Origin of the sequence: Novosphingobium pokkalii (genome assembly GCF_014652855.1) — a bacterium.
In the GTDB taxonomy this organism is placed as follows: domain Bacteria; phylum Pseudomonadota; class Alphaproteobacteria; order Sphingomonadales; family Sphingomonadaceae; genus Novosphingobium; species Novosphingobium pokkalii.
Genome location: NZ_BMZP01000022.1, coordinates 1 through 55,614, shown reverse-complemented (window position 1 = coordinate 55,614; position 55,614 = coordinate 1). Strand labels below are relative to the sequence as shown.

Here is a 55,614-nt window from a genome sequence, read left to right as displayed (position 1 = left end):
TTCGGGGGCGGGCGGCGCGGCAACGCCGGTGGCCATGGTCGGCGATCCGGCCAAGGGCGAAAAGGTCTTTGCCAAGTGCATGGCCTGCCACACCATCGAGCAGGGCGGCGCCAACGGCATCGGCCCCAACCTCTATGGCGTGGCCGGCGATGCCATTGCCGAAGGGCGCGGCGGCTATGCCTTCTCCGACGCGCTCAAGGCGCACAAGGGCGTGTGGGACCAGGCCACGCTGGACCAGTGGCTGAGCGGCCCGGCCAAGTTCGCGCAGGGCACCAAGATGACCTTTGCCGGCCTCACCAGCGCGCAGGACCGCGCCGACGTGATCGCCTATCTCAACAGCAAGGGCGGCAAGCTCAGCCTGGGCGCTGCTCCGGCCCCCGCGCCGGCCAAGTAAGCCGCCGCTCCAGCCTGGAAAATCTGCAACCCCGCCTGCCCGCCAGGCGGGGTTTCTTCTTGGCCACGAGCGGGTAAGGCTGCGGACGATGCTCTCGTTGTCCTCCCTTGCCGGCCGCCTCGCGCTGCCGACCACCGCCACCGCACCGTTCTGTCCGTCCGAAGTGCGCGGCACGGTGGCGGTCGCGCCGCGTGGGCCGTGGTGGCGCGTGCTGTGGCAGGCCGCCGGGCCGGGCCTGCTGGTCGCGGTGGGCTACATGGACCCGGGCAACTGGGCCACCGACATTGCCGCCGGATCGCAGTTCGGCCACGGCCTGCTGTTCGTGGTGCTGGCCTGCGGCCTTGCCGCCATCGTGCTCCAGGCGCTGGCCATGCGCGTGGGCCTGGCCAGCGGGCAGGATCTCGCCCAGCTTGCCCGTACCCTCTATTCCAGGCCGGTCTGCCGGGTGCTGTGGCTGCTCGCCGAACTGGCGATCATCGCCACCGACATTGCCGAAGTGCTCGGCGCGGCGCTGGCGCTGCATCTGCTGCTGCACGTGCCGCTGTGGCTGGGCGTGCTGCTCACCGGGCTCGACACGCTGATCGTGCTTGGCCTCAAGGGTCATGGCTTCCGCCAGTTGGAAGCGATCGTGCTGGGCCTGATCGCCACGATCACGCTGTGCTTCGGCGCGCAGCTTGCCATCGTCGGGGTGGACGGCGCGGCCCTCGCCGTAGGCGCCATGCCCGATCTGGCGCGCCTGGCCCAACCCGGCGCGCTGGTGCTCGCGATCGGCATCCTTGGCGCCACGGTCATGCCGCACAACCTCTACCTGCATTCCAGCGTGGTGCAGACGCGCCTGTCCGATCGCTCCGAACCGGCCACGCGGCGCGCGCTGCGCCTTGCCGGGGCCGATACGGTGGTCTCGCTGCTGCTCGCCACCATGGTCAACGTCGCCATCCTCGTGCTCGCGGCAGAGGCGTTCCACGGCCACGGCCACCGCGATGTCGGCTCGATCGAGGATGCCTGGCGCCTGCTTGCGCCGATCACCGGGGCGGGCCTGGCGCCCCTGCTGTTCGGCGTCGCGCTGCTCGCCGCCGGACAAAGCGCCACCTTCACCGGCACGGTTGCCGGGCAGGTCGTGCTCGAAGGGTTTCTCGACCTCAAGATTCCCTGCTGGCAGCGCCGCGTGATCACCCGCGCGCTGGCGATCGTGCCGGCGCTGGCCGGCGTGCTGTGGCTGGGCCAGGGAGCTGTCGGGCAGATGCTCGTCGCCACCCAGGTCGTGCTGTCGCTGCAACTGCCCTTCGCGATCTGGCCGCTGCTGCGCTTTGCCGGCAATCGTCAGGTCATGGGCCGCTTTGCCGCGCCAAAGCCGATGCTGGCATTGGGCTGGCTGCTGTTCGCGCTGATCCTGGCGGCCAATCTCGCGCTCGTTTCCGGGCTGTGAAGGGGGCGCAAGGCCCCCTTCACCCGTGCCGGCGCGGCGTCACGCGGCCGAGGCGTTGACGCCCATGCTGGTGAGGTAGCGCTTGATGTTGCGCGCGGCCTGGCGCAGGCGCTGCTCGTTTTCGACCATGGCGATCCGCACAAAGCCTTCGCCATCCTCGCCATAGCCCACGCCCGGCGCCACGGCGACTTCGGCATGCGTGAGCAACTGCTTGGAAAATTCCAGGCTGCCCATGCTCTTGAGCGCGGGCGGCAGCGGCGCCCAGGCAAACATCGAGGCCTTCGGGCTGGGAATCTCCCACCCGGCACGGCCGAACGCCTCGACCATCACGTCGCGGCGCTTCTGATAGAGCTTGCGATTCTGCTCGACGATGTCCTGCGGGCCGTTGAGCGCGGCGCAGGCCGCCGCCTGGATCGGCGTGAACGCGCCATAGTCCAGATAGGATTTCACGCGGGTCAGCGCGGCGATCAGCTTCTTGTTGCCCACGGCAAAGCCCACGCGCCAGCCGGCCATCGAAAAGGTCTTGGACATCGAAGTGAATTCCACCGCCACGTCCTTGGCGCCTGGCACTTCCAGGATGGAGCGGGTGGGATTGCCGTCGAAATAGAGTTCGGAATAGGCGAGGTCCGACAGGATCCAGACCTTGTTCTCCTTGGCCCAGGCGACCAGCCGTTCATAGAACGCCAGGTCCACCGTCTCGGCCGTGGGATTGGACGGATAGTTGACGATCAGGATCGACGGGCGCGGCACGGTGAAGGCCATCGCGCGGTCGAGCGATTCCCAATAGCGTTCGTCGGGCGTGGTCGGCACCGAGCGGATCGTTGCCCCGGCGATGATGAAGCCGAAGGTGTGGATGGGATAGGACGGGTTGGGCGCCAGCACCACGTCGCCGGGCGCGGTGATCGCGGTGGCCAGGCTCGCCAGCCCTTCCTTGGACCCCATCGTCATCACGACTTCGGTTTCCGGGTCCAGCTCCACGTTGAAGCGCGTGGCGTAATAGTTGGCCTGCGCCTTGCGGATGCCGGGAATGCCCTTGGACGCGGAATAGCCGTGGGCCGAAGGCTTCTGCGCCACTTCGCACAGCTTCTCGATCACGTGCGCGGGCGGCGGCAGATCGGGGTTGCCCATGCCCAAGTCGATGATGTCCCGTCCGCTGGCGCGGGCTGCGGCCCGCATCGCGTTCACTTCGGCGATGACGTAGGGCGGCAGGCGCTTGATGCGGTAGAACTCTTCTTCCACGGGCATGACTCGAATGCTTGCCGGCTGGATTGCCGGGACCGCCCCCTTACGCCAATCGATCCGCTTCGCCAATCATGTGCGAAACACCGCCGCCTTCCGGCGTCGGTGGCGCCCATTCGGACGCGAAGCGACTTGCCCCTGGTGGCCGGCCCGCGCAAAAGGGGCGGGTGGTTGCCCGGCGGGCCGGGCGCAGGGGGAATGCCGTCGATGCACGAAACGGGTAATGCCAAGCCGCCGATGGCCGCCGACAGCGCGGTGTTCGAAGACCTGTTCCGCCTCCAGACCGAGGCGATGCAGGCCCTGGCCGCACCGTTCCTGCCCACGGCCCATGCCAAGGCCCCCGATCCAGGCGATTTCCAGCACTGGGCGATGTCCGGCGCCAAGTTGCAGAAGATGTGGCTGGATTTCCTGGCCGAGCAGACCGCCGTGGCCGAGCCGGCATGGCTGCGCCTGGTCGATGGCGGCCGCTGGAAGCCCATGCTGGACGAATGGTGCGCCGCCATGCCGATCGCCCAGGCCGAAACCCAGACGCGGCTGTGGGATGAAAGCCTGCAATTGTGGAACCGGGTGATCGAACTCTATGCCGCGCCCGGTGCCGTTGCGGCCAAGGGCCCGGCCGATGTTGCCCCCGATGCCCTGCCCCGGCGCGATCGCCGCTTTGCCGATCCGCGCTGGCGCGAGCAGCCGTGGTTCGCCCTGCTGCACCAGACCTATCTGCTGCTGGCCGAGCGGTTGGAAGACATGGCGCAGGAGATTTCCGGGCTGGAGCCGGAACGCCATGGCCAGGTGCGCTTCATGACCCGGCTGATCACCGAGGCGCTCTCGCCCGCCAATTTCCCGATGACCAACCCCCTGGTGATCGAGCGCACGCTGGCCACGCGCGGGGAAAACCTGGTCAAGGGCGTGGAACACCTGCTCGCCGATCTCAAGCGCGGGCAGTTGAGCCACACCGATGGCCAGGCCTTTGAAGTGGGGCGCAACATCGCCACCACGCCGGGCAAGGTGGTGCACGAGACCGCGCTCTACCAGTTGATCCACTACACGCCGACCACGCCCACGGTTGCGGCCGTGCCGCTGCTGGTCTTCCCGCCGTGGATCAACCGCTTCTACATCCTCGATCTCAACCCGAAGAAAAGCTTCGTGTCCTGGGCACTGGACCAGGGGCTGAGCGTGTTCATGGTCTCGTGGAAATCGGCCGACGCCAGCCTGGCCGAAGTGACCATGGACGATTACGTGCGCGCCCAGATCGAGGCGATCGAGGTGGTGCGCCAGCGCCTGGCGGTGCCGGCCGTGCACACCATCGGCTATTGCGTCGCCGGCACCACGCTGGCCGCCACGCTGGCCGTGCTCGCCCGGCGCGGCGAGGCGGACAAGGTCACCTCGGCCACCTTCTTCACCGCCCAGGTCGATTTCAGCGAGGCGGGCGAGCTGTGCCACTTCGTCGATGATGCCCAGTTGCGCTGGCTGGAAAGCCTGGAAACCGATGGCTTCCTCGACGGGCGCTATCTGGCCGCCACGTTCAACCTGCTGCGCGGGCCGGACCTGATCTGGAACTACGTGATCAACAACTACCTGCTGGGCGAGGAATACCCGGCCTTCGACCTGCTCTACTGGAACGGCGACACCACCAACCTGCCGGCCAAGTGGCACCGCGCCTATCTCAGCGATCTCTATCGCGACAACCAGTTGGTGGTGCCCGATGCGCTCAGCGCCGATGGCACGCCGATCGACCTGCACCGCATCACCACCCCCTGCTACATCCAGGCCGGGCGAGAGGATCACATCGCGCCAGCCGGCAGCGTGTGGAAGCTGACCCGGCATCTGGCCGGGCCGTGGAAATTCGTGCTCGCCGGATCGGGCCATATCGCCGGCGTGGTCAACCCGCCGGCTGCGGGCAAGTACCAGTACTGGACCAACCCGGCAGACGTGGCCAGCCTCGAAGCCTTCGTGGCGGGGGCGCAGGAAACCAGGGGAAGCTGGTGGCCCGACTGGCGCGCCTGGCTGGGCGATCTCGATGGCGAGACGGTTCCCGCCAAGGGCGCCCGCGTGCCCGGCCGCAATGCAATAGAGGACGCACCGGGCCGTTATGTGCGGATGCGATGAGCGCGCTGGCGCAACACGCCGATACAGACCAGTACCTTAGAGTAATTATCTCCAAGATGGATATTGTGCACTGCACAAAAACCTTGACTTCGGCCCATGCATTCCTATTTTTTGCATTGCAGCAGAGATAGGATTCTTCTCACCCTGAGTCGCCGCCATCGTGCGTCGCCGGATAGAGACGGGTTCCTGCCCTGCCGCAAAGCAGGAGCCGTAATGCCATGGTCGATGACACCAAGGATAATGGGACGCTTCCCGATCTGACCCCTCGCCCCGCCCCGGTGGTGGAGAGCGCGGCACCAGTCGTTGCAGCGAACCCTGCCCCCACGGTAGCGCCGGCCGGCGATGCGGCACACGCGACGGAGCAGGCACCAGCCAAAACAGCCGCCCGCCGCGCACGCAAGCTCGTGACCACGGCCTTGGACGACGCGACGCCCGCGCCTGCTGCCCCCCCGGCCCTTGCCGCCAAAGCCCCGGTGCCCGCCACCGTGGCCGCGCCCAAGGCCGAGGATGCAGCCAAGACGCCGGCTTCCGCGCCGAAGAAGGCCATCGCGGCAAAGCCGCTACCGGTCAGGAAAGGCCCCGCCAAGGCGGTGCCGGTCAAGCCCGAGGTGGTTCCCGTGCCGCCCAAGGCCCAGCCCCTGCCCAAGGCCCAGCCCTTGGCCAAGGCAAAGCCAGTGGTTGCGACAAGACCCGGAACCGGCATCCCCCACGCGAAGGTGCCGGCCCCGCTCAAGACCCGCGTGACCCATGCCGCCGCCACTGCGGCTTCCAGGAAGGAACACCCTATCATGACCACCGCCAACGAATTTTCCGAAAAGTTCCAGTCCGCGTTCAAGGACGCTTCCGAAAAGGCCAAGACCGCCTTTGAAAAGAGCCAGGCCGCGTTCGGCGATGCCGGCGAATTCGCCAAGGGCAATGTCGAAGCCGTCGTGGAATCGAGCAAGATCCTCGCCGCCGGCCTCCAGGAACTGACCAAGGGCTATGCCGCCGAAGGCAAGAGCGCGATGGAAACCCTGACCGCCGAAATCAAGGAACTCGCCAGCGCCAAGTCGCCGACCGAGTTCTTCGAAAAGCACACCGCCCTGATGCGCAAGCAGTTCGACGCTGCCGTGGCCGCCAGCAGCAAGCACAGCGAAGCCGTGCTCAAGCTGGCCAACGAAGCGTTCCAGCCGATCTCCAACCGCGTCAGCCTCGCCGTCGAAAAGATGAAGGTCGCCGCCTGATCGGCACCTGATTCGCGCCCGGTCCGGCCCTGCGGCCGGATCGGTGCGACACTCCTGGACATGTCCCAGCGGCCAGAAGGCAGCCGGCGCTCTTGCAGCGCGCGGCTGCCTTCTTGCATTTGCGCCGCTGTCAACCACGCGATCACCCCCGCAAACGCCCGGTTTGTGGCGGGCCTGCCCGCGCTGCGTATCGCAAGCAGGGCGCGATTTGCCGTTTCCTAAACGATTTCGGGCAGGGCTGCCCGAACGCCCCCTTGTCGCGGGGCGGCCGCGATGCGATATTCAGGGCTCCGATGCACAGTTCCGTCTCCCTTCCGGCGCCTGCCGCCCTTCTGCCGCGCGCGATTCGCGCCGATGCGGCCGTCTTGTCCCCAGCCGTCACCGCGCCCACCATGGCGGGCGACAACCGCGACACCGATGACGGTGACATGATCGGCCTCGCCACCCGCACCCGCGCCCGGCCGAAGAAGCCGAGCATGTTCAAGGTGCTGATGCTCAACGATGATTATACCCCGATGGAATTCGTGGTGATGGTCCTCAAGCGCTTCTTCCACATGGACCTGGAACAGGCGACGCGGGTGATGCTCCACGTTCACCAGCGCGGCGTGGGCGTCTGCGGCATTTTCCCTTACGAGATAGCCGAAACCAAAGTGAACCAGGTGATGGATTTCGCTCGGCAGAACCAGCATCCGCTGCAATGCACGCTGGAAAAGGCCTGACGTTTCAGCGCGGCTAGAGCGGCGAACCCTAAATCGGACGCACCGTGATTGGCCTGAGAAGCGCTGTGGCGAGGCGTGGCGCGCAGCGCGGGCCGGTTGGCCCCGTGCAAGCGACACAACGCTGCCACAGCGCTTCTCAGGCCAACCCCTTCGGGGCGGGCCGATTTTGGCCCATCGCAGCGTCGATCGTCGGTCACAATGGCACAGCATTGCTCCCTCCTCTCTCCTCGCGCTGGGCCAAAATCGGCTCCGTCACGGTGCGTCCGATTTAGGGTTCGCCGCTCTAGCGGCAGACCGAGACGGTTCAGGCCGGCAAGGCTCAGTGCAGCGGCCGTTCCTCGATCATTTCCCGCGCCAGCGCGCGCAACAGCGCCGCGAGCCAGGCCATGGCCAGCGAACGGGCTTCGCGCGAATGGGCGCCGGCACCGCTCGGCAGCACCACCTGCGCCACGAAACGGCCGTCCACCAGGCGCCCGCCGCTGAACACAGCAGTGGGCGGCAGCAGGGCCAGAACCGCACTTTCATAGGCTCCCGAGTCGGCCAGCAGGCTCACCCACAGGCTGTCGCCGTCCGCCGGCATGCCCTCGGGCGCCAGCGTCACGTCGCCCAGCGTGCGCAGGGCGCGCTCGAACCCCAGGCGCTGCTCGTCGGGAGAGAGCAGTTCGCAACGATCGGCCAGCGCTGTCAGTTCTTCCGGCCGCGCCGTGCACCGCGCCAGCCGGCCTTGCCACCAACTCGATCCAGACGTCACGAAGTTCACTGCCCGTATCCTTGTCCGTGGCGCCAACCCGGCAGCAGCCGCATGGCATGATGGTGCCCCTCCATCACGCCTGCCTGATCGCCCGGTCCGGCGCGGAAGCGTCTTCATCCTTACAGCCCAAGACCTGGCCACGACATCGGGGGCATCCCGCATGCCACGGCCAATCGCGGAACCCACCGCGCCCCGGAACGTTCCTCCTGACCGGAAACGCTGCTGGCATCGGCCTGCATCCCGTGCCCGGGAAGCGTCTTGGGGCAGCACTATTACCAAACACGGGGACAGGCAATAACTTTAGTTATTAACCCTCGCTTCGCAACCGCCGGTGCACCCCGCACCACCCCCACGGTTTTTTCGCCTTTCGCAACGCCGCGAAGCGGGCTAACCGACATCAACATCGGCGCGGCGCTCCCCGGCGACGTGGCCAGCCTCCTGACGCCCTCACGGTGAAACGCCCGACGTGAAATTCCTCAGCGCCATCGACAGGTACATCGCCCGGCTGGTGATCGTGCCCATGCTGGCCGTGTTCGTCCTGGCCGCCTCGCTTCTCGTGCTGGACAAGATGCTGCGGCTGTTCGACTTCGTCGCCACCGAAGGCGGGCCGGTGACGGTCGTCTTCAAGATGCTGCTCAACCTGTTCCCGGAATATGCGAGCCTCGCCATTCCGCTCGGGCTGATGCTCGGCATCCTCTTCGCGTTCCGCAAGCTGGCGACCAGCTCGGAACTCGACGTGATGCGCGCGGTGGGGCTGTCCTACACCCGCCTGCTGCGCGTGCCCTACTTGTTCACGCTGGGCCTGGCGGCCGTCAACCTGCTGATCGTGGGCTATATCCAGCCGCTGAGCCGCTATTACTACGAAGAGCTGCAATACGAGCTGGGCTCCGGTGCGCTGGGCGCCTCGATCAAGGTCGGTGAATTCAACGCGCTGCAAGATCGCACCGCCCTGCGCGTCGATTCCAGCCGCGACGAGGGCCGCGATCTCCAGGGCATCTTTGCCCGCCTGGTCACGCCCAAGGGCGAGACGATGACGATCTCGGCGCGCGAAGGGCAGTTCTTTGCCAACCGCGAAAATCGCGACACGATCATCCTGCGCCTCACCGATGGCCAGATCGTGCAGGACGGGCCAGACCTCGCCTCGCCGCGCGTGCTCACCTTCGCCTCGCACGACCTGCCGATCGACCTGCCCAAGATTTCCCAGTTCCGCCAGCGCGGGGACAAGGATCGCGAATATATCCTGCCCGAACTGCTCAAGATCGGCTGGAACAAGGCCTATTCGCAGGACATGCGCAACAAGAGCAAGGCCAGCCTCAACTACCGCCTGGTGGAAGTGGTGATGATGTTCCTGCTGCCCCTGCTGGCCGTGGCCCTGGCCGTGCCGCCCAAGCGATCGACTTCGGCGCTCGGCGTGTTCCTGTCGATCGTGATGGTCGTGGCCTATCACAAGGTCAACGAATACGGGCAGGACGTCGCCAGCCTGGGCCGGATCGATCCCGCCTTGGCGCTATGGGGGCCATTCGCGCTGTTTGCCGCGCTGATCGTGTGGATGTACTGGCGCCTGGCCTATGTGCCCGGTGGCCAGCCGATCGGCGCGCTCGAAACCGTCTTTGCCAAGGCGGCGGGCCGCGTGCGCAAGCTGTTCGCGCGCCGCCGCCGTAGCCCCGCAACCGGCCATACCAACGACCCGGCAGCCCAGGACGACAGCCTTGCAGCTTGATTTCTTCCCGTCACGCACGATGACGCTCTACATCGCCAAGATGTTCGCCGTGCGCGTGGTGGCCGTTCTGCTGATGCTGGTCATGGTCCTGCAAATGCTCGACCTGCTCAGCGAAAGCGGAGAGATCCTGGCCCACGCCGGCAATGGCCAGGCCCAGTTGCTGACCTATGTGGGGCTGCGCGCGCCGCAATTGGTGGCGCGCTTCCTGCCCTATTCGGTGCTGCTGGCCACGATCATCACCCTGATCACGCTGAACCAGAACAGCGAGGTGATCGCGATGAAGGCCGCCGGGCTTTCCGCGCACCAGGTGCTGGCGCCGCTGTTCCTGGTGGCCGGGGTCATCGCCGTCGGCAACTTCGCCTTCAACGAACGCATCGTCACCCGCTCCACCGCCACGCTCAAGGCCTGGCAGGCCGCGCACTATGGCCCGCTGCCCACCGATACCCAGGTGCGCAGCAACGTCTGGCTGCAAGACGGGCCGAACATCCTCTATGCCCGCACCGTGACCGGGGAAGGCACGGCGATGCAGATGACCGACGTGACCTGGCACCGCCGCGATCCCACCGGCATGGTCACCGAAATCATCCGCGCGCCCAGCGCCAGCTATGCCAATCCCGGCTGGCGCTTTGCCCGCCCCACCACGTTTGACGTGCAGAGCGCCCGCCGCACCCAGGCCAGCCAGGACATGGTTCTGGCCACCGGCGTCACGCCCACGCAGATCCTGATCCGCAAGGCCGATGCCGACGCGGAATCGCTGCCGCACCTGTCGCGCTCGATCGCCGCGATCCGCGCCGCCGGGCACAGCACCAGCGAGCTGGAAAGCCGCTGGTGGCACAAGATTTCCGGGCCGCTTTCGGCGCTGCTCATGCCGCTGCTCGGCGCCGTGGCGGCATTCGGCCTGGCGCGCTCGGGCCAGTTGTTCATGCGCGCGGTGATCGGCATGGCGCTGGGCTTTGCCTATTTCGTGGTCGACAATGCCGCGCTGGCGATGGGCAGCTTTGGCGGATACCCGCCGCTGGTAGCGGCCTGGGCGCCGTTCGTGCTGTTCCTGCTGGTTGGCGAGACCGTGCTGATCCGCACAGAGGAATAAGGAAAAGCCCCGCGACCGATCTGGGTCGCGGGGCTTTTTTCGTCATCGTGAAGATTTCTGCGGGGCGAAATCAGCCCTTGCCGCGCGAGCCCATGGTGGAGCGCACCAGCCGCGTGAGCAGCGGGAACAGGCCGGCATAGTTGGCGCGTTCATAGGTCGATTGCAGCCCGAGGTGGGCGCGCAGGCGGCGGTGGCATTCGCCAAGGGAATGATAGGGCATCGAGGGCAGCAGGTGGTGCAGCGCATGATAGCGCAGGCCCACCGGCGCCCACAGCGCGCCCCACACCCCCGGCGGCGGCACATTGACCGAGTCGAGATACTGGCCGGTCACGGTCATCTGCTCGCCCTCGTTTTCCCACAAGTGCGCCACCAGCGTGCGCACCTGGTTGAGCAGCGCGGCGAGCGAGATCACGGCGATGGCGATGCCCAGCGGCAGCCAGCCGTGGGTGGCTGACCAGGCCAGCACCGCCCAGGCCCAGAGCGTGGCGCCCAGTTCCTGCCAGAACACCATGCGCGCCATCGCGCCTTCCGGCTTGCGGCGGCGGAAGCCGGGATTGATCGACAGCGAAGAGGCACGTTCCCACACCAGCGTGCGCAGTGGCGGCACGATCACGCCCAGCGGCACCAGCACGGCTGAGCGCACCAGCAGGCCGATCGGCAGCAGCAGCGCGGTCAGCGTGAAGACCGGCAGCGACCACGGCTTCATCAGCGCCAGCGGCAGGTATTCCGGGTCTTCGCTGGTGCCATAGCGGATGCGCGAATGGTGCAGCGAATGCACGCCTTCATACATGAACGAGGGCATCAGCACGGGGATGCCCACCACCAGGTTCCACACGAAGCGGAAGCCTGGCAGGGCATCGCGGTGCATGTGGGTGAGTTCGTGAATGAACAGCAGCGCACGATAGAGCGCCAGGGCGGCAAACACGCCCAGCGCCACGATAACGCCCCAGTGGCCGCCGCGCAGCGCCGTGGCGATCGCCAGCGCGAGCGCGCCATAGCCCAGCCCCGCCGACACGAGCATGTCGGGCCAGTAGATCTCGGGCCGGGCGCGGGCAATGTCGCGCGTCAGGTCGGCTGCGGCGCGCAGCATCGCCTTGTCTTCGGGCGTGCCGGCAAGGCCGGCGGCGCGTTGCGATGGGGCCGGGGCGCCGGCCGAGGGGGCCGGAACGTCGCTCTGTTCGAAATAGTCGGTGGCAAGCATGGCAAAAACGGTTCCCAAGAAACCCATGTTGGATCAGGCAAAATGCATGCCTGACGGGTGATCGCCGGTCCGCCTGGGCTCGTCCGGCTTGACAAGTCACCGGATAGCACCGCAGGCATCCGGGACAGCGCGCGTGTAACTCAGAACAAAGGCGATATCGTGGCAGGCGAAGTAGTCATCACCCCCGTGGCAAACAAGGCCGAACGGTCCGCCTTTGTCGATCTGGCCTATCGTCTCAACGCCGACGATCCCAACTGGGTGCCGCCGCTGCGCATGGAAGCGGTCGAACTGATCACCCCGGGCAAGAACCCGTTCTTCGAGCATGCCGACGTGCAACTGTTCCTGGCGCGCCGCGACGGCCGCGTGGTGGGCCGCATTTCCGCCCATATCGATCACCTGGCCGTGGCGATGGACCCGGTGCAGGGCATGGGGCCGGGAACCGGCAACTGGGGCCTGCTGGAAGCCGAGGACGAGGCGATTGCCCACGCCCTGATCGCGCGGGCCGAGGAATGGCTGCGCGCCAAGGGCATGACCCGCGTGCTGGCGCCGCTGTCGATGTCGATCTGGGAAGAGCCAGGCCAGCTCACCCTGGGCTTCGACCATCCGCCCACGGTGATGATGGGCCACCAGAACGAACGTTATCAGCACTATATCGAGGCGCTGCCCTATCAGCCGGCCAAGCAGTTGCTGACCTATGAGCTGGACATCACCAAGGAATTCCCGCCGCTGATCCAGCGCATCGTCCAGTCGGGCGAGAAGAACGCCAAGATCCGCATCCGCAATGTGGACAAGAGCAAGTTCGACAGCGAAGCGGCGATCATCCTCGACATTCTCAACGATGCCTGGTCCGACAACTGGGGCTTCGTGCCCTTCACGCAGACCGAGATCGCCTATGCCGGCAAGAAGTTCAAGCCGATCGTGCGCGAAGACCTGATCATGGTCGCCGAGTACGAAGGCGAGCCGGTGGCCTTCATGATGACGCTGCCCGACCTCAACGAGGTGATGCAGCCGATGGGCGGAAAGCTGTTTCCGTTCAACTGGATCAAGCTGCTGCGCTGGCTGAACAAGCCGCGCTGCCGCACCATGCGCGTGCCGCTGATGGGCGTGCGCAAGAAGTTGCAGTCCTCGCGCCTGGCCAGCCAACTGGCGTTCATGATGATCGAATACATCCGCCGCAATTCGGTGCAGCACTACGGTGCCTCGCGCGGGGAAATCGGCTGGATCCTGGACGACAACCAGGGGATGATCGCCATCGCCGATGCGATCGATAGCCACGTCAACAAGCGCTACACGATCTACGAACGCGCGCTCTGATCCGCCCCACGCGCCTGCGGAACACGCGGGCGCATGAGGCGTTGTGTCCGATGGGGCAGCCTTGCATGAGCAAGGCCATGCCCCATCTGGGCGCTGGCCTGTCGCATCAGGCCAGGGGAAGGGAAACGCAGGCGATGCACTTGTTCGGTCAACCCGGCGCGCCATCCGGCCTCTCCGGCGGCGGACTGGGCAATGCCCTGGTGGTCGAGGACGAGGCCATCGTTGCCCTGGCCATGGCCGACAGCCTGGCCGAAGCCGGCGCCGACGAAATCGCCACCTGCCACACCACGGCCCAAGCCCTGATCGAGATGCAGCGGCTGCGCCCGGCGATCCTGGTGCTGGACGTGCATCTGGCCGATCGCGACGACGGCTGGGCCCTGGCTGAACTGGCCATGGCGATCAGCCCCAGCCCACCGCTGATCGTGTTTTCCACCGCCACACCCGAACGCATTCCAGCGCACATCGCGGAACTGGGCCACGTGCTGGCCAAGCCTTTTCCGCCCGATGCCCTGGCACGCCTGGTGCAGCGCCACGGCCGCCCCGGCGGCCTGCTCGGTCGCCTGCGCAGCGCCCTCTCGCTCTGAACGCAGCCCCCCGCAAGCCCACAACCCGCGCACGGGTCGGCCCATACGAAAAAGGCCTCCGCCGGGGATTGGCGGAGGCCTTCGGGATCGTATCACCAGCCGCTTGGACGGGAGGGGGGGTCTCGGCGGTGACAAGGCCTAAACGGGCCTCTTCGAAATCCGTTCCCGCTGCCGGCAAAAAATTTGCGTTGCTTTACATTTTTGTCGGAACCGCCCCAACGGTACCGGCAAGCCCTTAGATATAGGGCCTTTTCGGCAGTCCCCGGGGATCGAAGCCGACCATCGCGCGCACCGTTTCGAGCTGGGGAATCGCAATCCGCGTGCCGTTCCAATCGACTTGCCCCGCCTTGCGCAGCGCCTGGAGCGTGCGGTTGGTATGGACCAGCGAGAGACCCAGCATGTCGGCGATCTGCCCTTGCGTGATCGGCACGTGCAACGTGGCCACGGCGCTGTCGGGCGCGACCAGCCCAGTCTGGAGCCCCCGCTCCACCAGCCATAGCGCCAGATAGGCAACGCGCTCGCGAGCCGGGCGCTGGCCCAGGGCCACCAGATGCTGCTCGAGCGCATCCTCTTCCCGCGCCGACAGCCAGATCACGTCATAGGCAAAGCGCGGCTGATCGGTCACCAGTTCCATGAAGCGATCGCGCGGGAACAGGCATAGCCGGGTGTCGGTCAACGCGGTCACGCCATGGCCCATTTCGCCGTCGAAGGCAGCTTGCAGCCCAACCAGATCGCCGGGGAACATGATGTTGACCACCTGGCGGCGGCCATCCTCGAGCAGGCGTGAGCGCATCAGCACGCCCTCAAGCACGGTGAACAGGCGGCTGCCCGGCGCGCCCTGGCGCAGCACTTCCTCGCCGCGCGGCACGGCGCGTTCGCCGGCGCGATGCCGTTCGATCCACTCGCGCTGTCCGGCATCGGGCGCCACCAGGCCGGGCCGGTCCCGCAAGGGACAAGTCCGGCATGGCTGATTGAACGAACGCATCTCCGCCGCGTTCTGGCCGCTTCCACTTGCCCCGCCACCACCTCTGTGCACGCTGCCTATTCTCCTGCGCCTGCCGGCCAGTGCCGGCCCATAGCGGTCCCCGCTGGCGATCATCGGCCAGGCTTGGCCGCTCGGCTATGTCAAATGACACAAACGGGTTCCCGGTTCCCGGATAGAGCGCCCCGCCGCTGTCGCGGCCCATCCCCCCTTCCCCGACAGCGCCGATGGAGCACGTGACAATGACTGCCGATTACATTCTGGTGCTGGAAGACAACGTGCTGGTCGGCATGGAAATCGAGGAAGAACTGGCCAGCCGCGGCTATGACGTGGCCTCGGCCGTGGATCTGGCCGAGGCGGAGAGCCTGATCGCCCGGCAGAAGCCGGCCATCGCCCTGCTCGACTTGCGCCTGCCCGATGGCGATTCCGCGCCGCTGGCGCTGCGCCTGGTGCAGGAAGGCTGCACGGTGGCGTTGATTTCCGGCGCGGATTCGGGGGTGATCCCAGCTTCGCTCGGCGCCGTTCCGCGCTTTCCCAAGCCGACCGGCGCCTGGCAACTGGCCGATTGGGTGGATGGCCTGCGCCGCTGATCGGCCGGGGGCACAAAGCGCGTAACAAAACCACACCCTTGCAAAAAGCCACGACTGGTTCGGGAACCGAATGAGGCCTAAGGCATTCAGGGATGCATTGCGTATCCAGGAAGGGGTTTAAATGTCGCTGGGCGCCAAAGTAGCTACCAATCTTCCCTATCTGCGCCGCTATGCCCGGGCCTTGACCGGCAGCCAGCAGACCGGCGATGCCTTTGTGCGCGCCACGCTGGAAGCGGCTCTTGCCGATGCCGAACTGCGCAGTGCCATCGGCGAAGGCCGCGTGGCGCTATACCGGGCCTTCAATAAGGTGTGGTCGAGCGCGTTCGTGGACACGGTGGACCATTCCGGCGCCGGTGATCTTGGCCTGCACGAAACCGCTGCGCAGGAACGCCTTGCCCACATCACGCCGGCCAATCGCCAAGCGCTGCTGCTGGTGACGCTGGAAGATTTCTCCGTGGCCGAAGTGGCCGAGATTCTCGACCGTTCGCCGGCCGATGTCGAAGCTTTGGTGCAGGAAGCGATCGAGGAAATCGATCGCGAATCGACCACCAGCGTGCTGATCATCGAAGACGAACCGCTGATCTCGATGCAGCTCGAAGACCTGGTGCGCTCGCTGGGTCATGACGTGTGCGGCATGGCCGCCACGCGCACCCAGGCGCGCGAGATCGCCACGCGCGAAACGCCTGGCTTGGTTCTGGCCGACATCCAGCTTGCCGATGGCTCTTCCGGCCTCGACGCGGTGGACGATATCCTCAAGCTGGTCGATGTGCCGGTGATCTTCATCACCGCCTATCCCGAACGGCTGCTGACCGGCGACCGCCCGGAACCGACCTATCTCATCACCAAGCCGTTCCAGGAAGCAACCGTGCGCGCCGCGATCAGCCAGGCGCTGTTCTTCGGCTCCAGCCGCCCGCTATCCTGATTTCGCCTGGCCTCGCATGGGGCCAGTTCAATCCAGTTCCCTCGTGAAAGGCCGGGCCCCGCCAAGGGCGCCCGGCTTTTTCGTGTCGGGCGACAGCCTGGCAACGCCGCCTTGGCCTGAGAAGCCAGACGCCGCCAATTCAGACCGGACGGCCCTCGCGGATGGCGAAGGAGCCGCGCTGGCGCACCGGAATGATCAGGGTGCAGCGCACGCCGTCGGCTTCGAAGCGCAGGTCCACCGGGTTGCGCAGTTCGTGCGCCACGATCTTCTCGATCAGGTCGGTACCAAAGCCGCGCTTGCGCCGCACGGTGGGATCGATCGGCGGCCCGCCCTGCTCACGCCAGGAAATTCGCGCGGTGGTCTCGCTCGCCAGTTCCCAGCGCACGTCGACCCGGCCGCCGGGCACGCTCAGCGCGCCATACTTGGCGGCGTTGGTGGCCAGCTCGTGAATCGCCAGGCCCAGCGACAGGGCATCGTTGGGGGCAAGCTGCACGTCAGGCCCGGCCATGTCGACATGGCGATCGGTGCCCTGCGCATAGGGTGCCAGCTCGGCGCGAATCACCAGGTCGATCGGCGTGGCGCCCCAGTCCGACTGCGTGAGCAGGTCATGCGTCGCGGAAAGCGCGCGGATGCGGCCTTCCAGGCTTTCCACGAAACTGTCGAGATCGCGGGCGCGCCGGCGGGTGAGCGCGATGATCGACAGCACGTTGGCCAGCGTGTTCTTCACGCGATGGTTCAGCTCGCGCGTCAGCGAGTCGCGAATCGAGGATTGCTGTTCGAACCAGGCGAGCGCCATGCGGTCTTCGCCCACCTGCTGGCTGACCAGCCGGGCCAGCACCAGCAGCAATGTGGCGACGAGCAGGCCGAACAGCAGCGTCATCACCGAGAGCATGCCGAGCATCATCGTCGCCGGCGCTTCCACCACCAGCAGCCAGCGCCGCCCGGCAACATCCACCCAGCGGCGCACGACACGGCCGGAGCGCACCTCGGGCCGTTCCTGCGCCAGCAACTGCCCGGGGTTTTCCGCGCCATCATAGAGCCGCAAGCCAAGCGGCGCATCGGGATCGGCCGGCATCGAGGCCCGCAGGAAATCCTCGGCGGCAAAGGGCGTGAAGACGAAACCACGCAGCGTGCGGCTGCCATCATCACGGCTGGAGCCGAACACCGGCATGTACATCACGAAGCCGACCTGCTGGCTCACATGACCAGCCCGCACCAGTTGCAGCTTGCCCGAAACGATCGGCCGTTCCATCAACTCGGCGCGATCCATGGCCGCGCGGCGCACCGGGTCGCTCGCCATGTCGTACCCGATCGACAGGCGGTTGCGCGCGTTTTCGGGGACCAGATACATCACCGGCACGGCATAGCCACGGCGGGCAAAATCGCGGGGTTGCACGGCGAAGGGCGGCGCGGGCGGGTGGCTTGCCTCGTCCGCGTGGCCGCTGCCGTTGCGCATCACGCGCTCCACCATCGGCACGTCGTCGCTGGCCACGCGCATGCCCCAGCCGATGCCGTTGACGCCGCTGGTGCTGCTTTCCATCTGCAACTGGCCAACAAACGACCGGAACAGCGAAGCCTCGACCGAGCGTCGCGTGGCAAACAGCGCTGCGGCCGAGCGCAGATAGGCCGCGTTGCCGTTGGCGCGGCGCTCAAGCCCGGAAGAGACTTCCTGGGCCACCTTGTCGAGTTGCGCGATCTCGCGCTGGCGGTCTGCCCGCTCGATGGCAAACACGCTCAGCGCCGTCACCGCCATGGTCAGCGTGAAAATACCCACCGGCAAGGCCCGCGGGAAACGCTCATACCATCTTGGGGCCAGATTTTTCTGGGAGAACAGTTTCTCCACGTGCGCGAGCGATCCCTTTTTCTTGCCAAACCAAACACGTGCAGCACGCCATGATGGCTGTGCGACACGATCATGCCCGATGAAACGCGCGGCGCAAGCACCTGTGCCCGGCAGAGGGCCAGATTTATGTGGTTTGCTCCGCCACCGACAGGCACGTTGGTGTTGCAGCACGGCAAACCGTGCGGACGCGCGATCGTGCGGCGCCGGTAGTTTTGAGGCAATTTTGACGGGAACCGATTGGCGACGGTTTCGTTCCACTTGCGAATTAACCCAAGCCATACGGGCACCTGTGATTCTGGCGGCCCCATGTTGTATGCAGTGTCTGGTAGCTGGCCTTGCGGCCAAGCGGCCTGTTTCATCTGCAAGACCCATGGGGGGAGGCGAAGCCGAGAGCGAATGTCGAAAGATAAACCTATGAAAACCCTGGGTGCCCGACGCCGCAGCAGCGCGCGGGCCAAATCGCCCGAATGGGCAGACGGTTTGCGCCGCCTTTACGATTCCGTCGTGGAGGAGCCTTTGCCCGACAGCTTCGCGCAATTGCTCGACAAGCTGGACGGCGATGAGCATGGCTGATGCCCCGCGCCCAGCGGCAGACACCAAGGGCGATACCGCTGCCTCCAACCGCAACGCCGTGGCGTTCAAACGCGAACTGACCGGCGTCATCCCGCATCTTCGCGCGTTTGCTCGCGGTCTGTGCGGCCGTCCCGATCTGGCCGACGATCTCGTGCAGGAAACCCTGCTCAAGGCATGGGCCGCGCAGGAACGGTTCGAGCCGGGCACGTCGATGCGCGCCTGGACTTTCGTGATCCTGCGTAACGCCTATCTCACCGACATGCGCCGCAACCGCTTCCGCGCGGAATACGACGAGACGGTGGCCGAGCGCGTACTGGTGGCTCCGGCCGGGCAGGAGAGCCCGCTGCACCTGTCGGACATGCACCGCGCGCTGCTGACTCTGCCGCCCGAGCGGCGCGAGGCGCTGCTGCTGGTGGGCGCTGGCGGCTTTTCCTACGAAGAAGCCGCGCAGATCTGCCAATGCGCCGTGGGCACGATCAAGAGCCGCGTCGGGCGCGCCCGCGCTGCGCTCGCCCAGATGATCGACACCGGCCAGTTGCCCCGCCGCAGCACCGAAGATGCCGTGGCGCATGATGCGATCATGCACGAACTCGACACCACGGTGCAGTCCGGCACCTGATCAGCGGGCGTCGGAAATGCACATTGTCGTGCGTTTCCGACGCCGGCCGGATGCCGCGCACATCATGCGCGGTTGCACCACCTGAACGGCAAAGCGCAGGCGCATCGCTGTCTGGCCCTTGATTGCCCCCCGCCGCAAGCCCAAGAGCAGGCAAGGCGAATCAACGCCGCTTCAGGCCGTGCCCGTGTCGCAAACCGATCTCGATACCCCGTCCCTTCCGCAGAATTCCGCCGCGCCGGAGCCCGTTGTAGCTCCGGACCCCTGCGTGCAGACGCAACAGGCGCGGCTGCAATCGGCCATCCTGCTCTTGCTGGGCCTGGGCCTGTTCTGTGCCCTGCCCTTCGTGCTCTCGATCGGGTCGGTGGTGTTCCTGCCGCCGGTCACGGCCATCGTGCTGACGATCGTGCTGGCCCCGGCGGCCGATCGCCTGGTGCGGCTGGGCCTGCCCAACATGCTCGCCTCGTTTCTCGCGCTGCTACTGCTGATCGCGGTGGTGGTGGTCGCGCTGTCGCTGATCCTGCAACCGGCCTATGACATGGTCGACCAGGTGCCGGCGATGGCCCGCCGCGTCACCCTGCGCTTTGCCGAACTGCGCAGCAACCTGGCCTGGATGAACGACATCAACCGCCAGATCGCGCGGATGACCGGCACGGCAACCATGCGCGAGGTGGTTGTGGCCACCCCTTCGGTGATCGAGCAGGTGGCCTTTGCCACGCCCAGCGTGCTGATCGAAGTGCTGCTGACCTTCCTGCTGACCTTCTTCATGATCGAATCGCGCATCCGCACCAAGCGGCGGCTGCTGTTCGACCGGCACAGCTTTGGCGCGTCGGTGCGCATCGCCCGGGTGATCCGCGCGGTGCAGGATCGCGTGGCCTCGTATATTCTTACCGTGGCGCAGATCAACCTGGGGGTTGGCGCGATCGTGGCCGGTGGCGCCTGGGCCTTTGGCTTTGCCGCGCCGATCATGTGGGGCGGCCTGGCCTTCGTGCTCAACTTCCTGCCCTATGTCGGGCCGCTGGCCATGACCGCGCTGCTCACGCTGGTGGGCGTGGGCACGGCCAGCACCGTGGCGCTGGGCCTCTTGCCCGCGCTGGCGTTCCTGGGGCTACACGCGGTGGAAGCCAATTTCGTCACGCCCTCCATCCTGGGCGCGCGGCTGACGCTCAATCCGGTCTCGATCCTAGTCTCGATCAGCTATTTCTCGTGGATCTGGGGCGCATTGGGCGCGCTGCTGTCGGTGCCGATCCTGCTGACGCTGACGGCGCTGGTCGATCATCTGGGCCGCCCCAACCTGGTCGGCTTCCTGTTTGGCGAGCCGTTGTTCCAGCCCGGCCTGATCGCGCAGGACGATCTGCGCGATCCCGACGATCCGGCCCTGATGTCCGATGATGCCGGCCTGCCCGTGCGGCCGCACACAGCCTGAACCACAAAAAAGGGCAGGCCGCCGGGCCTGCCCTTTTCCGTTTCGATCTGCGCCTGGGCGCGGATGGCTCAGGCCGGATAGGCCCAGAGCGAGCCGCGGCCGAGGTTCTCGGCGGCAAAGCCCCAGTTCAGGTGCTTTTCGATCACGCCCTTGAGGTAGTCGGGGCGCAGGTTCTTGTAATCGACGTAATAGGCGTGTTCCCACAGGTCGATCACCAGCAGCGGCGTGCCCGACAGGTCGGAATAGGTCGCCGCGTCATGGGTCTGTTCGACCGAGAGCTTGCCGTCCTTGGCCACCAGCCACACCCAGCCCGAGGCGAAGTGGGCGGCGCCTTGCGCGGCCAGTTCGGCCTTGAGCGCGTCGAGCGAGCCGAACGAGGCTTCGATCGCGGCGGCAAGGTCACCGGTCGGCGCGGTGCTTTCCGGGGTCAGGCTGTGCCAGTAGAAACCGTGGTTCCAGGTCTGGGCCGAATTGTTGAACAGGCCCTTGTCGCCCTTGGCCTGCGCGGCCGCGACGATGTCTTCCAGGCTCTTGTCGGCCAGGTCGGTGCCGTCGATGGCGGCGTTGGTCTTGTCGACATAGGCCTTGTGATGCTTGCCGTGGTGGGTTTGCAGGGTCACCGCCGAAATCGTGGGGTCCAGCGCGCTGTCGGCATAGGGCAGCGGAAGAAGGGAAATCGCCATGGTCGCTCCGTTTCGTCAGGGAAAATCGGCAATGCCAACCAACGCCCCAGGCGGGCATCGGTTGCCACTGGCGGGCCTATGGCATTTGCCGCCGAATTCCAGTGAATTTTTCTGATCGTGCACGAAGGCTGAACTGATCAATCGTCGCGCGCGGCAACCGCCGCCGTCACGGCCACGTCCATCGTCACGTTGCCCAGCGTGCGCATCAGGTCGGGCAGCATCTCCACCGCCACCAACAGCGCCAGCGGCTCCACCGGCACGCCCATGGCCAGGGCGATCGGGCCAATCGAGGTGACGAAGCTGATCGTGCCGGGCAGGCTGACCGCGCCAAAGCTCATCACGCTGGCCACGGCAAAGCCGGCCAGCATGTGCCAAGCATCGACCGGCACGCCGAACCAGTGCGCCACATAGATCGCCACGGCAAAGTTCATCGCCGGCCCCGTGGCGCGGAACAGCGCCACGGCCAGCGGCAGCACCAGTTCGCTGGTCGAATCGCGCAGGCCCAGGCTGCGGCAGGCATTGAGCATGGCCGGCAACGAGGCGAGCGAGGACTGCGTCGACAGGGCCAGCGCCTGGCTGGGCAGCATGGCGCGGGCAAAGCGCGCCAGCGGCTGCTTCCCGGCCAGCACGGCCAGCGGATAGGCCGCCAGGAACACCACCGTGCCGGTCAGCGCCACGATCATCACGTAATGCGCCAGCGCGCCGATCGCGGCCGTGCCGCTCTTGGCCGCGACCACCAGGCTCAGCGCAAAGACGCCCACCGGCCCGCACCACAGCACCCAGCCGATCACCACCAGCATGGCGCCGGCGATCGCTTCAAAGAAGGTGGTCAGGCTTTGCCGCTGCGCCACGGCCAGCCGCGTGGCGGCCATGGCGAAGACGCCGGTGAACAGGATCACCGGCAGGATGGCATCGGCCGCCGCCGAGGTGACGACATTGACCGGCACCATCGAGGTCACGAAATCGGCGAAGCCGGGCATCGTCGTGGCCGTGCCCGCCGCCGCCGCGCCGACATTGGCGCGCAGCGCGGCGCCCGCGCCCTGCGGGATCGGCACCAGCGCCAGCAGCGCCGGGGTAAACAGCCCGGCCATGGCCGAGCCGCCCACCAGCACCACCATGAACCAGGCCAGCGCGCGCCGCGCCATGGCCCCGGCCCGCGCGGCGGCCACGGTCTGCACCACCCCGGTGAACAGCAGCGCCACCACCAGCGGCAGGATCGTGGCGCGCAGCGCGCGCAGCCACAGGTCGCCCAGCGGCCCGGCCACGGCCAGGATCGGCGACAGGACGGCCGGCGCGGCAAAGGCCAGGCCCAGCCCCAGCGCCAGCCCGCCGACCAGGCCGAGGAAGATCCACAGCGCCGGAACGCGGGTGATCGGGGGCAGCCCGCCTTCGGGGCCGGATGAAGGATCGGTAATCGCTTGGTTCATGCCATGGTGAGAATAATGGTGTAGGGACCATGCACAATGGGGCCTTGGTGGCGCCGTGCACAAGGGACAAGATCTTCGCGATGGGACGCAAATTCTTCGGCACCGATGGCATCCGGGGCCGGACCAATGCCGGGGTGATGACCGCGGCAACCGCCATGAAAGTGGGCCAGGCGGCCGGCACCTATTTCCAGCGCGGCGATCACCGCCACCGCGTGGTGATCGGCAAGGACACGCGCCTGTCCGGCTACATGCTGGAAAACGCGATGACCGCCGGGTTCACCAGCGTGGGCATGGACGTGGTCCTGCTCGGCCCGCTGCCCACCCCCGCCGTCGCCATGCTGACGCGCGAGATGCGCGCCGACGTGGGCGTGATGATCTCGGCCAGCCACAACCCGTTCGAGGACAACGGCATCAAGCTGTTCGGCCCCGATGGCTTCAAGCTGTCGGACGAGGACGAACTGGCGATCGAAGCGCTGCTGGAGGAAGAGCTTGGCCTGGCACCTGCCGGCGAAGTGGGCCGGGCCCGCCGCATCGAGGACGCGCGCGGCCGCTATATCCACGCGGTCAAGGCCTCGCTGCCGCACAACCTGCGCCTCGATGGCCTGCGCATCGTGGTCGATTGCGCCAATGGCGCGGCCTATACCGTGGCCCCTTCGGCGCTGTGGGAACTGGGCGCGGAAGTGATCGCCATCGGCGTTGAGCCGAACGGCAAGAACATCAACCTGGGCGTCGGCTCCACCCATCTCGACGCGATCAAGGCCAAAGTGCGCGAAGTGCGCGCCGATATCGGCATTGCGCTCGATGGCGATGCCGACCGGCTGATCGTGGTCGATGAAAAGGGCCAGACCGTGGACGGCGACCAGATCATGGCGCTGATCGGCAGCCAGATGGCCGCGCGCGGCAGCCTGACCGGCGGCGGCGTGGTCGCCACGGTGATGTCGAACCTGGGCCTCGAACGCTTTCTCAAGAGCAAGGGCCTCGATCTGGTGCGCACGGCGGTGGGCGACCGCCACGTGCTCGAAAAGATGCGCGAAGGCGGATACAATGTGGGCGGCGAGCAATCGGGCCACATGATCCTGACCGACCACGCCACCACCGGCGACGGCACGATCGCCGCGCTGCAAGTGCTCGCCGCGCTGGTTTCCAGCGGCAAGCCGGCCAGCCAGACGCTGCACCTGTTCGATCCCGTGCCCCAGTTGCTCAAGAACGTGCGCTTTGCCGGCGGCAAGCCGCTGGAAGCCGACAGCGTCAAGGACGCCATCGCCCAGGCCGAGGCACGCCTGGCCGGACGCGGCCGCCTGGTCATCCGTCCCTCGGGCACCGAACCGGTGATCCGCGTAATGGCCGAAGCCGACGATGCCGAGGAAGTGGCCGAAGTGGTCGACGCGATCTGCGACGCCGTGCGCAAAGCGGCGGCTTGAGTTTCTGCGCCGAGCGCGCATGGCGCGCTCGGCGGGCGGCACCGGCCCGCTCCCGTCCCGAAGGCACCGAAAACGTCCGGGGGACGTTTTCGCTGAGGGGGCCGGCCTCCCATAGGGTACTATCGTTGGGAGGCCGGGTGGGGGAGCGGGCCGGTGCCGCAACCTTGTCCAAGGACCAAAACCATGCTGGAAATGCGCCCCGATTGCGAACACTGCGGCACCGAGCTGCCGGCCGAGGCGCCCGGCGCCTTCATCTGTTCGCTGGAATGCACCTTCTGCGCCGAATGCGCCGAAGACCTCGATGACCGCTGCCCCAATTGCCAGGGCGAACTGATGGACCGCCCCACGCGGGCCAAGGCGCTCCACGCCAAGCATCCTCCGGCCAAGGAACGACGCTACAAGCCGTGATGCTGCTGGTCAGGCGCCAAGGCAGCGCCTGACCGGAAAGCCGTCAATTCTTGCGCGCCACCGCAATGCCGTCGATCGAGAGCGCATCTCCTTGCTGGTAGGACCAACGCGCGCCGACTTCCTCGGCGCCCGGTCCGAACAACTGCCCCATCATGGTTTGCACGCCGCTGCTGTTGCTAAGCGTGAATGCGCCGTTGGCTCCCATCGTGCCGCTTTGCGAGAACGTGCCCACCGTACGGGCCGTGGCCTCGGTGGTGGAGAGCGCAAGGTCCGCAGTCAGCGCGCCGTTAGCGAAGTCGGCAGAAAAGCTGCTCGTGCCACTGACTGCACCGGTATAGCCCAGCGCCGCGACATGCCCCTGCCCCATGGCCTCGCCCTTGTAGGTGGCGCTGCCGCTGGTGGGGCGGGCTGCCGTGGGATAGCCGAAGTAGCTCAGCAACCGCCGCGGCGGTTGGGTGGCGTCAGCCGCCACGGTGGCGCTGATATCGGCAAAACCCAGATAGGTGTAGGTCATGCCGGAGTTGTCATGCTTGGCGATCAGGCCGGTGTAGTTGATGTTCCCGTCACTTGCGGCATAGTAATCGGCCAGCGCCGTGCCCTTGCCCGCGACGATGTCCGATTTGTCGAGCACGAAGACGGAAATGCCGAAGGGCTGAGAGAAAGGCCGGAACTCATATGTTCCCGAAGAGGGCGTCCACTGCAACATGGCATACCCATAATCGAGTTCCCTCTGCGACACCGGAATGTAGTCGAACGCCTTGGGCTGCAACTGGTCGGTAAAACCGGCAAAGCGCGAGGCATCGCTGCCACGAAACGTGCCCATCGCAGTGCCCCCGGTGCTGCCCCCGCTTGCCTGCCAGGTGCCGGCCACTTCATTGGCCTTGGGGCCAAAGAAATTGCCCGCCAACGCGCCGGTGTAGCTTTCAAAGGCCATCGAGGTGGAAAAGCTGTTGGTGCTGGCCGCCAACGTGCCGCTGCCGGTCAGGGCGCCGACCCGCTGGGGCATGGCCGGGCGTGTGGCGAGATTATAGTATTCGGCCAGCGTCATCTTGCCCGTCAGGCCGAGTGCGCCGGTGGTGAAATTGACATCGAGCGCGCCATTCCCCCAGGCGAGGAGGATGTTCTTGCGGCCGTTCTCCACCGCATAGCCTTGCAGCGACAGATCATAATGGCCTGTTCCCGAAAGCGGCACCGAGGCTACCGGCGTGCTCGCGCCGAACACGGCGTTGTCCAACCGGTGGGTTTGCATGCCGCCGCTAGAAGTGGCGGTATAGCTGGTCAGCGTGGCGGAATAGCTGCCGGTTGCCACCTGAAGTGGCCGCAGGCCGGTGTAAAAGTTATCGACATAGGTCCGCGTTCCCGCTGGCGTGGTCAGGGTATAGTGGCTGCCATCCCAGGCAATGGTCATCGCCACGTCGCCCTGGGTCACGCTGCCGAAACTCTGCGAGGCATCGTTGTCGGTCAGTGGCGCAGTGGAAGTGAACGTGGCTTCCTTGGCAGTTGTGGTCAGGATGACTGGCGTTGCCGGATGGCCATCGGGAAAGGTCAGGGCTGCGGTGCTGCTTTTGCGCCCCGTCATCGTGCCGACGGCGACCGAATCATAGGTATTGCTGGGATTGCTGGATTTGGCGGCAAAGCTCAGGCCGATTTCGCTGGCATCCGGGCCGAAGAACTGGCCTTTGAAATCACCCGTTTCCACTTGGAAATCCTCGAAGGTGACTTTGCCAGAAAAGCCGTTTCCGGCCGAGGCAAGCGCCCCACTGCCGTGGAAATTGTCGGTGAACGGCGTGCCAGGCATCATCACCGTGGTGCCGGTCAGCACGATTTGCCCCGAAGCGAACTCGACCGCCGCCGTGCCACTGCCCACCAGGGGCTGCGTGCCAGCGCCGGTGGTGGTCACCCCCAGCACATCGAGCGCGTAGATGGCGCTGCCCGTACGCGGCACCGCTGCGTCAGCCGTCGGTGCGCCGTAAACCAGCGCATCCACCGTGCCGCTGCCGGAATTGGTACCGACGACCGAGTGCTCCCAGAACGCGCTGCCGACATAGCGATAGGTCAGCGTGCCCGAGGTGCCTGCCTTGGTCACGGTGAGGAAGTCCGTCGTGTTGCCGTTGCGCTTGGCATAGACCGTCGCTGCGGCGCTGGACTGGCTGGCGTCGATCTCGTTCTTGCCGAACGTGATCGATCCGCTCGGGCTGGTCAGCGAGTAGGTCTGGGCCGCAGCGTCATAGCGGAACGTCGCGCTGACCGACGAGGCACTGACCTTGGGGCGCAGGCTGGTATCGAAATTGCCCGTGGCGCGCACCGCCAGGTTGGCAAAGCTTTCGGTCTTGAGCGGCCCCAGCAGATCGGCATTGACCGGCCCTGTTGGCGTGGGTGTAGGTGTGGGCGTGGGATTGGGGGTGCTCGCCACCTCGCCGCCGCCACAGGCCGAAAGCACCAGCGCCAGAGGCATCGTGGCATACCAACGCGCCGCCGCGCGCCGGGCGCCATGCCCTGCGCGGATCACTTGTAATGACATCCAGCATTCCCCTGTTGGCCGAAATTGGACGCCGTTGCGTGGCGCTCAACCGCATGTTTTCCGGGTGTTATCATTCCGCCAACGGATCGCAACCGCTTTTGCAACCTAAATAAACCTATTGTTACGATTTGTATCCGCTGCCACCCAAAGACGAATTGCGCTGCCCCGCTTTCAGGCGCATTCTGGAGGCAGGGGGAGAAGCCATGCACGAACACGAGTGGCGCCGCCAGATCGTCAACGAGATGCACCTGCGCCGCTGGCCCGTGCTGCGAGCGCCGATGGTGGTGGTGCAGCAGGTGCGGCTGGTCGAGGACGCGCAGCGCGATGCGGAGTGGGCCGCTTGGTCGGCCATGCCCGGGGGCGGCGAAGTGCGGCGCGCCTATCGCCGCCATGTGTCGGGCACGCTGGCCGGTGGCCTGGCCTTCACCTGGGAGCGGCATAGCGAGGCGAGCACGCAGACCGTGTTTGCCCCCGGCGCCGATACCGCGACGCCCGAACTCGGCGCGGCGCTGGCCTGGATGGCCAGCCTGCCCGGTGCCACGGTGCGGGCCACGCGGCTGGTGATCGTGGCCGATGATGCCGCGGCGCAGCAGGCGATGGCCCACGCAGCCCCGGACTCGCCGCTGGATTTCGCGCCCGAAGACATGGTCTCGTGCCACGTGGCCGGGCCAATGCGCATCTGGTCGGATTTCCGCATCGGCGCCGATGGTTATGGCCGCATGCTGGTGGCGGCCAACGGCCTCGATGGCGGCGACCTGACGCGCGCGGTGCAGCGGTTGCAGGAGCTGGGCAGCTATCGCAACCTGGCGCTGCTGGGCCTGCCGGTGGCGCGCGCGGCCTGGCCCCGGCTGGACGAAGCCGAGGCCGACTTGCGCCGCCTGGGCGAAGCGCTGACCCGCAAAGATGTGCGCGACGATGACCTGATGGCCCAGCTTTCCGCGCTGTCGTTGGCGATCGCCGCCGTGGCCAGCGCCACCGACTATCGCATGAGCGCGACGGCCGCCTATGCCCTGCTGGTGGAAGAGCGGCTGGCCGACCTGGCGCCCCAGCCGATTCCCGGCTTCCTTTCGCTGGGCGAATTCACCCAGCGGCGGTTCCTGCCGGCGGTCCGCACCTGCGCGGCCTTTTCCAAGCGTGAACAGCAGGTGGCGGCCCGCGCCGGGCAGTTCACCGCCTTGCTGCGCGCGCGCATCGAAACGCGCATCGAAAACCAGAACGGCGCCCTGCTCGCATCACTCGAACGCAGCGCCACGCGGCAATTGCGCCTGCAACACCTGGTCGAGGGCCTCTCGGTGGTGGGCATCAGCTATTACGCCACGGCGCTGATCGGCCATGTGCTGGAAGGTGGCGAAAGCCTGGTCCACTTCGACGCGCGGCTGGCTGTGGGGGTCATGACCCCGCTGATCGTGCTGGCGACCTGGCTCGGCCTGCGCCGCGCGCGCAAGCGGCTGCTCGATCCTGCCGCCAGCGCATGAACATGATAGCAGTTATAGCACGGAAAAACGATCAAGCGGCAACTTCGGCCATGCGCGCGGCAAACCAAGGCTTCATCCGCGCCAGCGCGTCTTCCACTTCGGCCGTGGAGACGGCGAAGCTGATGCGGAAGAAGCGGTGGCCTTCCACCGGATCGAAATCGATGCCCGGCGCCGTGGCCACGCCGGTGTCTTCCAGCAGCTTGAGGCAGAACGCCATCGAATCGTCGGTCAGGTGGCCGATGTCGGCCCAGACATAGAACGCACCATCGGGCGGGGCGATCCGCGCCAGGCCCAGCGCGGGCAAGGCATCAAGCACCAATTGCCGGTTGCGAGCATAGGCGGCGACATGCCCTTCCAGTTCCTCGCAGCAGTCGAACGCCACCAGCCCGGCGTTCTGGCTGAGCACCGGCGGCGTGAGGAACAGGTTGCCCATGCGCGCGCGGGCCTGGTCGACCAGCGCGGGCGGCACCACCAGCCAGCCGAGCCGCCAGCCCGGCATCGAGAAATACTTGGAGAAGCTGTTGACGATCACCGCCTCGGGATCGACCGTCAGCAGCGTCTGCGCGCGGGCGCCGTCATAGGTGAGGCCGTGATAGATCTCGTCGCTGATCACCGCGATGCCGCGTTCGTGGCAGACCTGGGCGATGGCGGCCAGTTCCTCGGGCGGGATCACCGTGCCGGTGGGATTGGCCGGGCTGGCCAGGATCAACCCGTCGGGCGCCGGCTCCAGCGCGGCAAGCGCGGCGGCAGTGACATTGAAGCGTTCCTCCGGCCCGCAGACCAGTTCCACCGGCTCCATGTGCAGCGCGCGCAGCGTGTTGCGATAGGCGACATAGCCGGGCCGGGCGATTGCCACCCGCGCGCCGGGGGCAAAGCGCAGGGTCAGCGCCATGACCAGCGCTGGCGATGCGCCGCAGGTGAGCACCACTTGCGCCGGATCGACCGCGACTCCGGCGCTCTCGTGATAATGGCGGGCGATGCGTTCCTTGAGCGCTGCACTTTCCCAATAGCCTTGTGCCTGGGTATCGAGCACGTGGTGGGCACGGGCGATCGCGGCGGCCGGCGCGCTGGTGGAAGGCTGGCCGAATTCCATGTGAATCACCGGACGGCCGGCCTTAGCCGCTTCGGCCGAGAGGCGATGCGCCAGGGTGGAAACGGCAATGGCGTGAAAGGGTTCGATCTGTGCAGTCATGGGCTTTGCGCGCCTAACACGAATTTCCGCCCCGGGCCATCCGCCCGGCCGCACCAGAGCGAGATGAACGCGGGTTAATCCGGCGGCCATCGGCTGGGCGGGCGGCGTGGGGCATCGCCAGGCCGGGGACAGCGTTGAGCGGGCCAGCACGCGATGCCTTACCAAAGCGGACACCATACGCTCCATGCCTCTGCCGCGCCCGATCCCGGCCTGCCCGCCGGGCCGCCGACTCCGCCAAGCATGGCGCAGACCACCGACCTTGCCGGCAACCCGCTGGATGCCCAGACCGCGACCGGCCCCTGCGCCACGGCAGAGGCCCGTGCCAGCCTGGCGCAATGCCGCGAGAGTGACGGCGCCGGCCTGCCAGGAGGGGCACTTGTGGCCGTGGCGCTGGCCTGCGCGCTGCTGGCTGCGGGGCTGTGGACTCTGCTCGGCCCGGAAGCGCGTGCCTGGGCCGATGGCGAAGGCTGGCTCTGGCGCTCCACCGCGCGCGGTGGCGGCCTGCCGCGCAGCCAGCGCCGCCGGCTGCAACGGCGCCGCCGGATCGGCGCCGGGCTGCTCGCCAGCGCCCTGGCCCTTGCCCTGATCGCGCTGGTTGCGGGATAGAGGCGTCCCGCCCCTTTGCCAGGGCAGGCCGGCTGGGTTACACTCCGTCATGCAACGGCCCGGACCTGCCTGACCATGACGCTTTCGGACTCTTCCCTGCTGCTTCATCTCTACGGCGCGGTGGAGCACGAGGCGCGCTGGCAGACCGTGCTCGACACGCTGCGCGATCGGCTGGGGGTGCAAAGCGTGGTGGCGCAAGTGCTGTCCTCTGCCCGGCCCTGCCTGCAACAGATCTGGACGGCGCGCGACAGCATCTCGCTGCAACAGGCCAAGATTCACGATTCCTGGGCCAATTCCGGGGCCAACCCGCGTTTCCGGCGGCGCGCCCCGCGCCGCAGCGACAGCGGCATCGGCAGCGACTTCCAGAGCCTGGACCAATCCGAGGGCGAACACCGCGCCATGCGCGAAGGGCTGGCGCGGTGCGGGCTTGGCCCGGCCTTCTGGGTCGGCTTCGGCCTGTCGGAAGACAGCCATTTCTCGCTGGTGTTCCACCGCAAGCCGGGCGACGACCGCGACATCGACGCGGCCGAGGCCGAGCAGTTGCAGGAATTGCTGCCCCATCTCGACCAGACCGTGCGGCTGTGGCGCCAGTCTTCGCAGATGGCCGGGCGCGTCTGCGCGCTGGAACAGGCGATCCGCGCCACCGATCTGGCCATGGTCGGCTGTGACCGCGCGCTGCGCGTCGCCTGGAGCAATCCGCTGGCCGATGCCCTGCTCGCCGGCAATCCGCATCTGACGGTGCGCGGCGGCACGCTGGCCGCCACCGGCAGTCAACCCAGCGCGGCGCTGCGTGCCCTGGTGGCCGAGGCGGCGGGCGGCCAGGCCGATGTCCTCGCACTCGGCACCCCCGGTGACGATCCGCTGCACCTGCGCGCCGTAGCCGGTGCCAACCAGGCCGGCATCGGTGCCGCCGCGCGCGACGAAGTGCTGCTGATGATCGCCGCGCCCGAACGCCGCGCCCAGGTGGCGCCGGCCGATCTGGCCCGGCTGTTCCGCCTCACCGGCGCCGAAGCGCAGCTTGCCGCCGCGCTCGCGGCCGGGGACACGCTCAGCGATTACGCCGCGCGCCGTGGGATCACGACCGGCACCGCGCGCATCCAGCTCAAGCAGCTTTTCGGCAAGACCGGCACCGGCAGGCAGGCGGATCTCGTGCGCCTGGTGCTCCATTCGCTGTCCGCTCCCGCAGCAAATGCGCCGTTTTTCCCACACACAAACTGAGATCGCAGACTATATCCCAAATGGGAGGTGCAGCCTGCGCCGATCCCGCTTCATCATCATCGTGACAAGGCAGAGCGGATCGTCCGCGAACGCCGCACGACGAGGGATGGACGATGCAGCGCAGACATTTTTACCCTTCACCCACCACGCTGGCCCTGGCGCTTGCCCCGATGCTGGCGCTGCCCCTGGCGGCGGCCCCGGCACTGGCCCAGGATGGCGCCCCGGCCACCGCAGCCGCCGATGCGGCACCGGGTGAAATCGTGGTGACGGCCACCCGCCGCGCCGAATCGCTGAGCAAGGTGCCGCAATCGGTCACCGCGCTGACCCAGGCCTCGCTCGACGCGCGCGGGATCAAGGACATTTCCGGCGTGGTGCGCCAGACGCCGGGCATCCAGTTCGATCCCAACGGCTTTGGCAACCAGACCAACATCGCCATTCGCGGGGTCAGCTCCACCGTGGGCGCGGCCACCACCGGCGTCTATATCGACGACACCCCGATCCAGAGCCGCGTGGTCGGCTATTCCACCACCAATGCCTTTCCCGCCGTGTTCGACCTGGCCCGGGTGGAAGTGCTGCGCGGTCCGCAGGGCACGCTGTTCGGTGCCGGATCGGAAGGCGGCACGGTGCGCTTCATCACCACCCAGCCGAGCCTGACCGACACCAAGGTCTATGGGCGCGCGGAAGCTGCCGCCACCCAGGGTGGCGCGGCATCGGGCGAACTGGGCGTGTCGATCACCGCGCCGCTGATCAAGGACAAGCTGGGGCTGGCCGCCAGCGTGTGGTATCGCCATGACGGCGGCTGGATCGATCGGCAGAACGCCAATCCGGCGGTGACCAACGCGCCCTATCTCAAGAACGTCAATTCCGCCTGGACGCAAGTGGGCCGCGTCGCGCTCAAGTGGGCGCCGACCGACGGGATCGAGATCACGCCGTCGCTCTATTACCAGAAGCGCGTCAACAACGACACCAGCCCGTGGTGGGAAAGCCAGTCCGACGCCGGCAAGGGCCGCTATGTCAGCGGCGCGCCCAATGGCTCGCCCGATCGCGACCGCTTCTATATGCCCGCCCTCAACATCAGCGCGACGCTGGGCGGCGTGCAGGTGATCAGCAACACGTCTTACTACGTCCGCGACCAGAGCGGCGAGATCGACTATTCGACGATCTGGCCCGCCGTGTTCACCGGTTCGCCCTGGACCGGCACGGACCACAAGGCGCTGGCCTATATGACCAACGACCAGCGCACCTTCACTCAGGAAGTGCGCCTGCAATCGACCGACAGCCAGGCCCCGCTGACCTGGGTGGTGGGTGGCTTCTTTGCCAAGTCGGTCCAGCATTTCGCCGAGCGGGTCTATGACCCCGGCTTTGCCGACATCTTCGGCGGCATTCCGCCCGAAGTGGTGCTGGGCGCGCCGCTGGTCGACGGGCTCTATTCGCTGGCGGGCAACGGGCGCGGGGCCGACGAGCAACTGGCCGGCTTTGCCGAAGGCTCGCTCAAGCTGACCGACACGCTCAAGGTCACCGCCGGGGTGCGCGTGGCGCACACCAGGTTCGAAGGCAGTTCGCTGTTCGACGGGCCGGTCTCGGGCTATCAGTTGCAGAACAACCAGTCGGTCAGCGAAACCCCGGTCACGCCCAAGTTCGCGCTCAACTGGCAGGCGACGCCGACCACGCTGTTCTATGCCACGGCGGCCAAGGGCTATCGCATCGGCGGCACCAATGCCCCGGTGCCGCTGTCGCAGTGCGGCGCGGACCTGACCGGCTTCGGCTTTGCCAACGTGCCCTCCACCTACAAGTCGGACAGCCTGTGGAGCTATGAAGCCGGTGCCAAGACGCGCGTGGGCGGAGTGAGCCTGGCGGCCAGCGCCTATCATGTGGATTGGAGCAACATCCAGCAGAACGTCTATCTCCAGCATTGCGGCGCGCAGTTCACCGCCAACCTGGGCAAGGCGCGCAGCCAGGGCTTCGATCTCCAGGCCACCGCGCGAATCAGCCCGGCCTTCACGCTGGATGGCACGCTGGCCTATACCAATGCCCGCCTCACCCAGAACGTGAGCGGCCTGGCCAATCCGGCGCCGGGCTATCTCATCGCGGCAGTGGGCGATCACCTGGAAACCCACCCGTGGACCGCGACGCTGGGCGCCAGCTATGAAGCGAGCCTGGGCAGCGCGACGGGCTATTTCCGCGCCGATTACCAGTACAAGAGCAAGGCCAAGATGTCGGCCGTGACCGACAGCCGCACCAGCGGCTTTGATCCGGGCGCCTATCCCCTGCCGCAGGTGCACTATGCCAGCCTGCGCGCCGGGGTGCGGCGCGGTGCCTATGACATTTCGGTGTTCGTGGACAACCTGACCAACGAGACCACGATCCTGTCCCGCTCCATCGAAGTGGCTGGCGTGGGTTCCTATCGCAACCTGTCGCAGCGCCCGCGCACCTTCGGGCTCACGCTGCTGATGCGCCAGTGATGCCGGGTGCCCCCAGCCGGGGGCGCCGCCTGCCTGGGCCGGGAGCACCCTGACGCTTCCGGCCCCTTTTCTCCCTGATCCCTGTCGTTCCAGAAGGTATTCGATCCATGGCATTCCTTTCCAAGGCCGCCCTCACCTGCGCCTGCGCCGCCCTTGCCCTCTGCGCCGGCGCGCCCGCCGGGGCGCAGACGGCCGCGCCGCATGTCCTGCCCGATGGCGCCGTGCCGCCCAATCTCGCCGCTGCGCGCACCCACATGCTGGAAGCGCCGGAAAACATGCTGACGTTCCACAGCATGGACCAGTTGTTCCAGACCCGCCCGGTGCCCCGCGCCGGCCCGATCGCTGCCCTGCCGCGCGTGGATCAGGCCCTGCCCGATGCCGTTATCGGCACCACGCGGATGAGCGAGGACCAGTGGGAAGACCGCACGTTCACCAACGCCCTGCTGGTGATGCGCGATGGCAAGATCGTGCACGAAAGCTATCGCAACAACACCGATGCAGGCACACACTACATCTCGTTCTCGATGGCCAAGTCGATCACCTCGATCCTCGTCGGCATCGCGGTGAACCAGGGGGCGATCAAGTCGATCGACCAGCCGGTCACCGACTATGTTCCCGAACTCAAGGGTTCGGGCTATGACGGGGTAACCATCCGCCAGGTGCTGCAAATGCGCTCGGGCGTGGATTACGAGGAACGCTATGATTTCGGCGCCACGCCCAGCGTCGCGGCCAAGATCTTCCTCAACGCCATCGTCGCCAATACCGAGCGCTTTGCCGACACCGCCCCGCGCCTCAAGCGCAAGTGGAAGCCGGGCAGCCATTTCAACTATTCCACGCTCGATACCAGCGTGCTCGGCTGGATTCTGGAACGCGCGACCAAGCAGCCGCTGGCGCAGTTCACCACGCAGAACCTGTGGCAGCCGATGGGCATGGAATCCTATGGCTACTGGCTGGCCGACGGCGCACCGGGCGTGGGCCGCGAACTGAACGGCATGGGCTATAACGCCACACTGCGCGATTTTGCCCGGCTGGGACAGATGATGCTGGACGAAGGCAAGTTCAACGGCCGCCAGATCGTGCCGGCAGACTGGGTGCGCCAGTCCACCGCGATGATTCCCAATGCCGATCCCGGCACGCCGCCCCCGCCGGCCAGCGTGACCGATCCCTTCGCCCGCTCCGGCTATGGCTTCCAGTGGTGGAAGCTGGATGACACCGGCGCCTATACCGCGCTCGGCCTGCAAGGGCAGTTCATCTACGTCCACCCCGCCACGCGCACGGTGATCGTCAAGCTCAGCTTCTTCCCGCCCGAAGGATCGGACCTGGGCAACCGCGCGCTGGAAGAGACCCTGGCCTATTTCAAGACCCTGGTGCAGTGGTCGGCCACCGCGCCCAAGCCCTGACGCCAAGTCAGATACCTGGAACCGCAGTGCGGATCATGCGTGGGGAAAGGCAATCTCCACCATGATCCCCTCGGGGGAAAACCGCCGCACGATCCGCCCGCCCAGTTGCCGTTCGGAACTGCGGATCAGCGCCGAGCCAAAGCCTTCGCGCGTCGGCACGCCGTCTTCGGGCAGGGCCAGGGGCGCGGCGGCGCGTTCCTGCCACACCAAGCGCACGGTCTTGCCGCCGTCGCGGCTGGTCTCGTGGCTCCAGCGCACGTCCAGCATGCCGCCCGGCGCAGCCCAGGCGCCATATTTGACCGCGTTGGTGACCAACTCGTGCAGCACCAGGCCAAGCGGGACCGCGTGCCGCCCCGAGACCACCAGGCTGCCACCGGCCAGGTTGCAGCGCTCGCTGTCAGAGCGATAGGGCGCGATGGCCTTGGCCACCAGATCCGCCAGGTCCACTTCGCCTTCGCCATCCAGGCGTCCCTGCGTCACGTCGTGCGCGGTCACCAGCGCGTGGATGCGCTTGGCGATGCGGTCCACCGCCGGGGCGGCGGCCGTGTCACCGCGCGCCGACATCTTCACGATCGCCAGGATCACCGCGAACAGGTTCTTCACGCGGTGGTTCAATTCCCGCGCCAGCAGATCGGCGCGGTCGCGCGCCTCGGCAATCAGGGCGGCATTGGCGGCGGCAGCCTGCGCCTGCGCGGTGCGGATCACCTGCCACAGCCCCAGAATCAGCGCGATGGCGATGATCACTGCCAGCAGGCCGAGCGAAGGCATCACCCGCGCCTCGGCCATGGCCGCGCTCTGGCTGGCCGCGTCCAGGCGGGCGCGCTCGGTGCGCTCCAGCCGGCCCACCGCCTGGCGCAGCCCCTCCATCGCCAGTTGCCCTTCGTCAGACAGCGTGCGCACCCGCGCCTCGACCAGTTCGCCGCGCCGCACCAGCTCCACCGTGCCGGCCATTTCCGCCCACTTGGCATCGCCCAGGCGCTCGATCTCGTCCACCAGCGCGGCCTGCTTGGGATCAAGGTCGCGCCCCAGCCGCTGGCGCAGCGCGCGCATTTCGGCAAGATAGGCGGCATGGCCCTGCTCATAGGGCGCCAGATAGCGGCGATCATAGGTGATGTAATAGCCGCGCTGCCCGGTTTCGCCGTTGAGCGTGGCCGCCACGATGCCATCGAGCGCGGCCAGCACGGCGCTGGTGCGCGTCGCCTGCTCGCGCTGCACCCGCTCGGCATCGACGGTGGTGAAGATCAGGGCAAAGGTGCCCAGCAGCGCCAGCACCAGCACGGCAAACAACGCGAATGTCAGCCACGCCGGTTTGCGGCGCCATAGTCGGCCCGACGCATGGGCCTGCCCGGTTTCGTTGGCAACCATGCCCCTGCCTAGAGCGAGATGGGATTTTCGCCAATGGCAATTTCACGAGGCTGTCCCATCGGGCCTGTGCAAGGGCGGCACAGGCAAGTGGGCTGGCAGGCCGCGCGGCAAATGCTTGACGGATGGCCTCCCCTCGCTTATCGGCCCACCCCTGATTTCGGCTCGGCGTCGGTTGCGGCGGCGTGGCCTTGTTCCGATTCGCCAGACAAAGAAGAAGAGCTGAACCATGAAGCGCACTTTCCAGCCCAGCAACCTCGTGCGTGCCCGTCGCCACGGCTTCCGCGCCCGCATGGCCACCGTCGGTGGTCGCAAGGTGCTGCGCGCCCGTCGCGCCCGCGGCCGCAAGAACCTCTCGGCCTGATCGCGCGCCCTGTCGGGCAAGCATGTCGGCGCAGGCAGGGTCGGAAGCGGCCGGGGCAGATAGCATTTTGCCCGCCGCCCCCCGATCGCCACGCCGCAGTGCCCGGCCGGCCACGATTGCCAGGCGTGCGGATTTTCTCGCCGCCAATCGCGGAATCCGGGTCGCAAGGCCCGGATTCGTTCTTTTGGTGAACCCGCTGGCGCGCCCCGACGGGTCGCTGCGCTTTGGCGTGACGGTCACCAAGAAGATCGGCAATGCCGTGATGCGCAACCGCATGAAGCGGCGCTTTCGCGCGCTGCTGCGCGAACTGCTGCCTGTCCATGGCATTGCCGGGGCCGATCATGTGCTGATCGGCCGCGAAAACGGGGTGGAGCGCGATTTCGCCCTGCTCCATGGCGAACTGGTCCAGGCCCTGGCCCGCGCCGCCGCCGGCAAGGGCGATCCCCCCAGAAAGCCGAACGGGAAGCGCGGGCCAAAGCCTGCCCCCAAGCCTGCCCACGGTCGCTAAGCGCCATGAAGCGTCTGCTCATCCTCATCGCACGGGGCTGGCAGCTTGGCCCCTCCCGCGTGCTGCCCCCGTCCTGCCGCTATGCTCCCTCATGCTCGCAATACGCGATCGAGGCCTGGCAGAAGCATGGTGCGATTAAGGGTAGCTGGCTTGCCGCCTTGCGGCTATTGCGCTGCCATCCCTGGGGTGGCTACGGCTATGATCCGGTCCCCTGAGGACACCCTTTCCCAATCAGCTAGATTCAACGAACGCGAGGCACAGTGGAGAAACAGCGCAACCTGATCCTGGCGGTGGTCCTGATGGGCCTGCTGCTGATCGGCTGGGATTACGGCATCGCCTATTTCTATCCGCAGCCCAAGGGCAAGCCGGCGGCGACCGCCCCGACGAACCCCGCCGCCGCACCCGCGAGCAGCGGCCCGCCGGCCAAGCCGACCCGCGAAGGCGGGCTCCAGGCCCCGGCCGACGTGGCGCTGGAACAGAAGGATCTGGCCCAGGAGCTCAGCGCCGGCCACCGCGTGGCGATCGATGCGCCGGGCCTCAAGGGCTCGATCAACCTGGTCGGCGGCGTGGTCGATGACCTGACGCTGGTCCGCCACCGCGAAACGATCGACAAGAACAGCCCGCCGGTGCGCCTGTTCTCGCCCGCCGGCACTCCGGCGCAGCACTTTGCCCAGGTCGGCTGGCTCGGCCAGAACGGGCTGGCCACGCCCAACGGGCAGACGCTGTTCACCGCCCAGGGCGGCAAGCTGACCCCGGCGACCCCGGTCACGCTGACCTGGGCCAACCCGACCGGGCAGACTTTTGCGCTGCGCTACGCGATCGACCAGAACTACATGCTGACCGTGACGCAGAGCGTGACCAACGCCGCGCCCACCGCCGCCTCGGTCACCCCGTTCGCGCGGATCAACCGCACCGACAAGACGATGAGCCAGGACACCTGGCAGGTCCACTCCGGCCCGATTGGCGCGTTCGATGGGTCGGTGAACTTCTCCAACAACTACACGGATGTCGCCAAGGCCGGCTCGATCGCCCCGGCGGGCGCCGCCAACTGGATCGGCTTTACCGACATCTACTGGCTGTCGGCGCTGATCCCGGCCGATGGCGCAGCGCGCCCCAACGCCGATTTCCGTGCACTCGGCAACAATGTCTTTGCCGCCGACCTGATGTGGCCGGCCGCCAGCGTGGCGCCGGGCCAGACCCAGAGCCAGACGCTGCGCCTCTTTGCCGGGGCCAAGGAAAACAACGTCCTTGAAGCCTATGAAAACCAGGGCGTGACGCACCTGTCGCTGTCGATCGACTGGGGCTGGTTCCGCTGGTTCGAAAAGCCGATCTTCTGGCTGCTCGATGCGCTGTTCCACGGCGTGAAGAACTTTGGCGTGGCGATCATCCTGCTCACCCTGCTGGTGCGCGGCATGATGTTCCCGGTGGCACAGCGCCAGTTTGCCTCGATGGCGGCAATGCGCGCGCTCCAGCCCAAGATGAAGGCGATCCAGGAACGCTACAAGGACGACAAGGCGCAGGCCCAGCAGGAAATCATGAAGCTCTACAAGGAAGAGCGCGTGAACCCGCTGGCCGGCTGCCTGCCGATCTTCCTGCAAATTCCGGTGTTCTTCGCGCTCTACAAGGTGCTGGTGCTGACCATCGAAATGCGTCACCAGCCGTTCGTGCTGTGGATCAAGGACTTGTCCGCGCCCGATCCGCTCCACGTGCTCAACCTGTTCGGCCTGCTGCCGTTCACCCCGCCGGCCTATCTCGGCATTGGCGTGCTGGCGATCATCCTGGGCATCACGATGTGGGCGCAGTTCAAGCTGCAACCGGCCGCGATGGACCCGGCGCAGCAGCAGGTCATGGGCCTGATGCCGTGGATGATGATGTTCGTGATGGCGCCCTTCGCTTCGGGCCTGCTGCTCTACTGGATCACGTCCAACCTGCTGACCATTGCCCAGCAGCGCTATCTCTATAGCCGCCATCCGCAATTGAAGGCGCAGGCCGCCAAGGACCAGCAGAACCTGGACCGCAGCGCCGCCCGCAGCGCCACCATCACTGCAAAGCCGAAGAAGAAGTGAGCGCCACCGGACCCGACGAGGAAGGCCTGCGCCTGATGGCCCTGGAAGAGCGCGCCCGCGCGCTCTTTTCCGGCCGCGTGGAATTCCTCAAATCCGCGCCGCAGCTCAAGTTCCTGCCCGATCCGGACTTTCCGGAAATCGCATTCTGCGGCCGCTCCAACGTGGGCAAGTCCTCGCTGCTCAACGCGCTGACCGGGCGCAAGTCGCTGGCGCGCACCTCGGTCACGCCCGGCCGCACGCAGGAACTGAACTATTTCGAGGTGGGCCAGCCCACGCTGTTCCGCCTGGTCGACATGCCCGGCTATGGCTTTGCCAAGGCCCCGCCCAAAGTGGTGGAGCAATGGCGCCGCCTGGTGCGCGACTACTTGCGCGGCCGCGTGGTGCTCAAGCGCGCGCTGCTGCTGATCGACAGCCGCCACGGCATCAAGCCGGTGGATGCCGAGATGATGCAGATGCTCGACGAAGCCGCCGTCAGCTATCGCGTGGTGCTGACCAAGGCCGACAAGATCAAGGCCAGCGAACTGGCGCAAGTGGTGGAAGAAACCCAGGCCACCGCGCGCAAGCACACCGCCGCCCATCCTGACGTGAGCGTGACCTCGTCGGAAAAGGGCCTCGGCATCGCCGCCCTGCGCGGCGCCGTGCTGGACGACGCGGCGGTCTGAACGCACAATCATCTCCCCCTCCTCTTCAGAGGAGGGGGTCGGGGGGTGGTGGAAAACTGGCGCCAGGCCCCGCACCACCCCCGGCCCCTCCTCTAAAGAGGAGGGGGGATTACATGCAGAAAGGCCCTGCGCGCATGAAGCTGGTTATCGGCAACAAGAACTATTCGAGCTGGTCCCTGCGCGGCTGGCTGGCCTGCAAGCAATCGGGCCTGGCGTTCGAGGAAATCACCGTTCCGCTCTATGGCGACGATTGGGACGAGGCCAAGCGCCGCGATGCCAATCTGGCGCCCTCGTCGGGCAAAGTGCCGATCCTGTGGGACGGCGAAGCCGTGGTGTGGGACAGCCTGGCGATCATCGACTACCTGGCCGACAAGGTCGGCCGCGACCGCTTCTGGCCCAAGGACGATGCGGCGCGGGCCATGGCGCGTTCGATGGTGGCAGAAATGCATTCGGGCTATTTCGCGCTGCGCGGGCACATGCCGATGAACATCCGCCGCCGCCAGGCGCAAGTGGAGGTGCGCGACGATGTGCGCGCCGATATCGTCCGCATCCTGCAACTGTGGGCCGAGGCGCGCGCCCGCTTTGGCCAGGGCGGGCCGTTCCTGTTCGGCACGTTCAGCGCGGCCGACATCATCTATGCCCCGGTCGTCTCGCGCTTCGTCACCTATGGCGTGGGCGTGCCCGGCTTTGCCGTCGCCTATATGCAGGCGCTGTGGGAACATCCCTGGATGCAGGCGTGGATCGACGCGGCCGAGGATGAAGAATGGACCATCGAACAGTTCGAGGAAACGAGCCAAGCATGAGTGCCGACCCCGTCGTTCTCACCGAGCGCCTGATCGATTGCCCCAGCGTGACCCCGGCCACCGGCAGCGTGTTCGACACGCTCGAAGCCATGGTCGCGCCGCTGGGCTTCACCGTCCATCGCTTCATCGCCGGCGAAGCGCCCGATGGCCCGGTGGAAAACCTGTTTGCCGTGCGCCAGGGTCCGGCCGGCAGCCGCCATTTCGCCTTTGCCGGGCATCTTGACGTGGTGCCGCCCGGCCAGGGCTGGAGCAGCGCGCCGTTCAACGCCGAGCGGCGCGGCGAACTGCTCTATGGCCGCGGCGCGGTGGACATGAAAGGCGCGATCGCGGCTTTCGTCGCCGCGCTGGCCGACATTCCCGCCGAGGCCGGCACGATCAGCCTGGTCATCACCGGGGACGAGGAAGGGCCGGCACGCTATGGCACTGTCGCCCTGATCGAGCACATGCGCACGATCGGCGCGCTACCCGACTTGTGCCTGGTGGGCGAGCCGACCAGCGTCAACCGCTTGGGCGACATGATGAAGATCGGTCGGCGCGGCTCGGTCAACATCTGGCTCACGGTCGATGGCGCGCAGGGCCACGTGGCCTATCCGCACTTGGCCGACAATCCGATCCCGCGCCTGGTGGCGATGCTCGCCGAACTCGATGCGCTCGTGCTGGACGAAGGCAGCGAGTGGTTCCAGCCGTCCAACCTGGAAGTGACCGACCTCGCGGTGGGCAACCCCGCCACCAACGTGATCCCTGCGCAAGCCCGCGCCCGCCTGTCGATCCGCTTCAACGATCGGCACACCGGGCAGAGCCTGGTCGATCGCGTCAGCGCGATTGCCGCTCGCCACGGCGGCACGGCCGAAGCAGTGATCTCGGGCGAAAGCTTCATCACCCTGCCCGGTGCGTTCTCCACCCTGATCGCTCAGGCGGTGGAAGCTGAAACCGGCGTCACGCCGGAGCTTTCGACCACCGGCGGCACATCGGACGCACGGTTCCTGCGCGCTCTGTGCCCGGTGGTGGAATTCGGCCTGTGCAACGCGACGATGCACAAGAAGGACGAGGCGGTGGCGATGGAAGACTTGCATGTGCTGACGCGCATCTACCGCCGGGTTGCCCTGGCGGCGCTGGCTGGCTGAACCTGCTGCGATAGGGGCCAGCACCAGGGGGCTTCGACAAGCTCAGCCCGAACGGAGTTCAGGTGGTCATAATCGTAAGGAGCCGTGAAGCCACCCCAAACTTCCGTTCGCCCTGAGCCTGTCGAAGGGCGCCAAGCAGTGCGATTGTCGGACGACCGCTGCGATGGCCTCGGAACAATCGATTTCAGACCTTTCCCACATCCCCGTTCGGGCTGAGCTTGTCGAAGCCCGGTAGCAGGCAAGCGCCGCGTTGGCGTCCTTCGACAGGCTCAGGGCGAACGGAGGAGAGGTGTTGTCCTCCGGTCTACCTTCGCCCCAAGCCCCGCCTCACTCCGCCCCGCGCGGCGTCTCGTCGTCGACGCCGGATTCGCCCAGACCGCCTTCCTCGTCGTCATCGTTGCGCTCGCCGCGATAGGCGCCCATGTCGATGCGGCCCGACGAGACCATCTGCTTCATGTGGTCGACCAGATCGGGCGTGGAACCCGGCTCATCGCCATCGCCGCTGACGCGCTCGCTGTCTTCGGCGGCGCCGAGCACGGCCGTGGCGCGGCCGAGCGCTTCATCGGCCAGGGTCTGGGCCTGGGTCGGCGCATCGTCCTGTTCGGCGTTGTGCGCTTCGGGGGGAAGATCGGGCAGGTCCTTGCTCATCGTGTCTCTCCTTGTGGAGAGGATACGCATGGCCCTGCTCGCTGTTCCTCAGCGCGTCGGGACGGGGGCCTCGCCGCTGTAATCGTAGAAGCCGCGCCCGGTCTTGCGGCCGAGCCAGCCGGCCTCGACATATTTCACCAGCAGCGGCGCGGGGCGATACTTGCTGTCGCCCGTGCTGGTGTGCAGCACGCGGATGATTTCGACGCAGGTGTCGAGGCCAATGAAATCGGCCAGTTCCAGCGGCCCCATCGGGTGGTTGAGGCCAAGGCGGCAGGCCTTGTCGATATCGACGATGCTGGCCGTGCCGCTGCCCAGCACGAAAGCCGCCTCGTTGAGCATGGGCATCAGCACGCGGTTGACAATGAAGCCGGCCTCGTCCTGCGAAAGCACCAGTTCCTTGTTCAGCCGGCCGACCAGCGCGCGCATGGCGTCGAGCGTGGCGGCCGAAGTGGCCAGGCCCGGAATCACTTCCACCAGGTTCATCACCGGCACGGGATTGAAAAAGTGCAGGCCGATGAACCGCGCCGGATCGGGCGAGGCGGCGGCCATGCGGGTGATCGGGATCGAGCTGGTGTTGCTGGCGAGAATCGCGTGGGCCGCCAGCACTTTGCCGGCGGCGGCAAAGATCGCGCGCTTGATATCCTCGCGCTCGGTCGCCGCTTCCACGATCAGGTCGGCCGCCGCCATCGGCGCATAGTCGCCCACCGGCGTGATCCGCGCGACGATCGCCTCGGCATCGGCCGCCGCGATCTTGTCCTTGGCCACCAGCCGGGCGAGCGCCTTGGCGATCTTGTCACGGCCCTTTTCGGCCGCCGCCAGGTCCACGTCGGCCAGCAGCACGGCAAGCCCGGCCTGGGCCATGACTTGCGCGATCCCCGCGCCCATCTGCCCGGCCCCGATCACGGCAACGGTCTGCATGCCCCAGTATCCTTTTTGCGTTAGCGGCTGGCGCCCGGCACCCACAGCGGGTCGCGCCCGGCGTTGAGCGCGCGGGCCAGCACGAAGAGATAGTCCGACAGCCGGTTGAGATAGGCAAGCGCCGATGGATTGACCGGCTCGGCCGCCGCCAGGCCCACGGCGGCGCGTTCGGCGCGGCGGGTGATGGCGCGGGCCAGGTGCACCCGCGCTGCGCCCTCGCTGCCGCCGGGCAGGATGAAGCTGGTCAAGGGCGGCAGCGCGGCGTTGCGGGCATCGATCGCGCTTTCCAGCCAGGCGACCTGCCCCGGCACCACGCGCAGGGTCATTTCGCCCGGCGCGAAATCCTCGCCCGGCGTGGCAAGGTCGGCGCCCAGGTCGAACAGGTCGTTCTGGATGCGCGTCAGCTCGGCGCAGACATCGGCCGGTACCACCAGCGCGGCCAGGCCCAGCGCGCTGTTGGCCTCGTCCACCTCGCCGATCGCGGCCATGCGCGCATCGTGCTTGGCGCGACGCGAGCCATCGACCAGCCCGGTCGTGCCATCGTCACCGGTGCGGGTGTAGATCTTGTTCAGCTTGACCATAAAATGGAACGGACCCGTTCAGTTCTTGCCGGCGACCATCAGCAGCACGATCACCACCACGATGGCGAGGCCCTGGAACTTGATGCGGTTGAACATCATGCGGTTCTGCAAGAGCTGCATCTCGCGGATGCCTTCCTCGCCGCGCTCCAGCCCTTCGCGCGTGGTGCGCAGGAAGGCAACGACACCCCGCAGCAGCGACCACACGGTCAGCGCCATGAGCACGATCAGCAGGGGCACGAGCACATAGGTCATGGCGCAAGGTCTATGGCGTCCGCCAGGCAAATGCCAGTGTCAAAAAGACCAGAGCGCAGCGCCGCTGCCAGGGCAGGTCCGTCTTCGCCCGCCAGGCGCCGCTCGGCCAGGCCCGGCGCGTCGCGCCGCTTGGCCAGCTTGCGCCCGTCCGGCCCGACCAGCACGGGATGATGGTGCCAGCGCGGCACCGGCAAACCCAGCAGCGCCTGGAGCAGGCGGTGCACATGCGTGGCGCGGAACAAGTCGATCCCGCGCGTGACCACGGTCACGCCATCGGCGGCATCATCCACGGTGGCGGCCAAGTGATAGGACGCAGGCGCATCCTTGCGCCACAGCACGACATCGCCGAACAGCGCCGGATCGGCGCGCTGCACGCCGCGCCGCTCATCCTCCCAGTCCAGCGGGCCGGCCAGGGCCATCGCCCGCGCCATGTCGAGCCGCCAGGCGACATCGGGGCCGGGTTCGACGGGATGAAGCCGGCAAGTGCCGGGATAGAGCGGCCCATCGGGGCCTTGCGCCTTGGCCGCAGCGGCCACTTCGGCGCGGGTGCAGCGGCAGGGGTAGAGCAGCCCGGCCCGGCGCAAGGCATCGGCGGCGGCTTCGTAGGCGGCAACGCGCCGCGATTGCGGGGTTACCTCGCGCCAGGCGAGGCCGAGCCAGGCGAGGTCGGCGCGGAAGGCGTCGGCCAGTTCGGGCCGGCTGCGCACACCGTCGATATCCTCGATCCGCAGCAGGAACGTGCCGCCTGCTGCCCGCGCGCGATCATGCGCGACGATCGCGGCCCAGGCATGGCCGAGATGCAGCGGCCCGTTGGGGCTGGGGGCAAAGCGGGTGACGATCGTGGAGGGGGTGGGCGCGGCAGGGATGGGCATGGCGGGGATGGGTAGAAGGTTTCCTCCCAGGAACAAGTGTATCCGCAAAGACACAATTGCCAAAAACGCAAAACGGCGGCCCCGCCGGACCGCCGTTTTAAGACCCGCCGCGATGCGGTGACATCGCGGTGCGGGGCTTCGTACGTATTCAAGTCATGCCCTGGCCGCTTGAGAGGACCGGCCGGACATGGATCAGTGCTGCCGCCAGCGCTTAGACAAGCGTGGCAGTGAACATCGCGCCGCTGACACCAGCAGCAAGGATGAGCGGCAGCATAACGGTTGCGAACTTGCGCATGGTATGCTCCTGATTTCCTGCGAGTAGAAAAGTTTTATTTGTTAACCTTGCAGGATCCTCTCAGTCCGTCGCGCCGGCAGGGTAAGGCTCGGAGCCGCGAACTGATGCTCACATAGAACGACGCGGTTTTGTTACAAGTGCGATCCTGGCAGGAGCAGTTGCGCAAAACGCAACCCATATCGTGCAACCATATGAATTGTGGCCAACGCGCAACAGTTTGGGCACAATGCGCGGCAAGGACGACACAGCGGCCGGCGCGGGCCGGAATTTTCGCCTGGCGCTGGACAGTTCGGCCCGCCTTCCTTATCGGCCAGCCATGACCATCCAGCCCGAAGAATCGGCCCCCGAATCGATCCTGATCGTCGATTTTGGCAGCCAGGTGACGCAGCTGATCGCGCGCCGCGTGCGCGAGGCGGGCGTCTATTCCGAAATCGCCCCTTTCACCCAGGCCGAGGCGGCGTTCCACCGCATGAAGCCCAAGGGCATCATCCTGTCGGGTTCGCCTGCCAGCGTGCCCGCCGACGGCAGCCCCCGCGCGCCGCAGGTGCTGTTCGACAGCGGCCTGCCGATCCTGGGCATCTGCTATGGCCAACAGGTGATGAGCCACCAGCTTGGCGGCAAGGTGGAACCGGGCGATTCGGGTGAATTCGGCCGTGCCTTCCTGACCGTGACCGAGCCTTGCGTGCTGTTCGACGGGCTGTGGAGCCAGGGCGAGCGCCACCAGGTGTGGATGAGCCACGGCGACAAGGTGACGCAGTTCGCGCCGGGCTTCCGCATCGTCGCGGTGTCCGACGGCGCGCCCTTCGCCGTGATCGCCAACGACGAGAAGAAGTATTACGGCACCCAGTTCCACCCCGAAGTGGTGCACACGCCAGACGGCGGCAAGCTGATCGCCAATTTCGTGCGCCATGTCTGCGGCTGCGCCGGCGACTGGACCATGGCCGAATTCCGCAAGACCAAGATTGCCGAAATCCGCGCGCAAGTGGGCGATGCCCGCGTCATCTGCGGCCTTTCCGGCGGGGTCGATTCGGCCGTGGCCGCCGTGCTGATCCACGAGGCGATCGGCGACCAGCTCACTTGCGTGTTCGTCGACCATGGCCTGATGCGCCTGGGCGAAGCCGAGCAGGTGGTCTCGCTGTTCCGCAACCACTATCACATTCCGCTGGTCCACGTGGACGTGTCCACGCTGTTCCTGAAAGGCCTGGAAGGGGTGACCGACCCCGAAGCCAAGCGCAAGTTCATCGGCAAGACCTTCATCGACGTGTTCGAAGCCGAGGCGCGCAAGGTGGGCGGCGCCGATTTCCTGGCGCAGGGCACGCTCTACCCGGACGTGATCGAAAGCGTGTCGTTCACCGGCGGGCCTTCGGTGACGATCAAGAGCCACCACAACGTGGGTGGCCTGCCCGAGCGCATGAACATGAAGCTGGTCGAGCCGCTGCGCGAACTGTTCAAGGACGAAGTGCGCGCGCTGGGCCGCGAACTGGGCCTGCCCGACATCTTCGTGGGCCGCCACCCGTTCCCCGGACCGGGCCTGGCCATCCGCATCCCCGGCGAAGTGACGCGCGAGCGTTGCGACATCCTGCGCAAGGCCGATGCGATCTACCTGGAAGAGATCCGCAACGCCGGGCTCTATGACGCGATCTGGCAGGCCTTTGCCGTGCTGCTGCCGGTGCGCACCGTGGGCGTGATGGGCGACCACCGCACCTATGATTCGGTGTGTGCCCTGCGCGCGGTGACCTCCACCGACGGCATGACCGCCGATATCTATCCCTTCGACGCCGGCTTCCTCAGCCGCGTGGCGACGCGCATCGTCAACGAGGTCAAGGGCATCAACCGCGTGGTCTATGACTATACGTCCAAGCCGCCCGGCACGATCGAGTGGGAATGATTTTTGCCCCTCCGGGCATATCCAAAACCCCGCCAATGCACGACCCAACCCACTGATAAAAATAAATATTCCTGTCAGCATCTATCGATGCCTATCTGTGGGCAGAGATGGCGGCCGTCGGCCCCGCTGACGGGCCTTGGCCATATTGATCGCGACGAAATTTGAAAGTACCGTCAAGGGAAATGAGGCTCCTGACGGTACTTTTTTGACGCTAAGCTGCTGACAATACGCAGACTTTGCCGACGAGACCGCCAAAAAACCGCGTGACGGTACTTTTTGGAGGTGACACAGCATGTTGACGGACGCCGCCATCAAGGCGCTGAAGCCTAAAGAGAAAATGTACAAGGTGACGGACCGCGACGGCATGTATGAAGTCGACTTCGGGAACACCGTTTGAACGATTCCCAAGGAGCGAATGAAGCGGTCGAAGGCGCATAACGTCTATCTGTGTCGCCAAACACTGGATATCATGATCGCGCTCAAGACGTGCGCCGGTAACTCACCTTATTTACCGCCTTCCCGGTACGACGCCGATGCTCCAATGTCCCGCGCGACGTTCAACCGTGTCACCTATTCGGTTGTGGAGCAGGCCAAACAGGATGGGCTGCCGCTCGAACCATTCACGGTTCACGATCTGCGGCGGACTGGATCGACTCTGCTGAATGAGTTGGGCTTCAACCGTGATGGGATCGAGAAATGCTTAGCGCACGAAAACGGCCGATCGTCGCGCGGCGTCTACAACAAAGCGGAGTACGAAGTTCAGCGTCGTCATGTGATGCAGGAGTGGGCGGACATGATCGACGCGTGGATTGCTGGCCGGACGCATGTCCCCACTCTTTTGCCACCGACTATGTCGCTGGTCGCGCTTGATCCCGCTCTTTGATCGGTCGCGACTTCCGTTTTGATACGTCGGGATGTTTTGCCCGGCGGATTGGAGCGGCCCGCCGTGCTATCAGCCAGGCTTCGACCTCCGCCAAGTCCCAGACGATGCAGCGCGGAGATAGGGCAAACCGTCGCGGGAATTCGCCACGTTGCTCCATCTCATAGGTGGAGCTGTCGGCAAGCGGAACCATTTCGCGCAGGTGTTGGCGTCGGATTGTCCGGCGAATTTTCAGCTGTTCGACTCGAGTCATCCATTTCCCCTTGCTCGCTGACGCGATTGAGGGCGATAGATGTCGATACGGGAAGTCTCGTTGAAGTGCCGTGCGGTCCTTTCGGGCTATGGCGTACACATCGGCGGGTTTCCTTGTGGCATATCCCCTTGCCAAGCCATTCCCGTTCCATGCTTGATCTGGAGACTCAATGAGCGCCTGGGCCACGGGCGATCGACGGGAAGTGCATATTTCTACCCGGGTGTAATTGACAGTAAATTTTATCCGGGTATTAATTGGGCGATCCATAAGTGAGCACCCCATGTCCGATCCCACTCTCAAGACCTGCACGGCATTTGTCGGGCATCGATTGCTGCTCTCAGGTCTCCTTCCTGATGTGGCCCAGGCCGTTCGGCAATCGACCGGCCTGGCGGACGTGGTTCTCGTTTTCGACGACGCAACGGGTCGCATCGTCGATCTCGACCTGCGTGGCAGCGATGCCGATATTCTCGAACGGATTTCCCAGCCCCCCACGACCTATGCGGGGCGCTATCGCCCCAAAACTGACTCGTCGTCCGACCCGACGGGATTGGATGAAGCCCAGAGCCAGAAAACCCGAGGCCGACCGAAATTGGGGGTCGTCGCGCGCGAGGTGACCTTGCTGCCCCGGCAGTGGGACTGGCTGACGAACCAGCCCGGCGGGGCGTCGGCGACGCTGAGGCGTCTCGTCGACGAAGCGCGCAAAACGATGAACCCCCGCCAGCAGAGGCGGGCGGCGCAAGAGGCCGCGTACCAGTTCATGCAGGCGATCGCGGGAGATATGCCCGGTTACGAAGACGCGACCCGGGCCCTCTTCGCTGACGATCGGACATCATTGGAACAACAGATCGCTACTTGGCCTGACGACATCCGCACCCATGCGCTGCGTCTCGCCTTCGGCGCGGGCGAGAACCAAAGCGCTTAACCCGCCATTCAACGGAACACCGATGACCAGAGCCGACCCCATTTCCTACCTGGAACCGACACAGGAGGCTGGCCGCAGGTTCGTACAGCGCAACCTTGCCGGTCCCGTCGTGATGCTCAACCTGCTGCGCTTCAGGGCTGTCGCTGATTATTCGGACCACCCTGAGCTGGCACCTGCCAGGCCGATCAGCGGTGCTGAGGCTTTCAATATCTATGTCGAGCACACGCTGCCCTTCTTACGAGAAACCGGCGGCGATCTCCTCTTTCTCGGCCATGGCGGTCCCTTCCTGATCGGACCGGCCGATGAAGATTGGGATCTGGCGATGATGGTCAGGCAGGCCAGTGCTGCGTCCTTCCTCTCCTTCGCCAGCCACAAGGGCTATCTCGCTGGACTTGGTCACCGCACGGCGGCGGTGATGGATTCCAGGCTTCTGCCATTGTCCGAAATGGCGCTACCCGCCGCAGGAGCGAGGCCATGAATATTGCAAAGGCCAATGGCATCGAGCTCGCGTGGGACAGTTTCGGCCATGCCGATGCGGAAACGATCCTGCTGATTTCGGGGCTTGGAACGCAGATGATCCGCTGGCCCGAGCCTTTCTGTACAGGGCTGGCCGCACGAGGCTATCGCGTGATCCGTTTCGACAACCGCGATGCGGGCCACTCGACGCATTTCAGCGCCTCGCCCGCGCCGGATTTCGGTGCGCTCGCAACTGCCCTGATGGCCGGGCGCAGACCTGATGTGCCGTATACGCTTGACGACATGGCAGCGGATGCGATCGGCCTGCTTGATGCGCTCGGGATTGCCAAGGCCCATGTCGTCGGGCGCTCAATGGGGGGAATGATCGCGCAGGTTCTCGCGAGCGAACATGCGGATCGGGTCCTTTCGCTGACGTCGATCATGTCGAGCACCGGCAATCCGGTCCTGCCGCAGGCGGCACCCGATGTCATGGCGATGATGATGCGCCCTGCGCCTGATCCTATGATCGATCCGGAAGGCTTTCTCGCGGTGCGCCTCGCGTTCGCGCGCAGAATCGCCGGGACGGGTTATCCCTTCGATGAAGAGGCCCATCGCGCCATTCTCCTTGATGAAGTAAGGCGTAGCTACGATCCGGGAGGCACTGCGCGGCAGATCGCTGCCATGGCGGTGGCTGGAGACCGGCGAGCACGCCTCGCAAACATCACGGTCCCGACACTCGTCATCCACGGCGTCGATGATCCATTGATCCCGCCCGCCTGCGGTCAGGATACGGCGCACTCCATACCGAACGCGGTTTACCTACCGATCGTGGGCATGGGTCATGATTTGCCACGAGACGTTGAAGAACGGACCATCGACGCGATCTGCAACGTGATGGCATGCCAATCGTCGGCTGAAGGAACCTGGCCATGGCGCAGGGCCAAAGGGTGACGCCGGTCGCCGCCCTTTCATTCCCTGTGCCAGTAGACTTTACGAGGACACAACGGGGCCAACAATGGCCTGGCCAAATGTTTCACAGACGGACTGGACGTCGTTGAGGTCATGCGGAACCGGCAGAGCATCCATGGCCTGGAAAAAGCGGTCATGGCGTGCGGGTGTCGATACCAACATCACGCGCGCCACGCCTCCCATCGCGGAAAAGCCATGGGTGACGCCTTTGGCAACGAAGAGCCGATCTCCCGCCTTTACCTCAATCTTCTGCGCGCCGATCAGGAACAGCAACCGCCCTTCGCTGATGCAGAAGACCTTATCCTCCTCAAACGAAATGTGCGCCGGTGCGCCCTGATCCGGTTGGACCGTCATCGCCATGACGGTCATGGGAGCTGCTTCACCACCGAGCAGGATTTCGGCATCGATACCCGAGAAGCGTGCGGTTGCGTGAGAGGAGAGTACGCCGCTTGCAGGCGAAGTGGGATGAGGGGTGATGTCCATGATGTGGTCTCCTTATGATCCGGACCCACGGTATCCCATCAGAGCAAGCACGATTATCTGACAAGTTATGCCATCATCATCTACTATTCTGGACAATGATGAAGCTTGATCCGATCCAGACCTTTGTAGAAGTGGTTCGTGCTGGCGGGTTTACCGCAGCGGCCCGGCGCACGGGCACGCCGCGTTCGACGGTGAGCCTTCAGGTCAGGGCGCTCGAAGAAACGTTAGGGGTTCGGTTGCTCAAGCGCTCGACCCGTTCCCTTGCCCTGACGGACGAGGGGCAGCGCCTCTATGACAAGGCGTCGGGTCCGGTAGATGTTCTCGTCCGAACGCTTGATGACCTGCAAGCGGGAGATGGCGTACTGGGCGGTCTGATCAGGCTGACCGTCCCGGCGGACTTCCCCACCGCGTTGCTGGCGAGCGCAATCACCAGCTTCACGCAGGCCCACACGGCAGTCCGCTTCCAGATCATGTCGACAAATGCCGTGATGGATCTTGTCGAGGACAACATCGACATTGCGGTCAGAGTCGGCGTGAATCCTGCCCAGACTGCAATCGAACGACGGTTGCTCGACATCGAATGGGCTTTTTATGCGAGCACATCGTGGCTGGAGCGAAAGGGGCAGCCGGAAAATATCAGCGAGGTGGAGGATTTCATCTCTCCGCAACCAGTCTTGCGCGGATATCTGGAAAGGCATGTGCTTGGTGGTGTTTCCCTGCCTGCCGGTGCGATCGAGGTCGATAGCCATGCCTTGGCCCGGGATCTGATGTTGAATGGCTTTGGTGTCGCTATATTGCCGCAGGGATTGTGCCAGGATGCCGTTATGACCGGCAAGGCCGAACCGCTCCTCCCGCGCGCGGGGCTCCGCCCGACGCGGCTCAATCTAACGTTTCCACATCGAGCAGACATGGTGCCAAGGGTGCGCGCCTTCGCTGATCACATATGTGCTCACTTTCGCTGAACATAAGTCGTCATCGCGGCCGACATCCGTTGCAATTCAGGAGCACATTATTGGGGCAACGCACAGCCTTTGCCGACGATGCCCGACTGACGTCGGCGCCGGGCGCCTCAGGCGCATCCTGCCGGACTTCGAGTTGACCGGCTTTGACTTCATCTTCTTTATTCAGTGTTCCGACCGACACCTTCTCGCGTCCGGACGCTGGCGACCTTGTTCGAGCGTGAGCTGCCAAGCCTGATCGAGTCTAGTCGTCTTGCACCGCATACGCATTCGGAAAGAAAGTAAGAATGGCATTCCCACAAGCAGCACTGACTTTGATCGGCGACACGTCGAAGCCGCATCGCCTGACACTGCGCCCACGCCGTCCGTCCGACGCTGACGCCTTATTTTTAACGATGGCCGATCCAGAGATGATGCGGTGGTGGTCTCGCGCACCCTTTGAGTATGTCGAGGACCTGCGGGAGTATTTCACCAACGACGATCAATCGAACTGGCGTTCATGGGCGATCGTACTGTCAGGTGAAGAGCTTGCCGTAGGCTTCGTGGCAGCAGGCCAGAAACGCGAAGGTGTTTCCGAGATCGGCTATCTGCTTGCGCGCGAAGCACAGGGGCATGGGTATGCGCGCGAAGCTGTTGCCATGCTGATCGACCAATTATTCGCCGAGGGACAACGGCGCATTTTCGCCGATACCGATCCGGACAACCAGCCGTCGATCGCGCTGTTGACGAGGCTCGGCTTCACGCTGGAGGGGCGCCTGCGGGCCGAATGGCAGACGCATATCGGCGTTCGGGATTCTCTGATTTACGGGCTTCTGGCGGAGGAATGGTCGTCCCGGACTGCGGGATAGTCCGCGCCCCGACTTTGGCCGGAACGGACTGCACAAGTCTCTGCGTTTTCGCATCCCCGTGAGAGCCGCCAGGTCATTTGAGCGTGATGACGTTTGAGTGAATCGTCTGGGATTCCCGAGCGGGTAATTTTGTGATTCAAACTGTTGGCTGGGATTCGGAGGCCGGCAGCGATGACCAGACCGTATGACACCTTGGCATGGATGCGCTGGCCTACCGGCGCCCAGCCTCGCAACGGCGCCATGTTGGTCTTGGCCCAGGTCTCATCGACGAAGATGAGGCGCCGCGGATCAGGGCGCGCCTGGTACTTCTTCCACTGCTCGCGCCGTCGCGCGATCTTCGGTCTCAACTGCTCCGCCGGCAGAACGCTTTTTTTGAAGCTCAGCCCTTCGGTATGAGCAAAGCGCCAGACCTGCACGTAATCGACCTTCTCGGAAGATGAAGGGTGTGCCCGCGCCGGCTGGCGTCAACACCGCGTCGAGGATGGACCACGCGCCATATGCAGCCCCTGGCGTCTGCAACACTTCGCAAATACCGGCGTCCTCGATCTCCGAGACGTAGAGGTCGACGGTCGCGCCCGTGACAGGGCTGGATGCTGGCGGATCGAGACTGTGCAGGAAGGTCCTCGTCATAACGCCAGCGCCCGCTTGAGATCATCATGCTCGAAAGCGCTGGCCATGCGGCTGATCTCCGCCGATCGAGCGCCAACCGCCTTGGCGGCGTCGCGCCATGTCGCGGTCACCGCCGCGACTTCTTTGATGACGATGCGCGCTTGAGGCAGCGTGAGTGCGAAGAACTCCGACGCCGCCTCCAGGAGATCGACGGAGCAGGTGCCTTCGTCGAGATCGATGTTCGTCGTGAGCACCCGTGCCTTCAGATCGGTTGGAACGGGACTGACGTCATAGGCCGGTGAGAGCGACTATCCGGCTTTTCCCATCCACAGGAAGCCGTGATTGCGCAGGTGATCATCGACGTTCGAGATCAGGACGTTGAAGACCACGCGCCGGTAGAGGGCATGGGCGTCGGTTTTTCCCTGGGCGCCGTGCTGCGCGAGGGCGTCGACGATCTCCGGGTAGCTGCCGCGCTCGCCATCCCTGGCGCCCATCATCGCCATCACCGACAGAAACGGGATGCGGGTCGCGCCATCGCGGTCGAAGCGCCGTGAGAGCATGACTGCCTTGCCGGCGATATCGATCAGCTCATGATCGGGAGTTGCGATACCGGCCTGACTGGCGAGCCGCAGCGCGATCTCCTCCCAAGTCTCTATGCTGTAGTCGTCGGTCTCCTTCGGGAACTTGGCGATGGAGAGGCGAAGGCGCCGCGGGTCAGAGCAAGGGCGGGCTCGAGAGAGAAGCGGTCCGGGTCATCGAGCCACGTATCGTCATATTCGAACAGGATCGTTTCCGTGCCGCGGACGCGATTGCTTCTCGCCAGTCCAATTGAGCGTGTCCGGCCGTCCAGATCGATATGAACCTCGAAGTCAGCCATTGCGGGACGATCCGGATGACCGCTTGAGATGGATGTGCTTGGGCAGATCGGCGCTGGCCAACGCCTGTCCGACGCTGTCGTTGCTGATGTCGGCGACTTGGCTCAGTCCGTCGAGCAGGCCGAGGGCCTGCAGCACGCCGGCATAGATGCCTATGCTGACATTGGTGTCGCCGGCTTCGACCCTTTGTAGGGTCGACCAGGATGTGAAAGCACGCTCCACCACGACCGCCATAGGCAGCTTGCGACGGCGGCGGGCGTCATGGATATCCGCGCCGAGCTTCCGCAGGGCGCGGCGCACGGCCGCAGGAGGGGTATGTGGAGTAGGCATTTGCCACCTCCGCACTACAGATCGGCAGTATATGTAGCACCAAGACTACATTTTTTCTAGCCTCGACTGGAGTCGATCCCAGCGTTTACCGTTCGCGGTGACGTGCTCCCCTGAAATGTGACCGCCCGATGGTAGAGTCCGACCACGAAGGAGTCGGA

The 55,614-nt window shown here is 66.0% G+C and carries 56 protein-coding genes and 1 pseudogene; 35 read left to right on the top strand and 22 right to left on the bottom strand.

The genetic code is table 11. The features are described from left to right. Both IE191_RS18280 and IE191_RS18275 read left to right on the top strand, forming a co-directional pair. Positions 1-394 (top strand): c-type cytochrome (locus IE191_RS18280; RefSeq protein WP_191325817.1); only part of this gene is annotated, 394 nt, incomplete at its 5' end. Between the two features lie 88 nt (positions 395-482). Then, positions 483-1,820: an Nramp family divalent metal transporter gene (locus IE191_RS18275; protein ID WP_191325816.1), complete on the top strand. Its 1,338-nt coding sequence runs from the start codon at positions 483-485 to the stop codon at positions 1,818-1,820. Between the two features lie 39 nt (positions 1,821-1,859). Here the strand turns inward: IE191_RS18275 and IE191_RS18270 are convergent, their stop codons facing one another. Beyond that, complete coding sequence (locus IE191_RS18270) at positions 1,860-3,059, bottom strand: LL-diaminopimelate aminotransferase (RefSeq protein WP_191325831.1); 1,200 nt, start codon at positions 3,057-3,059, stop codon at positions 1,860-1,862. 207 nt (positions 3,060-3,266) lie between these two features. On the opposite strand from IE191_RS18270, the gene IE191_RS18265 reads away from it, so the two are divergent. The 3 genes from IE191_RS18265 (at position 3,267) to clpS (ending at position 7,104) form a co-directional block, all read left to right on the top strand. Next, positions 3,267-5,162, top strand: coding sequence for a PHA/PHB synthase family protein (locus IE191_RS18265; protein WP_229815611.1), 1,896 nt, complete (start codon positions 3,267-3,269; stop codon positions 5,160-5,162). 404 nt (positions 5,163-5,566) lie between these two features. Continuing rightward, on the top strand, positions 5,567-6,385 hold the full coding sequence (locus IE191_RS18260; RefSeq protein ID WP_229815610.1) for a phasin family protein: 819 nt from the start codon (positions 5,567-5,569) through the stop codon (positions 6,383-6,385). A gap of 392 nt (positions 6,386-6,777) precedes the next feature. Further along, positions 6,778-7,104 carry an ATP-dependent Clp protease adapter ClpS gene (gene clpS / locus IE191_RS18255; RefSeq protein WP_028657709.1) on the top strand — a complete coding sequence of 109 codons (327 nt, stop codon included), beginning with the start codon at positions 6,778-6,780 and terminating at the stop codon, positions 7,102-7,104. 319 nt (positions 7,105-7,423) lie between these two features. Here the strand turns inward: clpS and IE191_RS18250 are convergent, their stop codons facing one another. Beyond that, complete coding sequence (locus tag IE191_RS18250) at positions 7,424-7,864, bottom strand: hypothetical protein (RefSeq protein WP_191325814.1); 441 nt, start codon at positions 7,862-7,864, stop codon at positions 7,424-7,426. A gap of 457 nt (positions 7,865-8,321) precedes the next feature. Here IE191_RS18250 and lptF point away from each other — a divergent pair, with 457 nt between their 5' ends. Both lptF and lptG read left to right on the top strand, forming a co-directional pair. Continuing rightward, positions 8,322-9,575, top strand: a complete 1,254-nt coding sequence (lptF, locus tag IE191_RS18245; protein WP_191325813.1) for an LPS export ABC transporter permease LptF — start codon at positions 8,322-8,324, stop codon at positions 9,573-9,575. Next, entirely contained in the window at positions 9,565-10,665 is a 1,101-nt protein-coding gene (gene lptG, locus IE191_RS18240; protein WP_191325812.1) for an LPS export ABC transporter permease LptG, read from the top strand. Before lptF ends, lptG begins: the two co-directional genes overlap by 11 nt. Positions 10,666-10,735: 70 nt before the next feature. On the opposite strand, the gene IE191_RS18235 is transcribed toward lptG, so the two are convergent. Then, complete coding sequence (locus IE191_RS18235; protein WP_373299335.1) at positions 10,736-11,866, bottom strand: fatty acid desaturase family protein; 1,131 nt, start codon at positions 11,864-11,866, stop codon at positions 10,736-10,738. A gap of 156 nt (positions 11,867-12,022) precedes the next feature. Between IE191_RS18235 and IE191_RS18230 the strand changes: the two genes are divergently transcribed. Next, a complete protein-coding gene (locus tag IE191_RS18230; RefSeq protein ID WP_191325829.1) occupies positions 12,023-13,180 on the top strand; it encodes a GNAT family N-acetyltransferase in 1,158 nt (385 codons plus the stop codon). A gap of 65 nt (positions 13,181-13,245) precedes the next feature. Beyond that, positions 13,246-13,764, top strand: a complete 519-nt coding sequence (locus IE191_RS18225) for a response regulator (protein WP_191325810.1) — start codon at positions 13,246-13,248, stop codon at positions 13,762-13,764. Between the two features lie 235 nt (positions 13,765-13,999). Here the strand turns inward: IE191_RS18225 and IE191_RS18220 are convergent, their stop codons facing one another. After that, on the bottom strand, positions 14,000-14,713 hold the full coding sequence (locus IE191_RS18220) for a Crp/Fnr family transcriptional regulator (protein WP_191325809.1): 714 nt from the start codon (positions 14,711-14,713) through the stop codon (positions 14,000-14,002). A gap of 275 nt (positions 14,714-14,988) precedes the next feature. Between IE191_RS18220 and IE191_RS18215 the strand changes: the two genes are divergently transcribed. Together IE191_RS18215 and IE191_RS18210 are read left to right on the top strand one after the other, a co-directional pair. Continuing rightward, positions 14,989-15,336, top strand: coding sequence for a response regulator (locus IE191_RS18215; RefSeq protein ID WP_191325808.1), 348 nt, complete (start codon positions 14,989-14,991; stop codon positions 15,334-15,336). 121 nt (positions 15,337-15,457) lie between these two features. Then, complete coding sequence (locus IE191_RS18210) at positions 15,458-16,258, top strand: response regulator (RefSeq protein WP_191325807.1); 801 nt, start codon at positions 15,458-15,460, stop codon at positions 16,256-16,258. Between the two features lie 139 nt (positions 16,259-16,397). On the opposite strand, the gene IE191_RS18205 is transcribed toward IE191_RS18210, so the two are convergent. Both IE191_RS18205 and IE191_RS18200 read right to left on the bottom strand, forming a co-directional pair. Further along, positions 16,398-18,032, bottom strand: a complete 1,635-nt coding sequence (locus tag IE191_RS18205; protein WP_229815622.1) for a CHASE domain-containing protein — start codon at positions 18,030-18,032, stop codon at positions 16,398-16,400. Then, positions 18,014-18,460 carry a hypothetical protein gene (locus IE191_RS18200; protein WP_191325806.1) on the bottom strand — a complete coding sequence of 149 codons (447 nt, stop codon included), beginning with the start codon at positions 18,458-18,460 and terminating at the stop codon, positions 18,014-18,016. Before IE191_RS18200 ends, IE191_RS18205 begins: the two co-directional genes overlap by 19 nt. Positions 18,461-18,515: 55 nt before the next feature. Here IE191_RS18200 and IE191_RS18195 point away from each other — a divergent pair, with 55 nt between their 5' ends. From IE191_RS18195 to IE191_RS18185, 3 genes are all read left to right on the top strand, one after another. Further along, on the top strand, positions 18,516-18,674 hold the full coding sequence (locus tag IE191_RS18195; protein ID WP_229815609.1) for a NepR family anti-sigma factor: 159 nt from the start codon (positions 18,516-18,518) through the stop codon (positions 18,672-18,674). Further along, positions 18,667-19,293, top strand: a complete 627-nt coding sequence (locus IE191_RS18190; protein WP_191325804.1) for a sigma-70 family RNA polymerase sigma factor — start codon at positions 18,667-18,669, stop codon at positions 19,291-19,293. Before IE191_RS18195 ends, IE191_RS18190 begins: the two co-directional genes overlap by 8 nt. Positions 19,294-19,558: 265 nt before the next feature. After that, positions 19,559-20,716, top strand: coding sequence for an AI-2E family transporter (locus tag IE191_RS18185; RefSeq protein WP_229815608.1), 1,158 nt, complete (start codon positions 19,559-19,561; stop codon positions 20,714-20,716). A 68-nt stretch (positions 20,717-20,784) separates the two neighbouring features. Here IE191_RS18185 and IE191_RS18180 read toward each other — a convergent pair whose 3' ends face one another. Continuing rightward, complete coding sequence (locus IE191_RS18180) at positions 20,785-21,399, bottom strand: superoxide dismutase (protein WP_191325802.1); 615 nt, start codon at positions 21,397-21,399, stop codon at positions 20,785-20,787. A 137-nt stretch (positions 21,400-21,536) separates the two neighbouring features. Further along, on the bottom strand, positions 21,537-22,826 hold the full coding sequence (locus IE191_RS18175) for a dicarboxylate/amino acid:cation symporter (protein ID WP_191325801.1): 1,290 nt from the start codon (positions 22,824-22,826) through the stop codon (positions 21,537-21,539). 80 nt (positions 22,827-22,906) lie between these two features. On the opposite strand from IE191_RS18175, the gene glmM reads away from it, so the two are divergent. Next, complete coding sequence (gene glmM, locus IE191_RS18170; RefSeq protein WP_191325800.1) at positions 22,907-24,247, top strand: phosphoglucosamine mutase; 1,341 nt, start codon at positions 22,907-22,909, stop codon at positions 24,245-24,247. 183 nt (positions 24,248-24,430) lie between these two features. After that, positions 24,431-24,655: a DUF1272 domain-containing protein gene (locus IE191_RS18165; RefSeq protein ID WP_191325799.1), complete on the top strand. Its 225-nt coding sequence runs from the start codon at positions 24,431-24,433 to the stop codon at positions 24,653-24,655. Between the two features lie 43 nt (positions 24,656-24,698). Here IE191_RS18165 and IE191_RS18160 read toward each other — a convergent pair whose 3' ends face one another. Beyond that, positions 24,699-27,164 carry a transferrin-binding protein-like solute binding protein gene (locus tag IE191_RS18160; protein WP_229815607.1) on the bottom strand — a complete coding sequence of 822 codons (2,466 nt, stop codon included), beginning with the start codon at positions 27,162-27,164 and terminating at the stop codon, positions 24,699-24,701. A 215-nt stretch (positions 27,165-27,379) separates the two neighbouring features. Here IE191_RS18160 and IE191_RS18155 point away from each other — a divergent pair, with 215 nt between their 5' ends. Then, a complete protein-coding gene (locus IE191_RS18155) occupies positions 27,380-28,651 on the top strand; it encodes a DUF3422 domain-containing protein (protein WP_191325797.1) in 1,272 nt (423 codons plus the stop codon). A gap of 31 nt (positions 28,652-28,682) precedes the next feature. Here IE191_RS18155 and IE191_RS18150 read toward each other — a convergent pair whose 3' ends face one another. After that, entirely contained in the window at positions 28,683-29,843 is a 1,161-nt protein-coding gene (locus IE191_RS18150; RefSeq protein ID WP_191325796.1) for an aminotransferase class I/II-fold pyridoxal phosphate-dependent enzyme, read from the bottom strand. 153 nt (positions 29,844-29,996) lie between these two features. Between IE191_RS18150 and IE191_RS18145 the strand changes: the two genes are divergently transcribed. From IE191_RS18145 to IE191_RS18130, 4 genes are all read left to right on the top strand, one after another. Continuing rightward, entirely contained in the window at positions 29,997-30,449 is a 453-nt protein-coding gene (locus IE191_RS18145) for a hypothetical protein (protein WP_191325795.1), read from the top strand. Between the two features lie 75 nt (positions 30,450-30,524). Then, on the top strand, positions 30,525-31,667 hold the full coding sequence (locus IE191_RS18140) for a helix-turn-helix transcriptional regulator (protein ID WP_191325794.1): 1,143 nt from the start codon (positions 30,525-30,527) through the stop codon (positions 31,665-31,667). 113 nt (positions 31,668-31,780) lie between these two features. After that, on the top strand, positions 31,781-34,129 hold the full coding sequence (locus IE191_RS18135) for a TonB-dependent receptor (protein ID WP_191325793.1): 2,349 nt from the start codon (positions 31,781-31,783) through the stop codon (positions 34,127-34,129). 107 nt (positions 34,130-34,236) lie between these two features. Further along, entirely contained in the window at positions 34,237-35,529 is a 1,293-nt protein-coding gene (locus IE191_RS18130; protein ID WP_191325792.1) for a serine hydrolase domain-containing protein, read from the top strand. Between the two features lie 33 nt (positions 35,530-35,562). On the opposite strand, the gene IE191_RS18125 is transcribed toward IE191_RS18130, so the two are convergent. Further along, entirely contained in the window at positions 35,563-36,894 is a 1,332-nt protein-coding gene (locus tag IE191_RS18125; RefSeq protein WP_191325791.1) for a CHASE3 domain-containing protein, read from the bottom strand. A gap of 226 nt (positions 36,895-37,120) precedes the next feature. Here IE191_RS18125 and rpmH point away from each other — a divergent pair, with 226 nt between their 5' ends. The 7 genes from rpmH (at position 37,121) to dapE (ending at position 42,418) form a co-directional block, all read left to right on the top strand. Continuing rightward, positions 37,121-37,255 (top strand): 50S ribosomal protein L34, encoded by a 135-nt coding sequence (rpmH, locus tag IE191_RS18120; protein ID WP_028657364.1) that lies wholly within the window; start codon positions 37,121-37,123, stop codon positions 37,253-37,255. Between the two features lie 67 nt (positions 37,256-37,322). After that, positions 37,323-37,763: a ribonuclease P protein component gene (gene rnpA, locus IE191_RS18115; RefSeq protein WP_373299332.1), complete on the top strand. Its 441-nt coding sequence runs from the start codon at positions 37,323-37,325 to the stop codon at positions 37,761-37,763. A 5-nt stretch (positions 37,764-37,768) separates the two neighbouring features. Beyond that, positions 37,769-37,978 (top strand): membrane protein insertion efficiency factor YidD, encoded by a 210-nt coding sequence (gene yidD / locus IE191_RS18110; protein ID WP_191325789.1) that lies wholly within the window; start codon positions 37,769-37,771, stop codon positions 37,976-37,978. A 45-nt stretch (positions 37,979-38,023) separates the two neighbouring features. Next, complete coding sequence (yidC, locus tag IE191_RS18105; protein ID WP_191325788.1) at positions 38,024-39,829, top strand: membrane protein insertase YidC; 1,806 nt, start codon at positions 38,024-38,026, stop codon at positions 39,827-39,829. A 35-nt stretch (positions 39,830-39,864) separates the two neighbouring features. Continuing rightward, a complete protein-coding gene (yihA, locus tag IE191_RS18100; RefSeq protein WP_191325827.1) occupies positions 39,865-40,491 on the top strand; it encodes a ribosome biogenesis GTP-binding protein YihA/YsxC in 627 nt (208 codons plus the stop codon). Between the two features lie 134 nt (positions 40,492-40,625). After that, positions 40,626-41,294 (top strand): glutathione S-transferase family protein, encoded by a 669-nt coding sequence (locus IE191_RS18095; protein WP_191325787.1) that lies wholly within the window; start codon positions 40,626-40,628, stop codon positions 41,292-41,294. Next, complete coding sequence (dapE, locus tag IE191_RS18090) at positions 41,291-42,418, top strand: succinyl-diaminopimelate desuccinylase (protein WP_191325786.1); 1,128 nt, start codon at positions 41,291-41,293, stop codon at positions 42,416-42,418. Before IE191_RS18095 ends, dapE begins: the two co-directional genes overlap by 4 nt. A gap of 327 nt (positions 42,419-42,745) precedes the next feature. Here the strand turns inward: dapE and IE191_RS18085 are convergent, their stop codons facing one another. The 5 genes from IE191_RS18085 to gluQRS are packed head-to-tail and all read right to left on the bottom strand — an operon-like array spanning position 42,746 to position 45,689. Next, entirely contained in the window at positions 42,746-43,066 is a 321-nt protein-coding gene (locus IE191_RS18085; RefSeq protein ID WP_229815606.1) for a hypothetical protein, read from the bottom strand. A 48-nt stretch (positions 43,067-43,114) separates the two neighbouring features. Then, the gene (locus tag IE191_RS18080; RefSeq protein ID WP_191325784.1) at positions 43,115-43,984 is read right to left on the bottom strand and encodes a 3-hydroxyacyl-CoA dehydrogenase NAD-binding domain-containing protein; all 870 of its coding nucleotides are present in this window, start codon (positions 43,982-43,984) and stop codon (positions 43,115-43,117) included. A gap of 20 nt (positions 43,985-44,004) precedes the next feature. After that, positions 44,005-44,565: a cob(I)yrinic acid a,c-diamide adenosyltransferase gene (locus tag IE191_RS18075; protein WP_191325783.1), complete on the bottom strand. Its 561-nt coding sequence runs from the start codon at positions 44,563-44,565 to the stop codon at positions 44,005-44,007. Positions 44,566-44,583: 18 nt separating this feature from the next. Then, positions 44,584-44,817, bottom strand: coding sequence for an HIG1 domain-containing protein (locus IE191_RS18070; RefSeq protein WP_191325782.1), 234 nt, complete (start codon positions 44,815-44,817; stop codon positions 44,584-44,586). Beyond that, the gene (gene gluQRS / locus IE191_RS18065) at positions 44,814-45,689 is read right to left on the bottom strand and encodes a tRNA glutamyl-Q(34) synthetase GluQRS (protein WP_191325781.1); all 876 of its coding nucleotides are present in this window, start codon (positions 45,687-45,689) and stop codon (positions 44,814-44,816) included. Before gluQRS ends, IE191_RS18070 begins: the two co-directional genes overlap by 4 nt. A 611-nt stretch (positions 45,690-46,300) precedes the next feature. Between gluQRS and guaA the strand changes: the two genes are divergently transcribed. Together guaA and IE191_RS18050 are read left to right on the top strand one after the other, a co-directional pair. Continuing rightward, positions 46,301-47,872, top strand: a complete 1,572-nt coding sequence (gene guaA / locus IE191_RS18060) for a glutamine-hydrolyzing GMP synthase (protein WP_191325780.1) — start codon at positions 46,301-46,303, stop codon at positions 47,870-47,872. A 415-nt stretch (positions 47,873-48,287) separates the two neighbouring features. Beyond that, positions 48,288-48,755, top strand: coding sequence for a tyrosine-type recombinase/integrase (locus IE191_RS18050; RefSeq protein ID WP_444544247.1), 468 nt, complete (start codon positions 48,288-48,290; stop codon positions 48,753-48,755). On the opposite strand, the gene IE191_RS18045 is transcribed toward IE191_RS18050, so the two are convergent. Continuing rightward, complete coding sequence (locus tag IE191_RS18045; protein ID WP_191325779.1) at positions 48,721-49,005, bottom strand: helix-turn-helix transcriptional regulator; 285 nt, start codon at positions 49,003-49,005, stop codon at positions 48,721-48,723. The genes IE191_RS18050 and IE191_RS18045 overlap by 35 nt on opposite strands. Positions 49,006-49,285: 280 nt before the next feature. Between IE191_RS18045 and IE191_RS18040 the strand changes: the two genes are divergently transcribed. From IE191_RS18040 to IE191_RS18030, 3 genes are read left to right on the top strand one after another with little or no spacing between them, the layout of a single operon-like run. Then, positions 49,286-49,927: a DUF2239 family protein gene (locus IE191_RS18040; protein WP_191325778.1), complete on the top strand. Its 642-nt coding sequence runs from the start codon at positions 49,286-49,288 to the stop codon at positions 49,925-49,927. A gap of 22 nt (positions 49,928-49,949) precedes the next feature. Beyond that, a complete protein-coding gene (locus IE191_RS18035; protein WP_191325777.1) occupies positions 49,950-50,405 on the top strand; it encodes a DUF1330 domain-containing protein in 456 nt (151 codons plus the stop codon). Beyond that, positions 50,402-51,334, top strand: a complete 933-nt coding sequence (locus IE191_RS18030; RefSeq protein WP_191325776.1) for an alpha/beta fold hydrolase — start codon at positions 50,402-50,404, stop codon at positions 51,332-51,334. Before IE191_RS18035 ends, IE191_RS18030 begins: the two co-directional genes overlap by 4 nt. Positions 51,335-51,373: 39 nt before the next feature. Here IE191_RS18030 and IE191_RS18025 read toward each other — a convergent pair whose 3' ends face one another. Continuing rightward, the gene (locus IE191_RS18025) at positions 51,374-51,835 is read right to left on the bottom strand and encodes a cupin domain-containing protein (RefSeq protein WP_191325775.1); all 462 of its coding nucleotides are present in this window, start codon (positions 51,833-51,835) and stop codon (positions 51,374-51,376) included. Between the two features lie 95 nt (positions 51,836-51,930). Between IE191_RS18025 and IE191_RS18020 the strand changes: the two genes are divergently transcribed. Together IE191_RS18020 and IE191_RS18015 are read left to right on the top strand one after the other, a co-directional pair. Continuing rightward, the gene (locus IE191_RS18020) at positions 51,931-52,797 is read left to right on the top strand and encodes a LysR family transcriptional regulator (protein WP_229815604.1); all 867 of its coding nucleotides are present in this window, start codon (positions 51,931-51,933) and stop codon (positions 52,795-52,797) included. Positions 52,798-53,081: 284 nt separating this feature from the next. Further along, positions 53,082-53,642 (top strand): GNAT family N-acetyltransferase, encoded by a 561-nt coding sequence (locus tag IE191_RS18015; protein ID WP_191325773.1) that lies wholly within the window; start codon positions 53,082-53,084, stop codon positions 53,640-53,642. A 152-nt stretch (positions 53,643-53,794) separates the two neighbouring features. On the opposite strand, the pseudogene IE191_RS21180 reads toward IE191_RS18015, so the two are convergent. The 4 genes and pseudogenes from IE191_RS21180 to IE191_RS18000 all read right to left on the bottom strand — a co-directional run. Further along, a pseudogene (locus IE191_RS21180) lies at positions 53,795-54,070 on the bottom strand (IS630 family transposase); the annotation flags it as partial. Between the two features lie 198 nt (positions 54,071-54,268). After that, positions 54,269-54,505, bottom strand: coding sequence for a hypothetical protein (locus IE191_RS21175; protein ID WP_229815603.1), 237 nt, complete (start codon positions 54,503-54,505; stop codon positions 54,269-54,271). Between the two features lie 54 nt (positions 54,506-54,559). Beyond that, on the bottom strand, positions 54,560-54,907 hold the full coding sequence (locus tag IE191_RS21170; RefSeq protein WP_505834994.1) for a HipA domain-containing protein: 348 nt from the start codon (positions 54,905-54,907) through the stop codon (positions 54,560-54,562). Between the two features lie 213 nt (positions 54,908-55,120). Next, entirely contained in the window at positions 55,121-55,426 is a 306-nt protein-coding gene (locus IE191_RS18000; RefSeq protein ID WP_444544246.1) for a helix-turn-helix domain-containing protein, read from the bottom strand. Between the last annotated feature and the right edge of the window lie 188 nt (positions 55,427-55,614).

Coding starts and splice junctions, on each gene's coding strand:
- IE191_RS18275 (WP_191325816.1), top strand. CDS start 483: ATGCTCTCGTTGTCCTCCCTTGCCGGCCGCCTCGCGCTGCCGACCACC.
- IE191_RS18265 (WP_229815611.1), top strand. CDS start 3,267: ATGCACGAAACGGGTAATGCCAAGCCGCCGATGGCCGCCGACAGCGCG.
- clpS (WP_028657709.1), top strand. CDS start 6,778: ATGGCGGGCGACAACCGCGACACCGATGACGGTGACATGATCGGCCTC.
- IE191_RS18235 (WP_373299335.1), bottom strand. CDS start 11,866: ATGCTTGCCACCGACTATTTCGAACAGAGCGACGTTCCGGCCCCCTCG.
- IE191_RS18225 (WP_191325810.1), top strand. CDS start 13,246: ATGAGCAAGGCCATGCCCCATCTGGGCGCTGGCCTGTCGCATCAGGCC.
- IE191_RS18215 (WP_191325808.1), top strand. CDS start 14,989: ATGACTGCCGATTACATTCTGGTGCTGGAAGACAACGTGCTGGTCGGC.
- IE191_RS18210 (WP_191325807.1), top strand. CDS start 15,458: ATGTCGCTGGGCGCCAAAGTAGCTACCAATCTTCCCTATCTGCGCCGC.
- IE191_RS18200 (WP_191325806.1), bottom strand. CDS start 18,460: ATGAAACAGGCCGCTTGGCCGCAAGGCCAGCTACCAGACACTGCATAC.
- IE191_RS18195 (WP_229815609.1), top strand. CDS start 18,516: ATGAAAACCCTGGGTGCCCGACGCCGCAGCAGCGCGCGGGCCAAATCG.
- IE191_RS18190 (WP_191325804.1), top strand. CDS start 18,667: ATGGCTGATGCCCCGCGCCCAGCGGCAGACACCAAGGGCGATACCGCT.
- IE191_RS18180 (WP_191325802.1), bottom strand. CDS start 21,399: ATGGCGATTTCCCTTCTTCCGCTGCCCTATGCCGACAGCGCGCTGGAC.
- IE191_RS18175 (WP_191325801.1), bottom strand. CDS start 22,826: ATGAACCAAGCGATTACCGATCCTTCATCCGGCCCCGAAGGCGGGCTG.
- glmM (WP_191325800.1), top strand. CDS start 22,907: ATGGGACGCAAATTCTTCGGCACCGATGGCATCCGGGGCCGGACCAAT.
- IE191_RS18165 (WP_191325799.1), top strand. CDS start 24,431: ATGCTGGAAATGCGCCCCGATTGCGAACACTGCGGCACCGAGCTGCCG.
- IE191_RS18155 (WP_191325797.1), top strand. CDS start 27,380: ATGCACGAACACGAGTGGCGCCGCCAGATCGTCAACGAGATGCACCTG.
- IE191_RS18150 (WP_191325796.1), bottom strand. CDS start 29,843: ATGACTGCACAGATCGAACCCTTTCACGCCATTGCCGTTTCCACCCTG.
- IE191_RS18145 (WP_191325795.1), top strand. CDS start 29,997: ATGCCTTACCAAAGCGGACACCATACGCTCCATGCCTCTGCCGCGCCC.
- IE191_RS18140 (WP_191325794.1), top strand. CDS start 30,525: ATGACGCTTTCGGACTCTTCCCTGCTGCTTCATCTCTACGGCGCGGTG.
- IE191_RS18135 (WP_191325793.1), top strand. CDS start 31,781: ATGCAGCGCAGACATTTTTACCCTTCACCCACCACGCTGGCCCTGGCG.
- IE191_RS18130 (WP_191325792.1), top strand. CDS start 34,237: ATGGCATTCCTTTCCAAGGCCGCCCTCACCTGCGCCTGCGCCGCCCTT.
- IE191_RS18125 (WP_191325791.1), bottom strand. CDS start 36,894: ATGGTTGCCAACGAAACCGGGCAGGCCCATGCGTCGGGCCGACTATGG.
- rpmH (WP_028657364.1), top strand. CDS start 37,121: ATGAAGCGCACTTTCCAGCCCAGCAACCTCGTGCGTGCCCGTCGCCAC.
- yidD (WP_191325789.1), top strand. CDS start 37,769: ATGAAGCGTCTGCTCATCCTCATCGCACGGGGCTGGCAGCTTGGCCCC.
- yihA (WP_191325827.1), top strand. CDS start 39,865: ATGGCCCTGGAAGAGCGCGCCCGCGCGCTCTTTTCCGGCCGCGTGGAA.
- IE191_RS18095 (WP_191325787.1), top strand. CDS start 40,626: ATGAAGCTGGTTATCGGCAACAAGAACTATTCGAGCTGGTCCCTGCGC.
- dapE (WP_191325786.1), top strand. CDS start 41,291: ATGAGTGCCGACCCCGTCGTTCTCACCGAGCGCCTGATCGATTGCCCC.
- IE191_RS18085 (WP_229815606.1), bottom strand. CDS start 43,066: ATGAGCAAGGACCTGCCCGATCTTCCCCCCGAAGCGCACAACGCCGAA.
- IE191_RS18080 (WP_191325784.1), bottom strand. CDS start 43,984: ATGCAGACCGTTGCCGTGATCGGGGCCGGGCAGATGGGCGCGGGGATC.
- IE191_RS18075 (WP_191325783.1), bottom strand. CDS start 44,565: ATGGTCAAGCTGAACAAGATCTACACCCGCACCGGTGACGATGGCACG.
- IE191_RS18070 (WP_191325782.1), bottom strand. CDS start 44,817: ATGACCTATGTGCTCGTGCCCCTGCTGATCGTGCTCATGGCGCTGACC.
- gluQRS (WP_191325781.1), bottom strand. CDS start 45,689: ATGCCCATCCCTGCCGCGCCCACCCCCTCCACGATCGTCACCCGCTTT.
- guaA (WP_191325780.1), top strand. CDS start 46,301: ATGACCATCCAGCCCGAAGAATCGGCCCCCGAATCGATCCTGATCGTC.
- IE191_RS18050 (WP_444544247.1), top strand. CDS start 48,288: ATGAAGCGGTCGAAGGCGCATAACGTCTATCTGTGTCGCCAAACACTG.
- IE191_RS18045 (WP_191325779.1), bottom strand. CDS start 49,005: ATGACTCGAGTCGAACAGCTGAAAATTCGCCGGACAATCCGACGCCAA.
- IE191_RS18040 (WP_191325778.1), top strand. CDS start 49,286: ATGTCCGATCCCACTCTCAAGACCTGCACGGCATTTGTCGGGCATCGA.
- IE191_RS18035 (WP_191325777.1), top strand. CDS start 49,950: ATGACCAGAGCCGACCCCATTTCCTACCTGGAACCGACACAGGAGGCT.
- IE191_RS18030 (WP_191325776.1), top strand. CDS start 50,402: ATGAATATTGCAAAGGCCAATGGCATCGAGCTCGCGTGGGACAGTTTC.
- IE191_RS18025 (WP_191325775.1), bottom strand. CDS start 51,835: ATGGACATCACCCCTCATCCCACTTCGCCTGCAAGCGGCGTACTCTCC.
- IE191_RS18020 (WP_229815604.1), top strand. CDS start 51,931: ATGATGAAGCTTGATCCGATCCAGACCTTTGTAGAAGTGGTTCGTGCT.
- IE191_RS18015 (WP_191325773.1), top strand. CDS start 53,082: ATGGCATTCCCACAAGCAGCACTGACTTTGATCGGCGACACGTCGAAG.